This window comes from Enterobacter sp. RHBSTW-00901, from assembly GCF_014103115.1.
Classification (GTDB): Bacteria; Pseudomonadota; Gammaproteobacteria; order Enterobacterales; family Enterobacteriaceae; genus Enterobacter; species Enterobacter cloacae_P.
The window spans coordinates 3,274,906-3,332,576 of the sequence record NZ_JABXPB010000001.1 but is presented as its reverse complement, the minus strand read 5'-3'; the positions used below and the strand labels follow the sequence as shown (position 1 = coordinate 3,332,576).

54 protein-coding genes and 4 tRNA genes (2 of these 58 only partly in view) are annotated in these 57,671 nt (G+C 52.4%); 21 read left to right on the top strand and 37 right to left on the bottom strand.

The window, feature by feature from the left end; translation table 11 throughout:
• The 13 genes from rnr to nnr all read right to left on the bottom strand — a co-directional run.
• Positions 1–472, bottom strand: partial view of a ribonuclease R gene (gene rnr / locus HV318_RS16070; RefSeq protein ID WP_182273492.1) — the 5' end (the start) only. It extends 1,964 nt beyond the left edge of the window; 472 of the gene's 2,436 nt are visible here — the first part of the coding sequence; its start codon is at positions 470–472; its stop codon lies beyond the left edge, outside the window.
• 38 nt (positions 473–510) lie between these two features.
• Positions 511–936: a nitric oxide-sensing transcriptional repressor NsrR gene (nsrR, locus tag HV318_RS16065; protein ID WP_014068620.1), complete on the bottom strand. Its 426-nt coding sequence runs from the start codon at positions 934–936 to the stop codon at positions 511–513.
• Positions 937–1,129: 193 nt separating this feature from the next.
• Positions 1,130–2,428, bottom strand: a complete 1,299-nt coding sequence (locus tag HV318_RS16060; RefSeq protein WP_006178975.1) for an adenylosuccinate synthase — start codon at positions 2,426–2,428, stop codon at positions 1,130–1,132.
• 104 nt (positions 2,429–2,532) lie between these two features.
• Entirely contained in the window at positions 2,533–2,730 is a 198-nt protein-coding gene (locus HV318_RS16055) for a DUF2065 domain-containing protein (RefSeq protein WP_182273491.1), read from the bottom strand.
• 71 nt (positions 2,731–2,801) lie between these two features.
• Positions 2,802–3,806, bottom strand: a complete 1,005-nt coding sequence (hflC, locus tag HV318_RS16050) for a protease modulator HflC (protein ID WP_182273490.1) — start codon at positions 3,804–3,806, stop codon at positions 2,802–2,804.
• Between the two features lie 2 nt (positions 3,807–3,808).
• Entirely contained in the window at positions 3,809–5,071 is a 1,263-nt protein-coding gene (gene hflK / locus HV318_RS16045) for an FtsH protease activity modulator HflK (RefSeq protein ID WP_182273489.1), read from the bottom strand.
• A gap of 56 nt (positions 5,072–5,127) precedes the next feature.
• Positions 5,128–6,408, bottom strand: coding sequence for a ribosome rescue GTPase HflX (gene hflX / locus HV318_RS16040; protein WP_182273488.1), 1,281 nt, complete (start codon positions 6,406–6,408; stop codon positions 5,128–5,130).
• Positions 6,409–6,482: 74 nt separating this feature from the next.
• Positions 6,483–6,794 carry an RNA chaperone Hfq gene (gene hfq / locus HV318_RS16035; protein ID WP_182273487.1) on the bottom strand — a complete coding sequence of 104 codons (312 nt, stop codon included), beginning with the start codon at positions 6,792–6,794 and terminating at the stop codon, positions 6,483–6,485.
• An 85-nt stretch (positions 6,795–6,879) separates the two neighbouring features.
• Complete coding sequence (gene miaA, locus HV318_RS16030) at positions 6,880–7,830, bottom strand: tRNA (adenosine(37)-N6)-dimethylallyltransferase MiaA (protein WP_182273486.1); 951 nt, start codon at positions 7,828–7,830, stop codon at positions 6,880–6,882.
• Positions 7,823–9,667 carry a DNA mismatch repair endonuclease MutL gene (gene mutL / locus HV318_RS16025; protein ID WP_182273485.1) on the bottom strand — a complete coding sequence of 615 codons (1,845 nt, stop codon included), beginning with the start codon at positions 9,665–9,667 and terminating at the stop codon, positions 7,823–7,825. The genes miaA and mutL overlap by 8 nt, the downstream gene beginning before the upstream one ends.
• 9 nt (positions 9,668–9,676) lie before the next feature.
• The gene (gene amiB / locus HV318_RS16020; RefSeq protein ID WP_182273484.1) at positions 9,677–11,017 is read right to left on the bottom strand and encodes an N-acetylmuramoyl-L-alanine amidase AmiB; all 1,341 of its coding nucleotides are present in this window, start codon (positions 11,015–11,017) and stop codon (positions 9,677–9,679) included.
• 16 nt (positions 11,018–11,033) lie between these two features.
• Positions 11,034–11,495 (bottom strand): tRNA (adenosine(37)-N6)-threonylcarbamoyltransferase complex ATPase subunit type 1 TsaE, encoded by a 462-nt coding sequence (gene tsaE / locus HV318_RS16015; protein ID WP_182273483.1) that lies wholly within the window; start codon positions 11,493–11,495, stop codon positions 11,034–11,036.
• Positions 11,488–13,011: a bifunctional ADP-dependent NAD(P)H-hydrate dehydratase/NAD(P)H-hydrate epimerase gene (nnr, locus tag HV318_RS16010; protein ID WP_182273482.1), complete on the bottom strand. Its 1,524-nt coding sequence runs from the start codon at positions 13,009–13,011 to the stop codon at positions 11,488–11,490. The genes tsaE and nnr overlap by 8 nt, the downstream gene beginning before the upstream one ends.
• Here nnr and queG point away from each other — a divergent pair.
• The gene (queG, locus tag HV318_RS16005) at positions 13,010–14,149 is read left to right on the top strand and encodes a tRNA epoxyqueuosine(34) reductase QueG (protein WP_182273481.1); all 1,140 of its coding nucleotides are present in this window, start codon (positions 13,010–13,012) and stop codon (positions 14,147–14,149) included. The two genes, nnr and queG, sit on opposite strands and share 2 nt — an antisense overlap.
• A gap of 270 nt (positions 14,150–14,419) precedes the next feature.
• Here queG and HV318_RS16000 read toward each other — a convergent pair.
• The 4 genes from HV318_RS16000 to orn form a co-directional block, all read right to left on the bottom strand.
• Positions 14,420–14,495 (bottom strand) — tRNA-Gly (locus HV318_RS16000).
• A gap of 46 nt (positions 14,496–14,541) precedes the next feature.
• Positions 14,542–14,617, bottom strand: a tRNA-Gly gene (locus tag HV318_RS15995).
• 46 nt (positions 14,618–14,663) lie between these two features.
• Positions 14,664–14,739: transfer RNA gene (locus tag HV318_RS15990), tRNA-Gly, on the bottom strand.
• A gap of 198 nt (positions 14,740–14,937) precedes the next feature.
• Positions 14,938–15,483 (bottom strand): oligoribonuclease, encoded by a 546-nt coding sequence (gene orn, locus HV318_RS15985; RefSeq protein ID WP_182273480.1) that lies wholly within the window; start codon positions 15,481–15,483, stop codon positions 14,938–14,940.
• A gap of 107 nt (positions 15,484–15,590) precedes the next feature.
• Here orn and rsgA point away from each other — a divergent pair, with 107 nt between their 5' ends.
• The 3 genes from rsgA to mscM all read left to right on the top strand — a co-directional run bounded on the left by rsgA (position 15,591) and on the right by mscM (position 21,053).
• Entirely contained in the window at positions 15,591–16,643 is a 1,053-nt protein-coding gene (rsgA, locus tag HV318_RS15980; protein WP_182273479.1) for a small ribosomal subunit biogenesis GTPase RsgA, read from the top strand.
• A 98-nt stretch (positions 16,644–16,741) separates the two neighbouring features.
• A complete protein-coding gene (gene asd / locus HV318_RS15975) occupies positions 16,742–17,710 on the top strand; it encodes an archaetidylserine decarboxylase (RefSeq protein ID WP_182273478.1) in 969 nt (322 codons plus the stop codon).
• Between the two features lie 19 nt (positions 17,711–17,729).
• The gene (gene mscM, locus HV318_RS15970) at positions 17,730–21,053 is read left to right on the top strand and encodes a miniconductance mechanosensitive channel MscM (protein ID WP_182273477.1); all 3,324 of its coding nucleotides are present in this window, start codon (positions 17,730–17,732) and stop codon (positions 21,051–21,053) included.
• A 38-nt stretch (positions 21,054–21,091) separates the two neighbouring features.
• Here mscM and yjeM read toward each other — a convergent pair whose 3' ends face one another.
• The gene (gene yjeM, locus HV318_RS15965; RefSeq protein WP_182273476.1) at positions 21,092–22,591 is read right to left on the bottom strand and encodes a glutamate/gamma-aminobutyrate family transporter YjeM; all 1,500 of its coding nucleotides are present in this window, start codon (positions 22,589–22,591) and stop codon (positions 21,092–21,094) included.
• A gap of 199 nt (positions 22,592–22,790) precedes the next feature.
• Positions 22,791–23,768, bottom strand: a complete 978-nt coding sequence (gene epmA / locus HV318_RS15960) for an elongation factor P--(R)-beta-lysine ligase (RefSeq protein WP_182273475.1) — start codon at positions 23,766–23,768, stop codon at positions 22,791–22,793.
• A 310-nt stretch (positions 23,769–24,078) separates the two neighbouring features.
• On the opposite strand from epmA, the gene frdA reads away from it, so the two are divergent.
• The 4 genes from frdA to frdD are packed head-to-tail and all read left to right on the top strand — an operon-like array spanning position 24,079 to position 27,372.
• Entirely contained in the window at positions 24,079–25,869 is a 1,791-nt protein-coding gene (gene frdA, locus HV318_RS15955; protein WP_182273474.1) for a fumarate reductase (quinol) flavoprotein subunit, read from the top strand.
• On the top strand, positions 25,862–26,596 hold the full coding sequence (locus HV318_RS15950) for a succinate dehydrogenase/fumarate reductase iron-sulfur subunit (RefSeq protein ID WP_182273473.1): 735 nt from the start codon (positions 25,862–25,864) through the stop codon (positions 26,594–26,596). Before frdA ends, HV318_RS15950 begins: the two co-directional genes overlap by 8 nt.
• A gap of 10 nt (positions 26,597–26,606) precedes the next feature.
• Positions 26,607–27,002, top strand: coding sequence for a fumarate reductase subunit FrdC (gene frdC / locus HV318_RS15945; protein WP_182274611.1), 396 nt, complete (start codon positions 26,607–26,609; stop codon positions 27,000–27,002).
• Positions 27,003–27,012: 10 nt separating this feature from the next.
• Positions 27,013–27,372: a fumarate reductase subunit FrdD gene (gene frdD, locus HV318_RS15940; RefSeq protein WP_128312491.1), complete on the top strand. Its 360-nt coding sequence runs from the start codon at positions 27,013–27,015 to the stop codon at positions 27,370–27,372.
• Between the two features lie 29 nt (positions 27,373–27,401).
• On the opposite strand, the gene ampR is transcribed toward frdD, so the two are convergent.
• Positions 27,402–28,277 (bottom strand): LysR family transcriptional regulator AmpR, encoded by an 876-nt coding sequence (gene ampR, locus HV318_RS15935; RefSeq protein ID WP_182273472.1) that lies wholly within the window; start codon positions 28,275–28,277, stop codon positions 27,402–27,404.
• Positions 28,278–28,409: 132 nt separating this feature from the next.
• Here ampR and ampC point away from each other — a divergent pair, with 132 nt between their 5' ends.
• Together ampC and HV318_RS15925 are read left to right on the top strand one after the other, a co-directional pair.
• A complete protein-coding gene (ampC, locus tag HV318_RS15930; protein ID WP_182273471.1) occupies positions 28,410–29,555 on the top strand; it encodes a CMY2/MIR/ACT/EC family class C beta-lactamase in 1,146 nt (381 codons plus the stop codon).
• Positions 29,556–29,649: 94 nt separating this feature from the next.
• Entirely contained in the window at positions 29,650–30,180 is a 531-nt protein-coding gene (locus HV318_RS15925) for a lipocalin family protein (RefSeq protein ID WP_182273470.1), read from the top strand.
• Here the strand turns inward: HV318_RS15925 and sugE are convergent.
• A complete protein-coding gene (gene sugE / locus HV318_RS15920; protein WP_182273469.1) occupies positions 30,177–30,494 on the bottom strand; it encodes a quaternary ammonium compound efflux SMR transporter SugE in 318 nt (105 codons plus the stop codon). The two genes, HV318_RS15925 and sugE, sit on opposite strands and share 4 nt — an antisense overlap.
• Before the next feature lie 262 nt (positions 30,495–30,756).
• Here sugE and HV318_RS15915 point away from each other — a divergent pair, with 262 nt between their 5' ends.
• Positions 30,757–31,356 carry a helix-turn-helix transcriptional regulator gene (locus HV318_RS15915; protein WP_182273468.1) on the top strand — a complete coding sequence of 200 codons (600 nt, stop codon included), beginning with the start codon at positions 30,757–30,759 and terminating at the stop codon, positions 31,354–31,356.
• A 35-nt stretch (positions 31,357–31,391) separates the two neighbouring features.
• On the opposite strand, the gene ecnB is transcribed toward HV318_RS15915, so the two are convergent.
• The 3 genes from ecnB to efp all read right to left on the bottom strand — a co-directional run bounded on the left by ecnB (position 31,392) and on the right by efp (position 32,403).
• Entirely contained in the window at positions 31,392–31,538 is a 147-nt protein-coding gene (ecnB, locus tag HV318_RS15910) for a lipoprotein toxin entericidin B (RefSeq protein ID WP_182273467.1), read from the bottom strand.
• 108 nt (positions 31,539–31,646) lie between these two features.
• Entirely contained in the window at positions 31,647–31,778 is a 132-nt protein-coding gene (locus tag HV318_RS15905) for an entericidin A/B family lipoprotein (protein ID WP_182274610.1), read from the bottom strand.
• Between the two features lie 58 nt (positions 31,779–31,836).
• A complete protein-coding gene (gene efp / locus HV318_RS15900; RefSeq protein WP_010427766.1) occupies positions 31,837–32,403 on the bottom strand; it encodes an elongation factor P in 567 nt (188 codons plus the stop codon).
• Between the two features lie 40 nt (positions 32,404–32,443).
• On the opposite strand from efp, the gene epmB reads away from it, so the two are divergent.
• Positions 32,444–33,472 (top strand): EF-P beta-lysylation protein EpmB, encoded by a 1,029-nt coding sequence (gene epmB, locus HV318_RS15895; RefSeq protein ID WP_182273466.1) that lies wholly within the window; start codon positions 32,444–32,446, stop codon positions 33,470–33,472.
• Between the two features lie 42 nt (positions 33,473–33,514).
• On the opposite strand, the gene HV318_RS15890 is transcribed toward epmB, so the two are convergent.
• A complete protein-coding gene (locus HV318_RS15890) occupies positions 33,515–33,868 on the bottom strand; it encodes a DUF4156 domain-containing protein (protein ID WP_182273465.1) in 354 nt (117 codons plus the stop codon).
• A gap of 243 nt (positions 33,869–34,111) precedes the next feature.
• Between HV318_RS15890 and HV318_RS15885 the strand changes: the two genes are divergently transcribed.
• Both HV318_RS15885 and HV318_RS15880 read left to right on the top strand, forming a co-directional pair.
• Positions 34,112–34,789: a nucleoside recognition domain-containing protein gene (locus HV318_RS15885; RefSeq protein WP_182273464.1), complete on the top strand. Its 678-nt coding sequence runs from the start codon at positions 34,112–34,114 to the stop codon at positions 34,787–34,789.
• The gene (locus HV318_RS15880) at positions 34,770–35,231 is read left to right on the top strand and encodes a YjiG family protein (RefSeq protein WP_182273463.1); all 462 of its coding nucleotides are present in this window, start codon (positions 34,770–34,772) and stop codon (positions 35,229–35,231) included. Before HV318_RS15885 ends, HV318_RS15880 begins: the two co-directional genes overlap by 20 nt.
• Before the next feature lie 62 nt (positions 35,232–35,293).
• Here HV318_RS15880 and groL read toward each other — a convergent pair whose 3' ends face one another.
• The gene (groL, locus tag HV318_RS15875; protein ID WP_182273462.1) at positions 35,294–36,937 is read right to left on the bottom strand and encodes a chaperonin GroEL; all 1,644 of its coding nucleotides are present in this window, start codon (positions 36,935–36,937) and stop codon (positions 35,294–35,296) included.
• Between the two features lie 31 nt (positions 36,938–36,968).
• The gene (locus HV318_RS15870; RefSeq protein ID WP_003855929.1) at positions 36,969–37,262 is read right to left on the bottom strand and encodes a co-chaperone GroES; all 294 of its coding nucleotides are present in this window, start codon (positions 37,260–37,262) and stop codon (positions 36,969–36,971) included.
• A gap of 178 nt (positions 37,263–37,440) precedes the next feature.
• Between HV318_RS15870 and yjeH the strand changes: the two genes are divergently transcribed.
• Positions 37,441–38,679 (top strand): L-methionine/branched-chain amino acid transporter, encoded by a 1,239-nt coding sequence (gene yjeH / locus HV318_RS15865; RefSeq protein WP_182273461.1) that lies wholly within the window; start codon positions 37,441–37,443, stop codon positions 38,677–38,679.
• 45 nt (positions 38,680–38,724) lie between these two features.
• Here the strand turns inward: yjeH and HV318_RS15860 are convergent, their stop codons facing one another.
• Entirely contained in the window at positions 38,725–39,189 is a 465-nt protein-coding gene (locus HV318_RS15860) for an FxsA family protein (RefSeq protein ID WP_182274609.1), read from the bottom strand.
• A 335-nt stretch (positions 39,190–39,524) separates the two neighbouring features.
• On the opposite strand from HV318_RS15860, the gene aspA reads away from it, so the two are divergent.
• The 6 genes from aspA to HV318_RS15830 all read left to right on the top strand — a co-directional run bounded on the left by aspA (position 39,525) and on the right by HV318_RS15830 (position 45,374).
• Entirely contained in the window at positions 39,525–40,961 is a 1,437-nt protein-coding gene (gene aspA / locus HV318_RS15855; RefSeq protein WP_182273460.1) for an aspartate ammonia-lyase, read from the top strand.
• A gap of 116 nt (positions 40,962–41,077) precedes the next feature.
• The gene (locus HV318_RS15850) at positions 41,078–42,379 is read left to right on the top strand and encodes an anaerobic C4-dicarboxylate transporter (protein ID WP_182273459.1); all 1,302 of its coding nucleotides are present in this window, start codon (positions 41,078–41,080) and stop codon (positions 42,377–42,379) included.
• Positions 42,380–42,492: 113 nt separating this feature from the next.
• Positions 42,493–42,816, top strand: coding sequence for a divalent cation tolerance protein CutA (cutA, locus tag HV318_RS15845; RefSeq protein ID WP_182273458.1), 324 nt, complete (start codon positions 42,493–42,495; stop codon positions 42,814–42,816).
• Positions 42,792–44,501, top strand: a complete 1,710-nt coding sequence (locus tag HV318_RS15840) for a protein-disulfide reductase DsbD (RefSeq protein ID WP_182273457.1) — start codon at positions 42,792–42,794, stop codon at positions 44,499–44,501. Before cutA ends, HV318_RS15840 begins: the two co-directional genes overlap by 25 nt.
• Positions 44,502–44,549: 48 nt before the next feature.
• Positions 44,550–45,125, top strand: coding sequence for a transcriptional regulator (locus HV318_RS15835; protein WP_182273456.1), 576 nt, complete (start codon positions 44,550–44,552; stop codon positions 45,123–45,125).
• 173 nt (positions 45,126–45,298) lie between these two features.
• A tRNA-Phe gene (locus HV318_RS15830) sits at positions 45,299–45,374 on the top strand.
• A 195-nt stretch (positions 45,375–45,569) separates the two neighbouring features.
• Here HV318_RS15830 and HV318_RS15825 read toward each other — a convergent pair.
• From HV318_RS15825 to HV318_RS15785, 9 genes are all read right to left on the bottom strand, one after another.
• Positions 45,570–46,601, bottom strand: a complete 1,032-nt coding sequence (locus HV318_RS15825) for a tyrosine-type recombinase/integrase (protein WP_016807923.1) — start codon at positions 46,599–46,601, stop codon at positions 45,570–45,572.
• A 60-nt stretch (positions 46,602–46,661) separates the two neighbouring features.
• Complete coding sequence (locus HV318_RS15820) at positions 46,662–48,281, bottom strand: TraI domain-containing protein (RefSeq protein ID WP_182273455.1); 1,620 nt, start codon at positions 48,279–48,281, stop codon at positions 46,662–46,664.
• Between the two features lie 66 nt (positions 48,282–48,347).
• Positions 48,348–49,856: a UvrD-helicase domain-containing protein gene (locus tag HV318_RS15815; protein ID WP_029591438.1), complete on the bottom strand. Its 1,509-nt coding sequence runs from the start codon at positions 49,854–49,856 to the stop codon at positions 48,348–48,350.
• A gap of 310 nt (positions 49,857–50,166) precedes the next feature.
• Positions 50,167–52,023, bottom strand: a complete 1,857-nt coding sequence (locus HV318_RS15810) for a DUF2357 domain-containing protein (protein WP_029591439.1) — start codon at positions 52,021–52,023, stop codon at positions 50,167–50,169.
• 11 nt (positions 52,024–52,034) lie between these two features.
• Positions 52,035–54,593, bottom strand: a complete 2,559-nt coding sequence (locus HV318_RS15805) for a DUF8727 domain-containing protein (protein WP_016807927.1) — start codon at positions 54,591–54,593, stop codon at positions 52,035–52,037.
• Between the two features lie 338 nt (positions 54,594–54,931).
• Positions 54,932–55,864 (bottom strand): DUF1281 domain-containing protein, encoded by a 933-nt coding sequence (locus tag HV318_RS15800; RefSeq protein ID WP_016807928.1) that lies wholly within the window; start codon positions 55,862–55,864, stop codon positions 54,932–54,934.
• 105 nt (positions 55,865–55,969) lie between these two features.
• Complete coding sequence (locus HV318_RS15795; protein WP_016807929.1) at positions 55,970–56,956, bottom strand: ArdC family protein; 987 nt, start codon at positions 56,954–56,956, stop codon at positions 55,970–55,972.
• An 81-nt stretch (positions 56,957–57,037) separates the two neighbouring features.
• Positions 57,038–57,385, bottom strand: a complete 348-nt coding sequence (locus HV318_RS15790) for a hypothetical protein (protein WP_016807930.1) — start codon at positions 57,383–57,385, stop codon at positions 57,038–57,040.
• 67 nt (positions 57,386–57,452) lie between these two features.
• On the bottom strand, positions 57,453–57,671 hold the 3' portion of the coding sequence (locus HV318_RS15785) for a DUF3085 domain-containing protein (protein ID WP_016807931.1). 384 nt of this gene lie beyond the right edge of the window; the window shows 219 of its 603 coding nt (coding positions 385–603); its start codon lies off the right edge, out of view; the stop codon is at positions 57,453–57,455.

The following is a 57,671-nucleotide window of genomic DNA, read 5'->3' as shown; positions in this document are numbered from 1 at the left end:
TAAAGTAGCGGCCTACAATCTGGCTGGTTTTCGGCACCAGCACGCGTACCACGCGCGCTTCACGACGACCTTTACGATCGGCACCCAGCGGCTGCGCCAGGATTTGATCGCCATGCATACACATCTTCATCTGTTCGGATGAGAGGTACAGATCGTCTTTACGGCCTTCCACGCGCAGGAAGCCATAGCCATCACGGTGACCAATGACCATACCTTTCAGCAGGTCGAGACGTTCTGGCAGCGCGTAGCACTGACGGCGGGTAAAGACCAGTTGCCCGTCGCGCTCCATCGCACGCAGGCGACGGCGAAGGGCTTCAGTTTGCTCTTCACCTTCAATGTTTAATTCAACGGCAAGTTCTTCACGATTGGCGGGTTTTTCGCGTTTTGTTAAGTGTTCAATGATGAACTCACGGCTGGGAATAGGATTCGCGTATTTTTCGGCTTCGCGTTCCTGGAAAGGATCGTGTGACATGTCGGTTCCTCCGTTGTCAGCTCCGGTGGAAATTTTCTTCATTCCACCAGCAATAATTTATAAAGCGGTTGATTCTCTTCAACCAAATCGGCCAGCGTGTAGTTATCCAGTTCCTTGAGAAAACTTTGCACAGCCTTAGAAAGCGCCTGTTTCAGGCGGCAAGCGGGGGTAATGTGGCAGAACTCGCTGCTGCAATTCACCAGAGACAGCGGCTCCAGTTCTCGAACCACATCGCCAACGCGAATACTCTGCGCCGGTTTACCGAGACGGATCCCCCCATTCTTCCCGCGGACGGCAGCCACATATCCGGCGCGACTAAGTTGATTGATTATTTTGACCATATGATTACGGGACACACCGTAGACCTCTGTCACCTCAGAGATACTGGTCATTTTCCCATCGGGTAACGACGCCATGTAAATCAGCGCACGTAAGCCGTAATCGGTGAAACTTGTTAACTGCACATCAACCTCAGGAAAAAAGGGAAAACGCGGTCAAACCGCAGAGATATTCATTAATGATGATAAACCAGCCAGATAGTTAGCGGCTAATTTATTTGACAGACGGGGCGAAAAAGCGGGTATCAGAGAGCGTTCGCCGGATGGCGCGACGCTTAACCGGCCTGCAGGTTTCCCCGCAGGCCAGCAGTAACGAAGATTATGCGTCGAACGGGTCGCGCAGGATCATCGTTTCAGTACGATCCGGGCCGGTAGAAATAATATCGATCGGCACTTCAGTCAGTTCTTCAATACGCTTGATGTAATCCAGCGCCGCCTGCGGCAGGCCGCTACGCTCTTTCACACCAAAGGTCGTTTCAGACCAGCCTGGCATCGTTTCGTAAATTGGCTCAATGCCTTCCCAGTCGTCAGCAGCCAGCGGAGTGGTGGTCACTTCGCGGCCATCTGGCATACGGTAGCCTACGCAGATTTTTACTTCTTTCAGGCCGTCCAGCACGTCCAGCTTGGTCAGGCAGAAGCCAGACAGGGAGTTGATCTGCACTGCGCGACGCACTGCAACCGCATCCAGCCAGCCGGTACGACGACGACGACCGGTGGTCGCGCCAAACTCGTTACCCTGCTTACACAGGAACTCGCCGGTTTCATCAAACAGCTCGGTCGGGAATGGACCTGCACCCACGCGAGTGGAGTAAGCTTTGATGATACCCAGAACGTAGTCCACATAACGTGGGCCCAGGCCAGAGCCAGTCGCCACGCCACCAGCGGTGGTGTTAGAGGAGGTTACGTACGGATAGGTACCGTGGTCGATGTCCAGCAGCGTACCCTGCGCACCTTCAAACATGACGAAATCGCCACGCTTGCGCGCCTGGTCCAGCAGATCGGAAACATCAACAACCATACCGGTCAGGATGTCAGCAATCGCCATGACGTCATCCAGCACTTTCTGGTAGTCAACAGCGTCCGCTTTGTAGAAGTTCACCAACTGGAAGTTGTGATATTCCATCACTTCTTTCAGTTTTTCAGCGAAGGTCGCTTTATCAAACAGGTCGCCCACACGCAGACCGCGACGTGCAACTTTGTCTTCGTAAGCCGGGCCGATGCCACGACCGGTGGTACCGATCGCTTTCGCGCCACGTGCTTTTTCACGCGCGACGTCGAGTGCAACGTGATAATCAAGGATCAGTGGGCAGGCTTCGGAGAGCAGCAGACGCTCGCGAACCGGGATACCACGGTCTTCCAGGCCTTTCATCTCTTTCATCAGCGCAGCAGGAGACAGCACAACGCCGTTACCGATGATGCTGGTGACGTTTTCACGAAGAATGCCTGATGGAATAAGATGGAGGACGGTTTTTTCACCGTTGATTACGAGAGTATGGCCTGCGTTGTGACCGCCCTGATAGCGTACAACATATTTAGCCCGTTCAGTCAGAAGATCAACAATCTTCCCTTTACCTTCGTCACCCCATTGGGTGCCCAGTACGACGACGTTGTTACCCATTTTTTTCAAAATCACCGTTTGCTTAAAAATGGATTCTACCACCGCTTTTTCAGATATACAGCACTTTTTGACCTTAAAACATGCCAAACCCGACCACTTTTTGATCAGCTAATCGTTTTACTCAACATGTAGTAGACAACGATACCTGCAACCACAAGACCACCGCCAAATCGACGCAAAATATTATCCGGAAGTTGGCTCATGGTGGCGATCATACGACGCCAGGCGCGTGGATAAAGCATCGGCCCCAGCCCTTCAAGGACTAAAACGAGCGCCAGTGCCAGCCAGATCGTTGAATTCATTTTGGTTCCTTATAAAAGAAAACCACCGCTCCGTAGAGAGCGGTGGTTTGAATACTCAAACGAGCCTGAGTTTATCGCGTTGCGTTAGCTGGCGTCTTCATATAACGGAAGAAATCGCTGTCCGGGCTGAGCACCATCACATCCTGGTTGCTCTGGAAGCTATTCTCGTATGCACGCAGGCTACGGATAAAGGCATAGAAGTCCGGATCCTGGCTGAATGCATCGGCAAACAGCTTCGCCGCTTCGGCATCACCTTCACCGCGCAGAATACGGCCCTGACGCTCAGATTCAGCCAGCGTCTTGGTCACTTCGTAATCCGCCGCAGCACGCAGCTTCTCAGCCTCTTCCTGGCCCTGTGAACGGTGACGACGGGCAACCGCTTCACGCTCAGCGCGCATACGGTTGTAAATCGCCTCAGACACTTCCGTTGGCAGGTTGATCTGCTTGATACGCACATCGACCACTTCGATACCCAGTGCCGCCATACTGTTCGGGTTAATCACCGGCACTTTGCCGTTGGTTTCAGCCTGAACACGCTCAGCCGCTTTGGCAATCGCATCATCTGCTGCCGGGGTAGAGACTTCGTCTTCTGTACCCGCAGAACCGGAGTTCAGCGCATCGCGCACTTCCAGGGTCAGACGACCACGGGAGTCGGTCACGATGTCTTTCACATCCAGACGACCAATCTCAGAACGCAGACGGTCAGAGAACTTACGTTTCAGCAGCACTTCCGCCTGAGAAACGTCACCACCGCCCGTTGCCAGGTAGTAGCGGCTGAAATCACTGATACGCCATTTGATGTAGGAATCAACGATCAGGTCTTTCTTCTCTTTGGTCACGAAACGGTCAGCCTGGTTATCCATCGTCTGGATACGAGCGTCGAGCGTTTTCACTGATTCAATCAGTGGGATTTTAAAGTGCAGGCCTGGCGCATAGACCAGCGGTTTGTTCTCGCTGTCGCGCAGAACTTTACCAAAACGCAGGGTAATCCCACGCTCACCCTCTTTCACGACAAAGATAGAGGTATAAAGTACGACCAGTACGATGATGATGATCGCAATAACTGACTTACGCATCCTTATTCCCCCTGACGCTGGTAGTCGTTACGCTGCGCGTTAGCACGGCGTTGGTCCATAATGTCACCATCGTTCGAAGAAGGCGTGGTTGTTGCGCTTGAGCTGCTGGATGATGCAGGTGGCAGACGCAGCAGGTTGTTGGCACCGCTGGTGTCAGCCTTCGCTGCCGGAGCAGAACCGCCTTTCAGCATCTGATCCAACGGCAGAACCATCAGGTTTCCACCTTTGTTGTCGTTAACCAGCACTTTACGCGTATGGCTCAGCACTTTTTCCATCGTCTCGATATAGAGACGCTCGCGGGTAATTTCCGGCGCGGCTTTATATTCCGGCAGGATCTTCGCGAAACGAGCCACTTCACCCTGCGCTTCCAGGACAGTCTGGGTCTTGTACGCGCGCGCTTCTTCAAGAATACGCTGTGCCTGACCGTTAGCACGTGGCTGAACTTCGTTGGTGTACGCTTCCGCTTCACGGATGTACTGCTGTTCGTTTTCACGAGCGGCAATCGCATCATCAAACGCGGCTTTCACCTCTTCCGGCGGACGGGCTGCCTGGAAGTTGACGTCCAGCAGGGTAATACCCATGTTGTACGGACGAATGGTCTCTTCCAGCTCACGCTGGGTATCGCTACGAATAACGGTACGACCTTCGGTCAGGATACGGTCCATCGTGTATTTACCAATCACGCCACGCAGTGCGCTATCGGTCGCCTGCCGCAGGCTGTCATCAGCGCTGGTTACGCTAAACAGATAACGTTCAGGATCGGTCACGCGGTACTGTACGTTCATCTCAACGCGCACCACGTTTTCGTCAGAGGTCAGCATTACGCCGGTGGCCGCCAGTTCACGGACAGACTCCACGTTCACTGCGGTCACATCGTCGATAAAGGTCGGTTTCCAGTTCAGACCCGGTTCAACCAGATGGCTGAACTTACCGAAACGGGTGACCACACCGCGTTCTGCTTCTTTAATGGTGTAGAACCCGGTGGCAGCCCAGATGATCACCACGGCAGCGGCAACAATACCCACCACGCGGCCACCCATTTGCGGGCGCGGCCCCTGAGTGGAATTTCCACCCGAGCCAGAACCTTTACCTCCGCCAAGACCACCCAGCTTTTTGCTGAGCTTGCGGAAGATATCATCCAGATCCGGCGGCCCCTGCTCGCGACCACCTTTGTTGCCATTTCCCCCAGAGTTGCCGCCTTGATTATTGCTGCTTCCCCACGGGTCGCGGTCTTGTCCGTTATTACCGGGCTGATTCCACGCCATGTATATGCTCCATATTTGTTATGCAAGGGCGAATTATTCAGGCATCCCCTTTCCGATCAGACGATATAGTCGACCAGTGCAGGTTCTTGTTTACAGAGGCGACGCCAGTCAACGATCGGCATACGCACCTGCATCCCCACGCTGCCGTCATCCTCCATCCACTCTTTTTCTATCGCCTGAAGCTGATAAAACCGGCTGCGCAGCCTGCCTTCCTGTGGCGGCAATCGCAGCGTGTGCTGAGCTACCTCACCGGAAAGACGTTCTGTCAAAGCCTGGAAAAGCAGTGGCACGCCAATACCGGTCTGGGCAGAAAGCCAGACCCGAATCGGTTTGTTCTCTTCATCTCTATCGATACGCGGTTCAAAATCGTCCAGTATATCGATCTTATTCATCACCAACAGCGTTGGAATTTCGTGAGCGTCGATCTCTTCGAGCACCACGTTTACCGCGTCGATGTTCTCCTGCACGCGCACGTCTGCAGCATCAATCACGTGCAGCAGCAGGGTCGCCTGTCGCGTCTCCTGCAGGGTGGCTTTGAACGCCGCCACCAGGTCATGCGGCAAATGACGGATAAACCCTACGGTATCCGCCAGAACGGTTTCACCGACATCGGCAACGTCAATACGACGCAACGTAGGATCCAGGGTCGCAAACAATTGGTCTGCGGCATACACCTGGGCCTCAGTAATCTGGTTAAACAGGGTGGATTTACCGGCGTTGGTATACCCCACCAGCGACACCGTCGGGATGTCGGCTTTAGTTCGCGCCCGACGTCCTTGTTCACGCTGTTTTTCGACTCTTTCCAGACGCGAAAGGATCTGGGTAATACGGCCACGCAGCAAACGGCGGTCGGTTTCGAGCTGGGTTTCACCCGGACCGCGCAAACCAATCCCGCCCTTTTGTCTTTCAAGGTGGGTCCAGCCACGCACAAGCCGCGTTGCCAGATGGCGCAACTGCGCCAGCTCAACCTGTAGCTTCCCTTCGTGGGTACGCGCGCGCTGAGCAAAAATATCTAAAATCAATCCTGTGCGATCGATGACACGGCATTCGCAAAGCGCTTCAAGGTTACGCTCCTGAGCCGGAGACAGCGCATGATCAAACAACACGACTGACGCACCGGTTGCTTTTACGGCATCCGCAATTTCAACTGCTTTACCTTCACCAACAAAATACTTTGGGTGCGGCGCTTTACGGCTACCGGTAATCACCTGCATTGCTTCGACACCGGCGGAAGAGACCAGAGATTCAAACTCCTGGAGGTCTTCCATATCTTTGTCTTGCGAAAAATAGATGTGTACCAGCACCGCCTGCTCACCGGCATCATAACGGTCAAACAAGCGTAAACCCCTCAAAAATGATCAGCGGGGAACGCAGGATCCCTGGCTCCCCGTGTGGATAACAGCCAGAGACCTTATTCGTTCTCTTCGCTGTCCTGCGCTGGAGTTGAAGAACCCTGCGCGCTGCTGCCATGATGGTAGTTACTACCCGTGCCGCCGCCAGCGTTATTGCTGTGATGAGATACCGGACGAGACGGAACAACGGTAGAAATAGCGTGCTTGTAAACCATCTGGCTGACCGTGTTTTTCAACAGGATCACGAACTGATCGAAAGATTCAATCTGACCTTGCAGCTTAATACCATTCACCAAATAAATAGAAACTGGAACACGTTCCCGACGCAATGCGTTCAGGAATGGGTCTTGTAAAGATTGCCCCTTAGCCATTCTATCTTTTCCTTATATGCTTGTTTTGTACTTAGAACCTTGCGATTCTGAAAAATTGCGCACGATACGATTCAATTGTACACATTCAGTGAGCGATATCACCAACAACCTCAATCACTTCGTTTAGCGCCTGTTGCGGTTTTTCACTGTCTAACCAGTGAACACCGTCCCAACCGCGTAACCAGGTAATCTGGCGCTTCGCTAACTGTCTTGTGGCGCAAACACCTCGATAAACCATTTCATCGTATGAAATCTCACCTTCAAGATACGACCACATCTGGCGGTATCCCACACAACGAATGGAAGGCATATCCGTATGCAAATCTCCACGGGCAAAAAGCGCCCGCACTTCTGCTTCAAAATCTGAAGCTAACATCTGATGAAAACGCTGCTCAATTCGTTGATGGAGCAGTTCACGGCTCGCCGGGGCGATGGCGAACTGATGCACCTGATACGGCAGAGCGTCTCCTGACGTTTGCGTCAGTTCCGTTAAAGTTTTACCCGAAATGAAAAAAACTTCCAGTGCCCGGGAAAGCCTTTGCGGATCATTTGGATGAATACGTGCTGCGGCAACGGGATCAATCTTCGCCAGTTGCTGATGCAAAACGTCCCATCCCTGCTCTGCTGCCTGCTGCTCAATTTTTGCTCTGACTTCCGGATCCGCAGATGGCAGTGGTGATAACCCTTCCAGCAACGCCTTGAAATAGAGCATGGTTCCGCCAACCAACAGCGGTATACGTCCCGCCGCCGTTATCTCGGCCATTTCGGCTAAGGCATCGCGGCGGAAGTCCGCTGCGGAGTAAGCCTGAGCCGGGTCAAGAATATCCAGCAAACGATGCGGTGCCGCGCGCAGTTCTTCTGCGTCTGGCTTCGCCGTGCCGATGTCCATTCCCCGATAGATGAGGGCGGAATCAACACTAATCAACTCTACAGGCAAAACTTTACGTAACTCAATGGCTAACGCCGTTTTGCCGGAGGCCGTTGGCCCCATTAAAAAAATCGCCTTAGGCAGGCTCGCCTTGCTTACGTCAATCATGTTTCAGGGCGGTCATCGCCGTTTGTAAATCAACAGGTTGTAATAATCCACCCGGCGGCATTTTCACCAGATGCGGGCAAAGGCGTTCAACCTCCGCCAGCACGGTAATCGCCTGCGCCATGCTCCACGGTGCGTGTTCGCTTGCCAGATGGCGGGCGATCCACTGCGCGGTATTGGCCGCATCAAACGTAGTTTGCTGCGCCAGGTAGCCTATCAGTTCAGGAATCAAGTTTTGTAAATTTTGTTGGCGTAAGGGTAAAGGCACTGCACGAATTGTCACATGCTGTGCTTCCAGTACGATTTCAATACCCATCCGGGCAAGCTGCGCTTCTACACGCTGTAATACCTTTGTTTCTTCAGGGGATATTTTTAGCCGGACCGGGATCAACAACGGCTGTGCGCAGGCCGCATTTTCCCCCGGTGTGAGCTGCACCTGTTTTAGCCAACGCTCCGCTACCGGTAAGGCCAACAGCACCAGCCTGCCATCACGTTCAAGTAATGCCATGTCAGGAGCAACAATCGTCAGTACCCGCCCAAAACTCTGACTATGGCCTTCCAGGGAAGACGTCGGCACCTCAATGTGTGCCTTACGCTCCACAGCCGGAGTATCCAGCAATTTACGGTACAATGCCCCTTGCTGCTTTTGATAGCCGGGCTGGGCGTTCGGATAGTTCGCTCCGGTTGGGCGCGGTGCGCTCTCCGTCGATGAAAAACGCGGCGCTGCCGGTTCGCGTGCAACGGCAGGTTCAGCAAAATGGTTACGCCCCGCCGCTACCCGGTTTTCCGGCAACGGACGCGGTACCTGAACCTCATTTTCCAGCGGCAGCGTCGGTGCAACCTGCTGCTGCAAGACGCTCAGCACTCCCTGATAGATAAAATCATGCACCAGACGTGACTGATGAAAACGAACCTCGTGCTTGGCAGGGTGGACATTCACGTCAACCTGATGCGGGTCGATCTCCAGATAGAGCACAAACGCGGGCTGCTGATCCGCGCCCAGCTTGTCTTCACACGCCTGACGAATGGCGTGGTTAATCAGACGGTCACGCATCATACGACCATTTACGTAGCAATACTGGATCTCAGCAAATGCGGCGCTGCTTGCGTTTGGATCGGCAACCCAGCCGCGCAGGGCCAAATCGCCATGCTGCCACTCGATGGCCAGCGCATTTTCCAGGAACGGTGTTCCGCAGATAGCGCCTAAGCGGCGCTCCTTCTGCCCGCCTTCCGCCACCGCGCGGTACTGACGCATCACCTTGCCGTTATGGCTGAGATTGATGGTAACGTCGAAACGCGCCAGCGCGATACGGCGGATAATCTCATCAATATGGCCAAATTCGGTCTTCTCGGTACGCATAAACTTGCGCCGGGCGGGAGTGTTGTAGAACAGGTCTAATACTTCCAGCGTGGTACCGACAGGATGAGCCGCAGGCTTGACCGTCACGTCCATATCACGCCCTTCAGCATAAGCCTGCCAGGCTTCCTGCTGTTCAGCCGTGCGGGAGGTGAGCGTTAAACGGGAAACAGAACTGATACTGGCCAGCGCCTCGCCGCGAAAACCGAGGCTAATAATCGCTTCCAGATCGTCAAGCGAGGCAATTTTACTGGTGGCATGACGCGCCAACGCTAACGCCAGCTCGTCTTTTTTGATGCCACAGCCGTTGTCACGTATGCGGATAAGCTTTGCGCCACCACGTTCGATATCAATATCAATGCGGGTTGCGCCCGCATCAAGGCTGTTTTCTACCAGCTCTTTCACCACCGATGCAGGACGTTCCACCACCTCACCGGCGGCGATTTGGTTCGCAAGCTGCGGCGGTAGAACCTGAATCGGCATGAATTCTCCTTAGTTTGTCGCGGTCATCTCACCCGGTAGCGCGGCACTGGCCGTCTGGCCTGCTCCACCCTGCGGGGCGGACTGCAGCGGATGCGCGTCAAAATATTTACGCAGACCGTTATAAATCGCTTCGGCAATTTGCTGCTGGTAACTGTCGCTTCCCAACAAACGTTCTTCACCGTTATTGCTGATAAAGCCCGTCTCTACAAGGATGGACGGAATATCCGGCGAACGCAGAACCCCGAGGCTGGCATGTTCAGGACGACGCTTATGCAGCACGCCAATGCTTTGCAACTGGTTCAATACATTAGTGGCCACATCATACCCGACGCGCTGAGAATGACCGAACTGTAAATCCAGTACTGCCTGGCTGAGGTAAGGGTCAGACTGGCTGTTTGCCAGCACATCTCCCGCCCCCCCTAACAGTTCAGATTGCTTTTCATGCTGCTCCAGCCAGCCCGCCATTTCGCTGTTGGCCCGACGGTTTGAGAGCACCCAGACGGAAGCGCCGGTTGCATCGCGGTTTGGCGCAGCATCCGCATGGATTGAGACCAGGAAGTTGGCATTCTGCTTACGTGCAACGTCCGAGCGTCCCATAACCGAAATAAAATAATCCCCGTCGCGGGTCAGCACACCTTTAAACATCGGGTCGTCGTTTAAAAGCATCCGCAGCTTACGGGCAATAGCGATAGTGACGTTTTTCTCTCGCGTACCGCCAGGGCCAATCGCACCAGGATCCTGTCCACCGTGGCCTGCATCAATAGCGATAATGACTTTATCGCCACTGACCGCACGACGCGCACTGGCCGCCGGACGCGGTGTTGCCGTATTACTGCTGGTGAGACTGGTAATACGATCATTGTCCGATTTAAACGGGTTACGCGCAGGTTCAGAAGGACGCGGGGTATAAACTGGCTCTTCCACGCGTTTTGCCACAACCGGTGGCGGTGGTGGAGGCGGAGGTACGTCAGCATTGATGGTAAAGACCACCATATAATTCGCGCCGTTTTGCTGCTTCACGGCCTTCGTTTTGCCCTTTTCGGTCAAATCGACCACCAGTCGGAGCGACTGACTGTCTTTAGCCGTACCGGAACGAATACTTTTCACCAGGTTGTTACCGCTGAACTGCAGCGGCAATCCCTGGATCACACCAGTCTGTTTGATATCCAGCGCCACACTGTGGCTGTCTGGTTGTGAAAAATCATACTCAGGATCGCCCATAAAGCTGAGCGTGATCCGGGCCTGGCTATCCCCGTTCGACACCTGAATATCCGAGAGGCTTGCCGCCCCGGCCTGTGCGCACAGCAGTACCGTCGCAGCCAGCAACCAACCTTTAACGCGATTTATCATCCCGTTATCCCTACGTTCAACCGGCTAAACGCGCCAGTAAGGAACACCCTGATGAGGAAACAGCACTGATGCGTGCCTCACGCCCTTGTGCCTGGTAATCTAAGTGAATTTCGACATCCGGGTCAGGCAACACACCCGCACCTTGTTGCGGCCACTCCACCAGGCAAATGGCATCGTTGGCAAAATAATCGCGGATCCCCATAAACTCCAGCTCCTCAGGATCCGCAAGGCGATATAAATCGAAGTGATACACCATGAGGTTTTCAAGCGCGTACGGTTCTACCAGCGTGTAGGTTGGGCTTTTTACGTTTCCGTTATGGCCTAACGCCTGCAGAAAACCACGGCTGAAGGTTGTTTTACCCGCGCCTAAATCACCATACAGATAAATGACGGTTGCCCCCTGACAGGCCTGCGCCACGCGCTTGCCGAGATCTAAAGTGGCTTGTTCATCAGGTAAAGGAATCGCTCGATTAGTCATTTTCTACGTCAATCACATCCGGGTTAACAACACGCCTCAGCGTGCAAAAAAGATCGGTGGCCAGCATACCGCGTGTTCCATAACGTGCAGCAAGCCTGTCAGCCGCTGCGCCGTGGGCCACGCAGCCCGCACAGGCTGCATCATAAAGGGGAAGTTTCTGTCCAAGCAATGCGCCGATAATACCAGAAAGCACATCGCCCATGCCGCCGCTCGCCATACCTGCGTTTCCGGCATCAATAATGCCTTGTGCATCGTCGCTGGCGATAACGGTTCCCGCCCCTTTTAACACGGCAACACCTCCATAACGTTTTACCAGACGCTGAGCAGAAAGTAAGCGATCGCTTTCAATTTCTGCCACGCTACAGTTAAGCAGCCGCGCGGCTTCGCCGGGGTGTGGTGTCAGAATGCGATTGTGACGCTTATCCGGGTTGATTGCCAGAAGGTTCAGCGCGTCGGCATCCCACAGCATCGGTTTACGAAAATTCTCAACTTTTTGCAGGGCTTGTTTGCCCCAGGCCTGCTGCCCGAGCCCAGGACCAATCACCACGACATCCGCCCATTCGAGGCTTTCCTCAAGCATTTGTGGCGTCAGCTCATGCACCATCAGTTCCGGGCGGGCGGTGATTATTGGCGCAATATTTTCTTTGCGCGTCAGCACGCGAACCAACCCCGCACCACTGCGTACAGCCGCTTCACCCGCCATGCGGATAGCACCTGCCGTGCCGTGGTCGCCGCCAATAATCACCAGACGGCCATGTTCGCCTTTATGCGATGTCGGACGGCGCGGTGGTAGCCACTGCACAAGCTGCGAAGCATCAAAGCGCGAAAGGCGCGTCACCTGTCCGGCAAGCCAGTGCGCCAGCCCCAGCGCATCATGGTGTAGTGTACCCACCACATCCCGCGCTTTCCCGGTGAGTAATCCAGGTTTCAGGGCAATAAACGTTATGGTGTGCGAGGCATAGATCACCGCCCCCGGGGTCGCTCCGGTCTGCGCTATCAGACCCGAAGGAATATCCAGTGCCACGATCGGCGAGGTATGCGCATTAGCATGCTCAATCAGCGCCGCAAGATCCTGACGCGGAGCACTGCGCAGGCCAGTACCCAGCAGGCCATCAATAATCACGTCGATCTCATCCGGCCAGACAATATCCGCCGCGTGAATCACACCACCGGCATTCAGCCAGGCTTCCCGCGCCATACGTGCTTCATCAGGAAGCGGCTTATCACTCTCCAGCGCCAGCAACGTCACACGGAGCCCGGTCGCAACGGCCAGACGCGCCACGACATAGCCGTCTCCACCGTTATTGCCATGCCCGCATAAAATCAACCAGTGTGAGGAGCACGGGTAGGCCTCCCGGGCAACGTTGAACGCCGCTTCGCCCGCGCGCTGCATCAGTTCATAAAGGGTAATGCCGAGGCTGTCTGCGGCCTCTTTTTCGGCGCGTCGGAGGTCATCCGCATGCCAGATGGAATGTGGTATACTTGCAGGGTTTTTCTTCACTGTATGGTCCGTCATGTCACAGCCCCTCGATCTCAATCAGTTAGCGCAAAACATAAAACAGTGGGGTGCTGAGCTTGGCTTCCAGAAGGTAGGTATTACCGATACCGACCTTTCCGCCAGCGAGCCGAAACTTCAGGCATGGCTGGACAAACAATACCACGGCGAAATGGAATGGATGGCGCGTCATGGCATGATGCGTGCGCGTCCACACGAGCTGTTGCCGGGCACATTACGCGTCATCAGCGTGCGCATGAACTACCTGCCGGCTAACGCGGCATTTGCGCGCACGCTCAAAAACCCCTCCCTCGGTTACGTCAGCCGGTATGCCCTGGGGCGTGATTACCATAAGCTCCTGCGTAACCGCTTAAAAAAACTCGGGGAAACTATTCAGCAGCACTGTGTTTCGCTGAATTTTAGACCGTTTGTCGACTCTGCGCCTGTTCTTGAGCGCCCCATCGCCGAAAAAGCCGGGCTTGGCTGGACAGGTAAGCACTCACTTATCCTTAGCCGCGACGCCGGATCGTTCTTCTTTCTCGGTGAACTGCTCATTGATTTACCGCTGCCGGTGGATGGCCCGGTAGAGGAAGGCTGTGGCCGCTGTGTAGCCTGCATGACCATCTGCCCGACCGGCGCTATCGTCGAGCCCTATACCGTTGACGCCCGCCGCTGCATCTCCTATCTCACCATCGAACTGGAAGGGGCGATCCCCGAAGCATTTCGCCCGCTTATCGGCAACCGCATCTACGGCTGCGACGACTGCCAGTTGATCTGCCCGTGGAACCGCTATTCACAGCTCACGGACGAAGAGGACTTCAGCCCGCGTAAAGCGCTGCACGCCCCTCAACTTATCGAGCTGTTTGCCTGGACCGAAGCCTGGTTCCTGAAAGTAACAGAAGGTTCGGCCATTCGCCGTATCGGCCATCTGCGCTGGCTGCGTAATGTCGCCGTTGCACTGGGTAACGCCCCGTGGGATGAAGCCAACATTCAGGCACTCGAAAACCGTAGAGGTGAGCACCCACTTCTCGATGAGCACATAGAATGGGCGATTGCGCAGCAAATCGAGAAGCGAAATGCCTGCGTGGTCGAGGTGCAGTTACCGAAGAAACAACGTCTGGTGCGGGTAATTGAAAAAGGGCTTACACGGGATGCTTGATATATTCACAGCCTGTGAATAAAAATAAAAACTCAAGCGCCATCTGGCCTGGCAAACAGGTCAAGTGATCTCACTAACATTTTGAAATCAAATTTTCTTAATAAAATTCAATAAATTAAAGAGATACTATTCACCCTGCGAAGTTTTTACCATTATCAGATAAACAACAGGTTCTGTGGATAACTCTGTTTACAAGAGTATTTCAGATACAATAGAAAACGTCCCCAACGAAGCATTTCGCTGTGGATATTTTTGAGACGAAGAAGAATTTGGAGCGGGAAACGAGACTCGAACTCGCGACCCCGACCTTGGCAAGGTCGTGCTCTACCAACTGAGCTATTCCCGCTTGGGTGGTTCTGATGCTGTGTGTATCTTGCGATACTTTCAAATTTTGGAGCGGGAAACGAGACTCGAACTCGCGACCCCGACCTTGGCAAGGTCGTGCTCTACCAACTGAGCTATTCCCGCTTGGGTGGTTCTGATGCTGTGTGTATCTTGCGATACTTTCAAATTTTGGAGCGGGAAACGAGACTCGAACTCGCGACCCCGACCTTGGCAAGGTCGTGCTCTACCAACTGAGCTATTCCCGCAAATCTGCACTGCTTTTGTTGCTGTCGTAACGTGTAATTCTCTGTCGTTACGGGAGGCGCATTATACGAGAAATCCTTTTAGCTGCAACCCCCCTGAAAGCGATTTTTTCAAAATCTTGTTCAAGTGATTAATTAATCGGCAAGCTGCACAATTTAGCGACAAAAACCCGGCAGCGCAAGGGTACCGGGCCTCAAAAATCACAGCTTAATAAAATTCTCGCGGTAGTAAGCCAGTTCCGCGACGGACTCACGGATATCATCCATCGCCTGATGGGTACCCTGTTTTTTAAAGCCGTCCAGAATTTCGGGTTTCCAGCGACGAGCCAGCTCTTTCAGGGTGCTGACATCCAGATAACGATAATGGAAGTAGGCTTCCAGTTCTGGCATGTACTTAAACAGGAAGCGGCGATCTTGCCCAATGCTGTTACCGCAAATAGGTGATTTACCTGCCGGAACCCACTGTTTCAGAAACTCAATGGTCGCAAGCTCGGCATCACGATCGCCCTGCGTGCTGGCCTTCACACGATCCACCAGACCGCTGCCGGTATGGGTACGCACGTTCCAGTCGTCCATCAGCGCAAGTTGCTCATCAGACTGATGAACTGCAATGGTTGGCCCTTCCGCCAGAATATTGAGGTTTGCATCAGTGACCAGCGTGGCAATCTCAATGATGCGATCGCGCTCGGGATCCAGCCCGGTCATTTCAAGATCAATCCAAATCAGGTTGTTTTCATCTGCGCTCATGTTATTTTCCACCCTTCTCGTATAACCAGCGGTAGCAGGTTAACTAGTATTAATTAGAGTGTATCATAGAGGTTTTGCCCATCACGGGCGACCAGGAGCCAGCGCGATTGAGTAAAAATAAACTCTCCAAAGGGCAGCAGCGCCGCGTCAACGCCAACCACCAGCGCCGTCTTAAAACCACTTCGGAGAAGCCGGATTACGACGACAACCTGTTTGGCGAACCCACTGAAGGCGTCGTTATCAGCCGTTTCGGTATGCATGCCGACGTGGAATCCGCCGATGGTGGCGTTCACCGCTGCAACATCCGCCGCACAATTCGCTCGCTGGTCACCGGTGACCGTGTAGTCTGGCGTCCGGGTAAAGAGGCCGCGGTTGGGGTCACGGTAAAAGGTATCGTTGAAGCCGTGCATGAACGCACGTCGGTGCTGACTCGCCCTGATTTCTACGACGGGGTCAAACCTATTGCGGCCAACATTGACCAGATAGTCATCGTTTCGGCGATTTTACCCGAGCTTTCGCTCAATATTATCGACCGCTATCTCGTCGCCTGTGAAACGCTACAGGTTGAACCTATCATCGTGCTCAACAAAATCGATCTGCTGGATGACGAAGGCATGGACTTCGTGAATGAGCAGATGGATATCTACCGCAAGATTGGGTATCGCGTGCTGATGGTCTCCAGCTACACCAAAGATGGTCTGAAACCACTGGAAGAGGCGCTCACCGATCGTATCAGCATCTTTGCGGGTCAATCCGGTGTCGGTAAATCCAGCCTGCTGAACAACCTTCTCGGCCTCCAGCAAGAGATCCTCACCAACGATGTGTCCGATGTCTCTGGTCTTGGTCAGCACACCACCACCGCTTCACGTCTGTATCATTTCCCGCACGGCGGCGATGTAATTGACTCCCCAGGCGTGCGTGAATTCGGCTTGTGGCACCTGGAGCCGGAACAAATCTTCAACGGATTTGTCGAATTCCATGATTATTTAGGCGCTTGCAAATACCGCGACTGTAAACATGATAATGATCCTGGCTGTGCTATCCGTGCAGCGGTTGAGAACGGTGACATTGCGGAAACCCGTTTCGAAAACTATCACCGTATTCTTGAGAGCATGGCGCAGGTAAAAACACGTAAAAGCTTTTCTGAAACTGATGACTGACAACTAAGCTAAGCATCGCTAAAATCGTCCCCCTTTTTTCAGGTTCCGGCTGCTCACAGCCGGATCAGGAACGACAAAACAATGGCCTGGAGGCTACCTTGTTAAACTCATTTAAACTTTCGCTTCAATACATTCTGCCGAAACTGTGGCTCACTCGCCTGGCGGGCTGGGGCGCAAGCAAACGAGCAGGCTGGCTGACCAAACTGGTCATCGACCTGTTCGTAAAATACTACAAGGTCGACATGAAAGAGGCGCAAAAGCCGGATACAGCCAGCTATCGCACCTTTAACGAATTCTTTGTACGCCCGCTGCGCGAAGAAGTGCGCCCGGTGGATACCGATCCCAACGTGCTGGTCATGCCAGCTGACGGCGTCATCAGCCAGTTGGGGACAATCGAAGACGACAAAATTCTGCAGGCGAAAGGTCACAACTACAGCCTGGAAGCACTGCTGGCAGGTAACTACCTGATGGCAGACCTGTTCCGCAACGGTTCGTTCGCGACCACCTATCTGTCACCACGTGATTACCACCGCGTCCACATGCCGTGTAACGGTATTCTGCGCGAAATGATCTACGTGCCGGGCGACCTGTTCTCTGTGAACCACCTGACCGCGCAAAACGTACCGAACCTGTTCGCCCGTAACGAGCGCGTCATTTGCCTGTTTGATACGGAATTTGGTCCAATGGCGCAGATCCTGGTAGGTGCGACCATCGTAGGCAGCATTGAAACCGTCTGGGCGGGCACCATCACCCCACCTCGTGAAGGTGTGATCAAGCGCTGGACATGGCCTGCAGGTGAAGCAGAAGGCTCTGTGGCTCTGCTGAAAGGCCAGGAGATGGGTCGCTTCAAACTGGGCTCTACCGTAATCAACCTGTTTGCACCGGGTAAAGTGAACCTGGTTGAACAGCTGGAAAGCCTGTCAGTCACTAAACTGGGTCAGCCGCTGGCGATGTCTACCGAAACGTTCGTGACGCCAGATGCTGAGCCAGCACCGCTGGTACAGGAAGAGATGAACGCCGAACACGACGTCAGCCCGCAGGTTGACGACAAAAAAGACGAAGGCTAACAACAGAAGGATTGCTGACGTGCGCCCGATTATCGTACTACTGATGGCCTGGTGCCTCAGCATGGGGGCGTACGCAGCGACGGCCCCCGACGCCAAACAAATCACCCAGGAGCTGGAGCAGGCAAAAGCGGCAAAACCCGCTCAGCCAGACACCGTCGAGTCGCTCCAGGCCGCACTGAACGCACTTGAGGAGCGAAAAGGCTCCCTTGAGCGTGCGCGGCAATATCAGCAGGTTATCGATAACTTCCCCAAACTCTCCCAGACGTTACGCTCTCAGCTTAATAACCTGCGTGATGAACCGCGCGATGTGCCGGAAGGTATGACTTCCGACGCGCTGAACCAGGAGATCCTGCAGGTCAGCAGCCAGCTTCTGGACACGAGTCGTATAGCCCAGCAGGAACAAGAGCGCGCGCGTGAAATTGCCGACTCGCTCAGCCAGCTTCCGCAACAACAAACCGATGCCCGTCGTCAGCTAAACGATGTCGAACGCCGCGTCGGTACGCAATCCGGCAATACGCCGCAAATCCAGGCACAAAATCTTGGGCTGCAGGCCGAATCTGCCAGGCTCAAAGCGCTGGTTGATGAACTGGAACTTGCTCAGCTCTCCGCCAACAACCGCCAGGAACTGTCGCGGATGCGGTCTGAGCTGGCGCAAAAGCAGAGCCAGCAACTTGATGCTTACCTCCAGGCTCTTCGCAACCAGTTAAACAGCCAGCGCCAGCGTGAAGCCGAGCGCGCACTGGAAAGCACCGAACTGCTGGCGGAAAACAGCGCTAACCTGCCCACCGGGATAGTCGACCAGTTTGAGGTCAACCGTGAACTGTCTGCCGCGCTGAACCAGCAGGCACAGCGTATGGATTTGGTGGCGTCGCAACAGCGCCAGGCCACCAACCAAACGCTACAGGTTCGCCAGGCACTGAACACTCTGCGCGAACAGTCCCAGTGGCTGGGTTCATCAAACCTTCTGGGCGAAGCGTTACGTGCACAGGTTGCCCGCCTGCCGGAAATGCCGAAACCACAGCAGCTGGATACTGAGATGGCGCAGCTGCGCGTTCAGCGCCTGCACTTTGAAGACCTCCTCAACAAACAGCCACAAATCCGTCAGATCCGTCAGGCGGACGGGCAACCGCTCACCAGCGAGCAAAACCGCATTCTGGAAGCCCAGTTGCGAACCCAGCGTGAGCTGTTGAACTCCTTGCTACAGGGTGGCGATACGCTGATCCTTGAGCTAACCAAGCTGAAAGTCTCCAACAGCCAGCTGGAAGATGCGCTGAAAGAGGTCAGCGAAGCGACGCACCGCTATCTCTTCTGGACATCCGACGTGCGCCCGATGACCTTCGCGTGGCCGATTGAGATCGTACAAGACCTGCGCCGCCTGATTTCGCTGGATACCTTCAGCCAGTTAGGCCAGGCCAGCGTGATGATGATTACCAGCAAAGAGACTATCTTCCCGCTGCTGGGGGCGTTGATTCTGGTGGGCTTCAGCATTTACTCACGCCGGCATTTTACCCGTTTCCTTGAGCGCTCCAGCGCCCGGGTGGGGAAAGTCACCCAGGATCACTTCTGGCTGACGCTACGCACCGTCTTCTGGTCGATCCTCGTCGCCTCACCGCTGCCAGTGCTCTGGATGACGCTGGGATACGGCCTGCGGGAAGCCTGGCCCTACCCGCTCGCGGTGGCGATTGGCGATGGCGTCACTGCCACCGTTCCCCTGCTGTGGGTGGTGATGATTTGCGCCACGTTCGCGCGGCCAAATGGTCTGTTCATTGCCCACTTTGGCTGGCCGCGTAATCGCGTTGCGCGCGCCATGCGCTACTACCTGATGAGCATCGGGCTTATCGTGCCGCTGATTATGGCGTTGATCATGTTCGATAATCTCAACGACCGTGAATTTTCTGGTTCCCTGGGTCGCCTGTGCTTTATGTTGATCTGCGGCGCGCTGGCAATAGTGACGCTTAGCCTGAAGCGTGCCGGTATACCGCTTTACCTCGATAAAACGGGTAGCGGTGAAAACATGTTCAACCGTTTGCTGTGGAACCTGCTGCTTAGTGCCCCTCTGGCGGCGATTCTGGCGGCAGTGGTCGGTTACCTCGCCACTGCACAGGCGCTGCTGGCGCGTCTGGAAACCTCCGTCGCGATCTGGTTCCTGCTTCTGGTGGTCTACCACATCATCCGCCGCTGGATGCTGATCCAGCGACGCCGTCTGGCGTTTGACCGCGCCAGGCATCGCCGGGCTGAAATTCTGGCCCAGCGCGCACGGGGAGAAGAAGACTCCCACCACACCAACAGTACCGAAGGAACGTCAGAAACGGACGATGTCGAACTGGATCTGGACGCCATCAGTACCCAGTCCCTGCGGCTGGTACGCTCCATCCTGATGCTGATTGCCCTGCTCTCGGTGATCGTCCTGTGGTCAGAGATCCACTCTGCATTTGGCTTCCTGGAGAACATCTCTCTGTGGGACGTAACATCCACGGTGAGGGGGGTTGAAAGTCTGGAGCCCATTACGCTGGGTGCGGTTTTGGTTGCCATTCTGGTGCTGATCATTACGACCCAGTTGGTGCGTAACTTCCCTGCTCTGCTGGAGCTGGCACTGCTGCAACACCTGGATTTAACCCCCGGCACGGGTTATGCCATTACCACCATCACCAAATATTTAATCATGCTGTTTGGTGGGCTGGTTGGCTTCTCGATGATTGGTATTGAGTGGTCGAAGCTGCAGTGGCTGGTCGCCGCGCTCGGTGTGGGGTTAGGTTTTGGTTTACAGGAGATTTTCGCCAACTTTATTTCCGGCCTGATTATCCTGTTCGAAAAACCGATTCGCATTGGCGATACGGTGACGATCCGCGACCTGACCGGCAGCATCACGAAGATCAACACCCGAGCCACGACGATCAGCGACTGGGATCGTAAAGAGATCATCGTGCCGAACAAGGCGTTTATCACTGAGCAGTTTATTAACTGGTCGTTGTCCGACTCCGTTACCCGTGTGGTGTTGACCGTACCGGCCCCGTCGGATGCCAACAGCGAAGAGGTAACGCAGATCCTCTACACCGCAGCGGAACGCTGCTCGCTGGTGATCGACAACCCGGCCCCGGAAGTATTCCTGGTGGATTTACAGCAGGGGATCCAGATCTTCGAACTGCGTATCTACGCCGCCGAAATGGGACACCGCATGCCGCTACGTCATGAGATCCACCAGCTGATTCTGGCAGGCTTCCGTGAACACGGTATTGATATGCCATTCCCACCGTTCCAGATGCGTCTGGAAACACTGGACGGGCGTAAGACGGGAAGAACGTTAACATCAGCGGCACGTAGCCGCCCGGCGGGAAGTTTGTAACCATCTCCCCCTCCCGTTCGGGAGGGGGTTTTAAACCACTACACCGTTTCCGCGATATAGACCGTTGAGCGGCGACGGTAATTCTCATAAATCCCCATCGCCAGCAGAGAGAAGAAGATTGGGCCACCTACCATCCACAGCGCGCTGTTCCAGTCATTCGCCTCAATCACCGGCTGAATAATCGTAAAAATGTTAGCGAACGCCACCACCAGCACCACTACCGTGGTAGCCAGCAGCGTAGCCGCACGGGTTTTGAAAATCACAAACGGACGTTCCAGATCCTGCTTTGCTTTAAAGAACGGGAACGCCAGCGTCAGGAAAAGATAAGGCAGCGTCATTGACACATTCGCCATCAGAGTCAGCTTGTTATAAAACGCCGAGGCGGTATCCCCGCCAAATGACACCAGCAGAATAAACACACATACCAGCAGGCACTGCATCCACATCGCGTTGGCTGGCATCCCGGTGGTGTTGAGCTGTGTCATACGCGCGGGCCACAGCGCTTTTGGCGTGCCCTGAATAATGGCTTTCAGCGGAGAGTAAATCAGCGTGAAGAAGGCCCCCGTATAGGCCAGGAACATCGACAGCCCGGTAATGCGCGCAAACCAGACTCCCATCGTTGTCGCTGCGTCCGGCGTCAGGTGCATGGCCTGCCCCAGCGTCATGCCAAGACTCTTCATCAGCACATAGGTGATGTTACCCAGATTAGTGGTGTTGTTACTCAACACCTGCTGCCAGTTGGTGCTGACGCCCCACAGGAAAATCGCCAGCGAGTAGCCGATGGAGATAACAATCGCCGCGAAGATGATCCCTTTGGCAAAGTTCTTTTCCGGGTTTTCGGTTTTGTCGACCAGGCCGCCCACCGCCTCAATACCACCGTAGGCAAAGATGGCAAACACCACGAAAGAGAGCATGGCAAGGCCGGACTGATAGCCCGGATTCGGTGACGACACAAAATTCACCTCCTGTGCAAAGTGCCCACCGTTCAGACAAAGAATAGCGATACTGACCAGCAGCAGCACCAGGTTCAGACACATGACCGCAATACCGCCCACAGCAGTGATGCGGGCAATTTTGTTGATCCCTTTCGAGGCCACCAGCGTAACGACGACCATCCAGCAGACTGCCAGAATACCCACCACCTGTGTTGAGCTCAGACCTGCCAGAGACCAGACCTGCGTTTTATCTGCCCCGAACAAAAATGTGGAAAAGGGTACCCAGACTTTCGCTGCCGTGCTGACCATCCAGACAACGTAAGAGGAGAACCACATAAACGTGCCGATAAATGCATAGCGCGGGCCGACGCTGTTATTCATCCACGAATAGATCCCACCCTCTTCTTTCCGGTAGGCCGAGCCCATTTCCGCCATCATCAGCGCAAACGGAATAAAGAAGAACAGCGCCGAGACGATATAGAACGGCGTCGCGCTGTAACCCATCAGGTAGAAAGCCGACGGGCTGTTGGCAAAGCCAAAGACCGACGTAAAAATCATCAGGATGAGCCCGGTGAGGGTCATTTTTTTGAGTGAGTGAGACATAGAACCATCCGAAGAAGTATTAAGCTCCGCGGATGGTAGCAGATGACCAGACAAATATTGTGGCTATGCCGGGCAAATTAAGAAATTAACCTGTGTATAGAGAAAGTGGCAGTTTTTCATGTTGTCGTGCGGAAATGGAAAGGATTATTGCCAGAGGGGGATATAGGCCGGGTAAGCGACAGCGCCACCCGGCATTTCGTTAAGCGCGGTCAACCGTAAACGCAATCACATCGCCCAGCTGTTCCGCACCCAGCGCCAGCATCACCAGACGGTCAACGCCCAGCGCCACGCCGGAGCAATCCGGCAGACCAGCCTGTAAGGCGTCAAGCAGGTTAGTGTCGATCGGCTGCTGCGGTAACCCCCGCGCGCCACGCTTGCGGTTATCCTGCTCAAAGCGCTGCTGTTGTTCGCGCGCGTCGGTCAGCTCATGGAAACCGTTCGCCAGCTCAATGCCTTTGTAATAGACCTCAAAACGCTCCGCCACGCGGTGATCTTCCGTGCTAATCTGCGCCAGCGAGGCCTGGCTTGCCGGGAAGTGATAAACAAAAGCCGGCCTGTCTTTGCCAATCTGCGGTTCAACGCCAAAAGTGAACAGTAACTGCAGCAGCGTATCGCGGTCTTCTTCCGTATCCGCCACGTTGCTCAGATCCAGTTTTGCCGCCACTTCGCGCAGCTGGGTTTTGTCCGCAGATAGCGGATCGATTTCAAGATAACGCTGGAACGCCTGCTGATATGAAAGCGTTTCCGCTTCTGAGCAATCCAGTACCTGCTGCAGCAGGTCGTCCACCTCGTTCATCAGGCGGTACATATCGTAATGCGGACGGTACCACTCCAGCATGGTGAATTCCGGATTATGGTGACGCCCCATCTCTTCATTACGGAAGCTGCGGCACAGCTGATACACCGGGCCACAACCCGCTGCCAGCAGGCGCTTCATGTGGTATTCCGGGCTGGTCATCAGATACAGATTCATCCCCTGGGAGTGACCAGGACCAACAAAACGGGTTTCAAACGGGACCAGATGAATATCCGTTACCGTTGCCTGACTCATGCACGGCGTTTCCACCTCCAGGACTCCGCGATCGGCAAAGAAACGACGGATCTCCGCCATAATTGCAGCGCGTTTTAACAGGTTAGGGATGGATGCGCTCGGCTGCCAGGTGGCCGTTTCGCTCATGAGTTTTTCTCCGATTTCAGACAAGGGCACGAAGTCTACTCGTTAGCGGGGACAGAGACAAATTTTGCACAGCTAAAGGTGCGATTTCATTTAGGGGAAAAATTATGTGACCCATTCCATCAATCGCAATGATAAATCACCGCACAGAACAGCAAAAAAATCGAACACGTCAAATTTCCCTCACATCCACACGGTTATACTGTTTTACCCATAAAGGAGCAGTGGAAACGCTTTCGCAATCGTCTCTTCGGACAGTTGAACTACCTTTAGTTCATCGCATTGCGAAATAACAAAAATCTGGAGGAATGTCGTGCAAACTTTTCAAGCCGATCTTGCCGTAATAGGCGCTGGCGGTGCTGGATTACGTGCTGCGATTGCTGCAGCACAAGCTAATCCGAACGCTAAAATCGCACTGATTTCAAAAGTCTACCCGATGCGCAGCCACACGGTTGCCGCAGAGGGAGGATCCGCCGCCGTTGCGCAGGATCATGACAGCTTCGAATACCATTTCCACGACACGGTTGCAGGGGGCGACTGGCTTTGCGAACAGGATGTCGTTGACTACTTCGTGCATCATTGTCCAACGGAAATGACCCAGCTTGAACAGTGGGGATGCCCGTGGAGTCGCCGCCCGGACGGCAGCGTCAACGTTCGCCGTTTTGGCGGGATGAAAATTGAACGCACCTGGTTTGCCGCCGATAAGACCGGCTTCCACATGCTGCACACCCTGTTCCAGACATCCCTTCAGTTCCCCCAGATCCAACGCTTTGACGAACATTTCGTTCTCGACATTCTGGTTGATGACGGCCAGGCGCGTGGTCTGGTCGCGATGAACATGATGGAAGGCACCCTTGTCCAGATCCGCGCCAATGCGGTGGTGATGGCAACGGGTGGCGCGGGTCGTGTTTACCGCTATAACACCAACGGCGGTATCGTCACCGGTGACGGCATGGGCATGGCGCTGAGCCACGGCGTGCCGCTGCGCGATATGGAATTCGTGCAGTACCACCCAACCGGCCTGCCGGGCTCTGGCATTCTGATGACGGAAGGCTGCCGCGGTGAAGGCGGTATTCTGGTCAACAAAAATGGCTACCGCTACCTGCAGGATTACGGCATGGGCCCGGAAACCCCGCTCGGCGAGCCGAAAAACAAATACATGGAACTCGGCCCACGCGACAAAGTCTCTCAGGCCTTCTGGCACGAGTGGCGTAAAGGCAACACCATTTCTACGCCACGCGGCGATGTGGTCTATCTTGACCTGCGCCACCTGGGCGAGAAGAAACTGCTGGAGCGTCTGCCGTTCATCTGCGAACTGGCGAAAGCTTACGTGGGTGTCGATCCGGTGAAAGAGCCGATTCCGGTGCGTCCAACCGCGCACTACACGATGGGCGGTATCGAAACCGACCAGCAGTGTGAAACGCGCATCAAAGGATTGTTCGCCGTGGGCGAGTGTTCCTCTGTCGGCCTGCACGGCGCAAACCGTCTGGGGTCTAACTCACTGGCCGAGCTGGTCGTCTTTGGCCGCATGGCGGGTGAACGCGCAATGGAGCGTGCAGCAACCGTGGGCGAAGCCAACAGCGCCGCGCTGGATGCCCAGGTCGCAGACGTCGAAAAACGTCTGAAAGATCTGGTCAATCAGGAAGGTAACGAAAACTGGTCGAAAATCCGCGACGAGATGGGCATGTCGATGGAAGAAGGCTGTGGTATCTACCGTACACCAGAGTTGATGCAAAAAACCGTCGACAAACTGGCGGAACTGCAGGAACGCTTCAAACGCGTGCGCATCACCGATACTTCCAGCGTGTTCAATACCGACCTGCTTTATACCATCGAACTGGGTCACGGCCTGAACGTAGCGGAATGTATGGCGCACTCTGCCCTGGCACGTAAAGAGTCGCGCGGGGCGCACCAGCGTCTGGATGAAGGTTGCACCGAACGTGATGACGTCAATTTCCTGAAACACACCCTCGCCTGGCGCGACGCGGATGGCACGACTCGCCTGGACTACAGCGACGTGAAGATCACCACGCTGCCACCGGCTAAACGCGTGTACGGTGCAGAAGCAGAAGCAGCCGAGAAGAAGGAGACGGCGAATGGCTGAGATGCAAAAACTGAAAGTTGAAGTGGTGCGCTACAACCCGGAAGTGGACTCCGCACCGCACAGCGCTTTCTATGAAGTCCCTTATGACGAGCAAACCTCTCTGCTGGATGCGCTCGGTTACATTAAAGACAACCTGGCACCAGACCTGAGCTACCGCTGGTCCTGCCGTATGGCAATCTGCGGCTCCTGCGGCATGATGGTCAACAAAGTGCCTAAGCTTGCCTGCAAAACCTTCCTGCGCGAATACACCAAGGGCATCAAGGTTGAAGCACTGGGCAACTTCCCGATCGAGCGCGATCTGGTGGTCGATATGACCCACTTTATCGAAAGCCTGGAAGCCATTAAGCCGTACATCATTGGCAACCCGCGCACGCCGGATCAGGGGCCAAATACCCAGACGCCTGCACAGATGGCGAAATACCATCAGTTCTCCGGCTGCATCAACTGCGGCCTGTGTTACGCCGCCTGTCCACAGTTTGGTCTGAACCCTGAGTTCATCGGCCCGGCCGCTATTACTCTGGCGCACCGTTACAACGAGGACAGCCGCGACCACGGTAAAAAAGAACGTATGGCGCAGCTTAACAGCCAGAACGGCGTCTGGAGCTGCACCTTTGTGGGTTTCTGCTCCGAAGTATGTCCGAAGCACGTCGACCCGGCCGCCGCTATTCAGCAGGGTAAAGTGGAAAGCTCGAAAGACTTTCTTATCGCAACCCTGAAACCACGCTAAGGAGTGCATGATGACGACTAAACGCAAAGCCTATGTGCGGCCAATGCCGTCCACCTGGTGGAAGAAACTGCCGTTTTATCGCTTCTATATGCTGCGTGAGGGCACTGCAGTGCCCGCGGTCTGGTTCAGCCTTGAGCTGATGTACGGTGTGTTTGCCCTCAAACATGGCCCTGAAACCTGGGCCAGTTTTGTCGGGTTCCTGCAAAACCCTGTCATTGTGATCCTGAACCTGATCGTCCTCGCGGCGGCGCTGCTTCATACCAAAACCTGGTTTGAACTGGCACCCAAAGCGGCGAACATCATCGTTAAAGGCGAGAAAATGGGACCAGAGCCGGTCATTAAAGGGCTTTGGGCAGTGACGGCCATTGCCACCGTGGTCATTCTGTTTGTCGCACTGTTCTGGTAAGGAGACTACTGTGATCAATCCAAATCCAAAACGTTCTGATGAGCCAGTCTTCTGGGGTCTGTTTGGCGCAGGCGGCATGTGGAGTGCCATCATTGCACCGGTAATCATCCTGCTGGTCGGCATTATGCTGCCGCTGGGGCTGTTCCCGGGAGATGCGCTGAGCTATGAGCGCGTGCTGGCGTTTGCGGGCAGCTTTATTGGCCGTGTGTTCATCTTCCTGATGATCGTCCTGCCGCTGTGGTGTGGCCTGCACCGCATTCACCACGCGATGCATGATCTGAAAATCCATGTGCCAAGCGGTAAATGGGTGTTCTACGGTCTGGCAACTATCCTGACCGTGGTAACGCTGATTGCTGTGATCACCATCTGATTCACCAGGCCCGCCCTCCGGCGGGCCTGTCATTTCTGCATTTTCCCCACCAGCCACTGTGTAAACTCGCGCATTGCAGGCGTTTCTGCCCGTGACTGCAGCCTTGTCAGCCAGTAACTGCCCAGATCAATCTGCGTCGCAAACGGCTGTACAATGCGCTCGCTATTCAACAGATGGGTAAACATACTGACAGGTGCGATGGCTACCCCCACACCTGTCTGTGCCGCTTCCAGCATGGTGACAGACGAATCAAATACCATCACCCGATGCGTTGGTGACGGTGGATGTTCTCCCGCAGCCTGCATCCACGCTGACCACTCGTCACGCCGATAGGAGCGCAACAGAGTAAATTTCAGGATGTCGGCCGGGGTGTGTAGCCCCACGGCAATGTCAGGTGAACAAAGCGGAGCCAGCGGCGCATGGCAAAGAAACGTAGCCTCCGTGCCGTGCCACGCCCCTCCGCCGTAACGGATTGTGTAATCAAGCCCTTCGGCTGCCGGGTCGACACGGTTGTTATGAGTGGAAAGCTGCAGGTCGATATGCGGATAACAGCGGCGAAAATCATCAAGCTGCGAGAATAAAACCCCCGTGGCAAAAGTCCCCACAACGCCAATTTTCAGCTTCTCCTGAGCCCGGTGGCTGGCAAAACGATCCAGCATACCGGCAATACGATCGAACGAATCGTTCAGTACCGGCAGCAAATTCTCCCCTTCCGTGGTCAGCATCAGCCCACGCGAAACGCGAACAAACAGCTGGCAGTTAAGGTGGTGCTCCAGCGTCTTAACGTGCTGGCTGATAGCAGAATGGGTCACATTCAGCTCGATTGCAGCATTAGTAAAACTGAGATGTCTTGCGGCGGCCTCGAAGGCCCGAAGCGAATTGAGAGGGAGATAGCTACGTGTCATCGGTCTTTCCGTTAGAAAAATTAACAGCTAATGCTAAATTTAACCGTTTGTCAGACGCAGTCAAATCCAACAGACTACGCTTGTCTGACGGCCAGGACATCCCCATTGATTCGCTATTACGGAAGATATCTGATGATGAAAAAAACCCTTTGCTGTGCGCTTCTGCTCGGCCTCTCGTGTTCCGCCCTGGCGGCAACCCTGTCAGAAAAACAGCTTGCTGACACCGTTGAACAAACCGTTACCCCCCTGATGAAAGCGCAGGCCATTCCAGGGATGGCCGTCGCGGTGATTTATCAGGGTAAACCTTACTATTTCACCTTTGGTAAAGCCGATGTCGCGGCAAACAAGCCCGTCACAGCACAGACCTTATTCGAATTAGGTTCAGTCAGCAAAACCTTCACTGGCGTGCTGGGTGGTGATGCGATTGCCCGCGGTGAGATTTCGCTGACCGATCCGGTAACAAAATACTGGCCTGAACTGACGGGCAAGCAGTGGCAGGACATTCGCCTGCTGGATCTGGCGACCTATACCGCCGGTGGCCTGCCGTTGCAGGTACCGGATGAGGTTACTGACAATGCGTCGCTGCTGCGCTTTTACCAGACCTGGCAGCCACAGTGGAAACCGGGCACAACCCGCCTTTATGCGAACGCCAGCATCGGTCTGTTTGGCGCACTGGCGGTTAAACCTTCCGGCATGAACTTTGAACAGGCGATGACAGAGCGGGTCTTTAAACCCCTGAAGCTCACGCATACCTGGATTCATGTTCCAGAAGCAGAAGAACAGCACTACGCGTGGGGATATCGTGACGGTAAAGCGGTTCACGTTTCGCCGGGAATGCTGGACGCCGAAGCTTATGGCGTTAAAACCAGCATTAAAGATATGGCGCGCTGGGTGATGGCCAATATGTCATCTGATGCCGTATCAGATACTTCCCTGAAACAAGGGATCGCTCTTGCACAGTCGCGCTACTGGCGAGTCGGTGCAATGTATCAGGGACTCGGCTGGGAGATGCTCAACTGGCCGGTAGATGCCAAAACCGTTGTTGATGGCAGCGACAATAACGTGGCACTGGCTCCACTGCCTGCCGTGGAAATTCACCCGGCAGCACCTGCAGTGAAAGCCTCCTGGGTACATAAAACGGGGTCGACGGGCGGGTTCGGCAGCTATGTGGCCTTTATTCCGGAAAAGCAGCTCGGCATCGTGATGCTGGCGAACAAGAGCTACCCAAATCCGGCGCGCGTTGAAGCGGCTTACCGTATCTTAAGTTCTCTGCAGTAAAACATTGCCGGGTGGCGCTATGCATACCCGGCAAAACCCCCTACATTTTCCTTGCTGTAATCTACACTTAACAAAAAACAGTAAGGAAACAACTATGCGCATTCTGCCTGTTATCGCCGCAGTGACAGCCGCGTTTTTAGTGGTTGCCTGCAGTTCCCCTACTCCGCCTCCCGGTGTCACCGTCGTCAGTAATTTCGACGCGCAACGGTTCCTCGGCACATGGTATGAAATCGCCCGTTTTGATCATCGGTTCGAACGGGGCTTAGAGAAAGTCACAGCCAATTACAGCCCAATGGATGATGGCGGTATTCAGGTCATCAACCGTGGTTACAACCCGGAACGGGGGATATGGCAGCAGTCAATTGGTCAGGCGTACTTTACCGGCGACCCGCACCGGGCCGCGCTGAAAGTCTCATTCTTTGGCCCGTTCTACGGCGGATATAACGTGATAGCGCTCGACAGAGAATACCGCCATGCGCTGGTTTGCGGGCCGGATCGCGATTATCTGTGGATACTCTCCCGCACCCCGACCCTTTCACCAGAAATGAAACAGCAGATGCTGGACGTCGCGACCCGGCAAGGTTTTGATGTCTCAAAACTTATCTGGGTTGAACAGCCGCATTAATGTGCGCTGAGCTTCAGCCCAATAATACCCGCCACAATCAGGGCGAGGCTGGCGATGCGCGCCAGACTCGCTGACTCCCCCAGCAGCAGAATGCCGGTGATGGCTGCGCCTACGGCACCAATTCCCGTCCAGACGGCATAAGCCGTCCCCACTGGCAGGGAGCGCATAGCCCACGACAGCAGGACAATGCTCACAATCATCGCAGTAAGAGTAATCACGCTGGGTGTCAGGCGGGTAAAACCGTGGGTGTACTTCAGGCCTATCGCCCATACCACTTCGAGCAGACCGGCAATAACAAGAATAATCCAGGACATATCAGGCTCCTTAACTTAAAGGTAAGTTGGGGCCGTCCCCGGTGAGTAAAGCGCTTACGGGTCGTCCCGTAAGGCAGAGATTACGCCGCATATTTTGGTTAGCGTGCGATTTTTTTTCAATACTTTTGTGCTGAACGGGTTAAGGCAAGAAATAGCCTCAGTATGCCGCGTAGTTCCGGCATTTACCACTCATCCGACTTCCCTATGATGGTGTGCTTTCTGATGGCAGGAAGCCAAACCACTAGCCGACTGCGAATACAATATGTTCAAAATTCTTTTGATTGACCGGTGTCACTTCACCCGCGCAGGGTTTGAAGCGTGGCTCAATCATTCCGGTTTATTCCCTGGCCATTTCGTCGTGACCGGGCTGAATAACCTCATCCTCGCCAGAGAGCACATTCTGCAATGGAAACCGACGCTGGTTATCGCCGATCTGCACGGTTTCCGGCAGGATCTTCATCATTTTCAGCAACTCTCTTCTCTGCTGCATGCCAGTAAAACGTTACCCTTTATTTTACTGCAGTCGGGTGAAGAACAGGAAATGGCGGGATACCTGGCACAGTTCCCGGTATGGTCTTCGTTGTTGAAAAACGCCGACCTTGAGGAGCTGGCTGTGGTGATCAACGACGCCTTAACATCCTGTGCAAGCTTTGAAATACCGCAAGTTGCCGCCCCTCTGCTGACCCGCCAGGAGGAGAAGGTGCTGACATTGTGGATGGACGGCGCAAGCAATCAGAAAATTGCCAGCCACCTGAGTATCAATGGAAAAACGGTGTATACCTATAAACGGAATATCCGCATGAAGCTGCATATGGATACGCGTTTCTCACCGTTTTTAGCTCTGCAGGAAGCAGAAAGCTGACGGTACGGCACCCGTTAGTCCCGTACCGTTTATGATTACTGCTGAGCTTTGGTTGCCGCACCAGAGATTGCGCTACCACCTTCAGAAATATCCTGACCGACGCCACGCGCGGTATTACAGGCGGTTAAAACTGATGAAAGCACCAGAACAGAAAAGATCGCTGCAATTGTCTTTTTAACCATAATGTCGTCCTTTTATCGCCAACGTGATGTTGTGTATAGCCATTTAAGGATAGACAAAATCCCGTTAGTTGACGGAAAGGAATACGGTTTTCAGAAAATTGGACGTAATCAGCTGGCGGCGTGAGAGATGATATGCCCCAGATCCTGGACATCTTCACCGACGCCACGGGCAGTATTACAGCCAGAAAGGAGTGTGCCAGAAAGCGCTAACAGAAGCAGAATTTTAACGGTACGTTTCATCATCCCTGCCTGAAAAATCAGGCGCAGCGGACACTGCGCCTTACGTCATTTACATGAATTACTTCACGCGGGACACGTATTCGCCGGAGCGGGTATCCACTTTGATCACTTCGCCAGTCTGTACGAACAGTGGAACTTTAACCACTGCACCGGTAGACAGTTTGGCTGGCTTACCGCCGGTACCTGCGGTGTCACCTTTCAGGCCTGGATCGGTTTCAACGATTTCCAGCTCTACGAAGTTTGGTGGGGTCACAGCGATAGGCTGGCCGTTCCACAGGGTCACGATGCACTCAGCCTGATCCAGCAGCCATTTAGCGCTGTCGCCTACTGCTTTCTCATCAGCAGACAGCTGTTCGAAAGTCGAGTTGTTCATGAAATGATAGAACTCACCGTCGTTGTACAGATAGGTCAGGTTCATATCAACAACATCAGCGCCTTCAGCAGAGTCAGTAGACTTGAAGGTTTTCTCAACACGGGTGCCAGTCAGCAGGCGGCGCAGCTTAACGCGTGCGAATGCCTGGCCTTTACCTGGTTTAACGAATTCGCTGGCTTCAACCGCATACGGTTCGCCGTCCATCATGATTTTAAGACCAGCACGAAAATCGTTGCTATAGTACGTTGCCATAAGGCCCTCTAAATTTGTTAACTGGTAGCTAAGCCACAAAATGGCGCATATTGTAACCCTAAACACCCCGTCCAGAGAAGATTGGTTATCGCAACTTGCCGATGTAATCACCAGTCCTGATGAATTGCTGCGTCTTTTAGACCTCGATCAGCATCAAGAGTTGCTTGCAGGCCGTGAGGCGAAGCGGCTCTTTGCCCTGCGCGTTCCCCGCGCATTTGTTGCCCGCATGGAGAAAGGCAATCCTGATGACCCGCTATTAAAACAAACACTTACCTCACAGGATGAGTTTGTGACTGCACCGGGTTACAGCACCGATCCGCTGGAAGAGCAGAACAGCGTGGTGCCCGGTTTACTGCACAAATACCTCAACCGCGCGCTGCTGCTGGTGAAAGGCGGTTGTGCGGTAAATTGTCGTTATTGCTTCCGTCGACACTTCCCGTACGCCGAAAATCAGGGCAATAAACGCAACTGGCAGGTTGCGCTGGATTACATTGCGGCCCATTCAGAGCTGGATGAGATTATTTTTTCCGGTGGCGATCCGCTGATGGCAAAAGATCATGAGCTGGACTGGTTGCTGACCCAGCTTGAAGCTATCCCGCACATTAAACGCCTGCGTATTCACAGCCGCCTGCCGGTCGTGATCCCGGCACGTATTACTGACGGGCTGGTGTCGCGCGTTGAACAGTCTCGTTTGCAGGTACTGCTGGTAAACCATATCAACCACGCGAACGAAATCGACGAAGCGTTCCGTTCCGCAATGGCGCGTCTGCGTAAAGCGGGTGTGACGCTGTTGAACCAGAGCGTGTTGCTGCGCGGTGTGAATGATAGTGCCCACGTGCTGGCCAACCTGAGCAATGCCTTGTTTGATGCAGGTGTGATGCCTTATTACCTGCACGTGCTGGATCGCGTGCAGGGTGCGGCGCATTTCATGGTCACGGATGAAGAAGCCCGGCAGATTATGCGCGAACTGTTAACGCTGGTTTCTGGCTATATGGTGCCAAAGCTGGCACGTGAAATTGGCGGTGAGCCGAGTAAGACACCACTGGATTTGCAACTGCGGCAGAGCTAGTTTCCCTCACCCTCTCCCCACAGGGGAGAGGGGAAAAGACAATCAGTTCGGGCACTTATACACCTGGCCGTTCATCTGGCTGGCCGTTGGCACGAAGCTGGACAGCATACCCTGCGTTGGGCTGCTCACACCGTAAATCACGTTACCACCCATTGCCGCAGCCTGGTTACGCAGGGCGTTTGCCGCACCACGCATAGAGCCACCTTCTTCGCCGTGTTGGCCCGACATCCAGTTGCTTTGCTCACCGCTTGCCGTGCCTAAAAACTGGCATTCGCTGCCCGGCTTATCTTCCACAAAGCGAACACCCTGACCCGCGGCCGACAGCTCATTGCTGGAGCTACAACCCGCCAGCAGCAATGCTGCCCCTACGATCCCTGCACAGACTTTTACGCGCATGTTATTCCTCGTTTTCAATAAGCTGGACAGTAGTTGTCCGTGTGTAAATCTTATACTAAAAAGATGACCAAAAGAAAAACCACCGGTCATTATCTGCGACATCCCCGCGAGAAAGCGTTACGTCCCTAAATAGATTCTGATAATAGCCGTATCGGTATCGTCTTTTACGGCTTTTTTTGCTCTAAGTAGCACTCCATTGGCGTATTTTCCTGCGCCCCAGGGATAAATTCATAAGGAGGCAACATGAGCAATCCCCCCCACAGCCAGAGAAAAGTAACATGGTCGGGGTATCTCGTTTTCATTATCACCATTATTTTCTTTTCCGGTTTGTTCTCGAAAACCACCGAATGGTGGCGAGTGTTTGATTTTACCGTACTGAACGGCACGTTTGGTCAGGTCAATGGGGTCGCGGCAACCCCCGCCTCTTTTCGCGGTATTGGTGGCACAGGTGCAAAGGATGGCTTTCTTTTTGCCTTAGAGCTCGCCCCATCGGTCATTTTATCTCTGGGTATTATTGCCGTAACCGAAGGGTTGGGCGGTCTTCGCGCAGCACAACAGCTGATGACGCCGATCCTCAAACCCCTGCTGGGTATCCCTGGTATTTGCTCTCTGGCGCTGATCGCCAACCTGCAAAACACCGATGCCGCTGCCGGGATGACGAAAGAAATGGCGGATGACGGCACGATCACCGACAGGGAGAGGGCTATTTTCGCCACCTTCCAGACCAGCGGCAGCGCCATTATTACCAATTACTTCTCATCAGGTGCTGCCCTGTTTACCAGTATCACGGTTCCGGTGATTACTCCCCTGGTCGTTATCCTTATTTTTAAGTTTATCGGTGCCAATTTTTTACGCCTGTGGATTGCCCGGATTGAAAACCGACAGCTAAAGGAGCCACAAAGTGACAGCACTCGTGCGTAAAAACATCATGGATATGTTTATCGATGGAGCCCGCCGTGGGTTTACCATTGCCACCACCAGCCTGCTACCTAATGTCGTGATGGCCTTTGTCATTATTCAGGCACTGAAAGTTACGGGGCTTTTGGATATTGTCGGCAAGGTGTGCGCCCCCATTATGGCGATTTGGGGATTGCCCGGCGAAGCCGCTACCGTTCTGCTGGCAGCAGTCATGAGCATGGGAGGTGGCGTCGGCGTCTGTGCGAGCCTGGTTGCCACCAGTACGCTTAACGGCCATGATGCGACCATTCTCCTGCCTGCGATTTATTTGATGGGTAATCCAGTGCAAAACACTGGCCGTTGCCTCGGCACTGCAGGCGTGAACCCTAAATACTATCCACACATCATTACTATCTGCGTGATTAACGCCCTGCTTTCACTTTGGGTGATGCAATTACTCTTCTAAAAGAAAGCCCCGGCATTTCTGCCGGGGGCTTCTTTATTTCCGCAAGACGCAGAACAACATGATTACATCATGCCGCCCATACCGCCCATGCCACCCATGCCTGCAGCACCTAAGTCAGGTGCGTCGCCTTTAGGCAGGTCGGTCACCATGCACTCGGTGGTGATCATCAGGCCAGCGACAGATGCCGCGTACTGCAGAGCAGAACGGGTCACTTTGGTTGGATCCAGGATACCGAAGTCGATCATGTTGCCGTATTCTTCAGTTGCTGCGTTGTAACCGTAGTTACCTTCGCCTGCTTTCACGTTGTTGGTCACAACAGATGGCTCTTCACCGGCGTTGGACACGATCTGACGCAGTGGAGCTTCCATTGCGCGCAGCGCAACTTTGATACCCACGTTCTGATCTTCGTTCTGAGCAGTCAGGCCGGACAGTTTCGCGGCAACACGCACCAGCGCCACACCACCACCAGCAACCACGCCTTCTTCTACCGCAGCACGGGTCGCGTGCAGGGCATCGTCAACACGTGCTTTTTTCTCTTTCATTTCAACTTCAGTCGCAGCACCGACTTTGATTACCGCAACACCGCCTGCCAGTTTCGCTACGCGCTCCTGCAGTTTTTCACGGTCGTAATCGGAAGTGGCTTCTTCGATCTGCTTACGGATCTGACCAACACGGCCCTGAATCGCCGCTTCGTCGCCCACGCCATCGATGATGGTGGTGGTGTCTTTGTTGATCACAACACGTTTAGCCTGGCCCAGGTCTTCCAGGGTCGCTTTTTCCAGCTCCATACCGATCTCTTCAGAGATGACGGTACCGCCGGTCAGGGTAGCGATATCCTGCAGCATCGCTTTACGGCGGTCGCCGAAGCCAGGTGCTTTAACCGCAGCCACTTTCACGATGCCACGCATGGTGTTAACCACCAGGGTCGCCAGCGCTTCGCCTTCAACGTCTTCAGCAATGATAACCAGCGGTTTGCCTGCTTTCGCAACGGCTTCCAGCACTGGCAGCATTTCGCGGATGTTGGAGATTTTCTTGTCAGCCAGCAGGATGAACGGGCTTTCCAGCTCAACAGCGCCAGTTTCTGGCTTGTTGATGAAGTATGGGGACAGGTAACCGCGGTCGAACTGCATACCTTCAACCACGTCCAGTTCGTCTTCCAGACCGGTACCGTCTTCAACGGTGATCACGCCTTCTTTACCGACTTTATCCATCGCTTCCGCGATCAGTTTACCTACGGTTTCGTCGGAGTTAGCGGAGATGGTACCTACCTGAGCAATGGCTTTAGAGTCAGAGCACGGTACGGACAGCGCTTTCAGTTCTTCAACAGCGGACGCGACAGCTTTGTCGATACCACGTTTCAGATCCATTGGGTTCATGCCCGCAGCAACGGCTTTCAGACCTTCGGTGATGATAGCCTGAGCCAGCACGGTCGCGGTGGTGGTACCGTCGCCTGCAGCGTCGTTCGCTTTAGAGGCCACTTCTTTCACCATCTGCGCGCCCATGTTTTCGAACTTGTCTTCCAGCTCGATTTCACGTGCTACAGAAACACCATCTTTCGTGATGGTTGGCGCGCCGAAGGATTTGTCCAGCACTACGTTACGGCCTTTCGGGCCCAGGGTTACTTTAACTGCATCTGCCAGTACGTTTACGCCGCGGAGCATTTTTACACGAGCGTCGTTACCGAATTTTACGTCTTTAGCTGCCATGTTCTTATTTCCTCAAATTCTCGTGCGTAAATTACGCTTCAACAATTGCCAGAATGTCGCTCTCGGACATGATCAACACTTCTTCATTGTCGATCTTCTCGGATTTCACGCCGTAGCCATCGTTGAAAATGACGATGTCACCAACTTTAACGTCCAGTGGCTGCACAGTTCCGTTTTCCAGAATGCGGCCCTTACCGACAGCGATGATTTCGCCACGCGTTGATTTGGCTGCTGCAGAACCGGTCAGAACGATGCCGCCAGCAGACTTGGTTTCAACTTCTTTACGTTTGACGATCACACGATCATGTAACGGACGAATACTCATTGATAGCTCTCCTTTGAGAAAGTCTTTATCAGTTATGGATGACGCCGATCCGCATGCGGTTTTCCGGCTAGTGCTCTGAGAGATGGGGATAGCTTTTTCCCCCTTCAAGGGGGAGTCGAAAAAAAATTTGCGAAAGTGTTACCATCGCTTCTCTTTTGATGGTGGCAGGACGATGTAAATGAGTGGACTCAAGCAGGAGTTGGGGCTGGCACAGGGCATTGGCCTGCTCTCAACCTCCTTGTTAGGCACGGGCGTGTTTGCAGTACCCGCGCTGGCGGCACTGGTGGCCGGAAATAACAGCCTGTGGGCATGGCCGGTACTGATTGTGCTGGTGTTTCCGGTAGCGATTGTCTTTGCCGTGCTCGGGCGACATTTTCCCAGCGCAGGCGGTGTTGCACACTTTGTCGGCATGGCATTTGGCCCGCGTCTGGAACGCGTTACCGGCTGGCTATTTCTTTCTGTGATCCCGGTCGGCCTGCCTGCGGCATTGCATATCGCGACGGGCTTTGGGCAGGCGCTCTTCGGCTGGCATAACGAACAACTGCTGCTGGCCGAACTGGGCACGCTGGCAATTGTCTGGTGGGTCGGCTCACGCGGAGCCAGTTCCAGCGCCAACCTGCAAACGCTGGTCGCGGTGCTGATCGTCGCACTCATTGCCGCCATCTGGTGGGCGGGCGATATCTCCCTGGCAGAGATCCCTTTCCCGGCTATCACGGATGTCGATCATTCCCAGCTGTTCGCCGCACTTTCGGTAATGTTCTGGTGTTTTGTCGGTCTGGAAGCGTTCGCTCACCTGGCATCCGAGTTTAAGCAGCCGGAACGTGATTTTCCCCGAGCCTTGATGATTGGCCTGCTGCTGGCAGGCACGGTTTACTGGGCCTGTACCGTGCTGGTGTTGCACTTCAACGCGTTCGGGGCGGATAAAGCCGCCGCCGCATCGCTGCCGGGCATCGTGGTTGCGCTGTTTGGCGTGAAAGCACTATGGGTCGCCTGCGTCATCGGCTATCTGGCCTGTTTTGCCAGCCTCAATATCTATATTCAGAGCTTTGCCCGTCTGGTGTGGTCTCAGGCGCAATATAAACCGCAAAGCCGCCTTGCTCGCCTGTCAAAACGTCAGCTCCCGTTAAATGCATTGAATACCGTACTCGGCTGCTGCGTGCTGAGCACGCTGTGTATTTACGGGCTGAACATCAATCTGGATGCGCTGATTGTCTACGCCAACGGCATCTTCATCATGATCTATCTGCTGTGCATGCTGGCGGGCTGTCGTCTGCTAAAGGGGCGTTTTAAAGCGCTGGCAGTCATAGGGGGTGTGCTGTGTCTGCTACTGCTGGCGATGGTGGGATGGAAGAGTTTGTACGCCATTATTATGCTGACGGGACTGTGGCTGTTCTTACCGAAACGCAGTGTGGTTTAAGGTGTTGTAGGCCCGGCAGGTGCAACGCCACCGGGCAAAATCAGCTTAACGATCGTCTTTGTGATCTAAACGGTCGTTCTGCTCGTCCTTACGCTGATACTCCCCTTCAAACGTATCCCCTGGCCCTGTACTGAACCCACCACCTGGCATGCGGCTGAAACGCAGGTGTGGCAGCAACTTCATGGTCAGGTGCTTTTGCACCGGCGGCAACAGCAGCAACAGACCGAGGAAGTCAGTGAAGAACCCCGGCAGGATCAGCAGCAGGCCCGCAATAATCAGCGACACGCTTTTGATCATCTCGGCAGCCGGGCTTTCGCCTGCAGCCATCTTTTGCTGCATTAACAGGAAATTTTTGAAACCCTGGTTGCGCACCAGCGACACGCCGATGACAGAGGTGAAGATCACCAGAATCAGTGTCAGCAGGACACCCAACACATGGGCAACCTGGATGAAAATTGAAATCTCAATGTAAACATAGAGAAAGAAAGCAATAAACGGTACCCAGCGCACTGGCATCTCCTGTATGGCAGGTGCCATCTGGCCCCTGTCTGAATGTGTTCGCGAAACGCGTCTGTAAGAGATGGAGACGGTTAGCCAAAATTCAATCGGTTTGCACGGATATTTTTTCTGGAAATATTAAAGCGGTGACTCATTTCACAGATTAATAATTATCATGCATTCGAGACGATAATAAGTGATCCAGCTTACGGCAATTCGCTATCATCAGCATATGATCTCGAGCATCTGGCTGATTGAGGGAATAATCGTCGGTCAGAAAATATTCAAAACCACATATATACTGTGTGTTTAGTACAATCCATCGGCAGCTTGAAAAGAAGGTTCACATGTTAAACAACATTCGTATCGAAGAAGATTTGTTGGGTACCAGGGAAGTTCCAGCGGATGCCTACTATGGTGTTCACACTCTGAGAGCGATTGAAAACTTCTACATCAGCAATAGCAAAATCAGTGACATCCCTGAATTTGTACGTGGCATGGTTATGGTGAAGAAAGCGGCAGCACTGGCAAACAAAGAGCTGCAAACCATTCCAAAAAGCGCTGCAAATGCGATTATCGCCGCGTGCGATGAAGTGCTGAACAATGGAAAATGCATGGATCAGTTCCCGGTTGACGTCTATCAGGGCGGCGCGGGTACCTCCGTCAACATGAATACTAACGAAGTGCTGGCAAACATTGGCCTGGAGCTGATGGGTCACCAGAAAGGTGAATACCAGTACCTGAACCCGAACGACCACGTTAACAAATGTCAGTCTACCAACGATGCCTACCCAACCGGCTTCCGCATCGCAGTGTATGCCTCTGTGGTGAAACTGGTCGACGCGATTAATCAACTGGGCGATGGCTTCCAGCGTAAAGCGGTTGAGTTCCAGGATATCCTGAAAATGGGTCGTACCCAGCTGCAGGATGCGGTGCCAATGACCCTCGGCCAGGAGTTCCACGCGTTTAACGTTCTGCTGAACGAAGAGACCAAAAACCTGCTGCGCACCTCCGAGCTGCTGCTGGAAGTGAACCTGGGGGCAACCGCCATCGGTACACGTCTGAATACGCCGGATGGCTATCAGCAACTGGCCGTACAGAAACTGGCTGAAGTCTCTAACCTGCCGGTTACGCCTGCTGAAGACCTGATTGAAGCCACCTCTGACTGCGGCGCATACGTCATGGTACACAGCGCCCTGAAACGTCTGGCGGTGAAATTGTCCAAAATCTGTAACGACCTGCGCCTGCTCTCCTCCGGCCCACGCGCTGGCCTGAACGAAATCAACCTGCCAGAACTGCAGGCGGGTTCGTCCATCATGCCAGCGAAAGTTAACCCGGTGGTGCCAGAAGTCGTGAACCAGGTCTGCTTTAAAGTCATCGGTAACGACACCACCGTGACAATGGCCTCTGAAGCGGGTCAGCTGCAGCTGAACGTGATGGAGCCCGTCATTGGCCAGGCGATGTTTGAATCTATCCACATCCTGACTAATGCCTGCTACAACCTGCTGGAAAAATGCATTAACGGCATTACCGCGAACAAATCCGTGTGTGAAGGCTATGTGTATAACTCCATCGGGATCGTCACCTATCTCAACCCGTTCATCGGCCACCATAACGGCGACATCGTCGGTAAGATTTGTGCCGAAACCGGTAAGAGCGTGCGTGAAGTGGTACTGGAGCGTGGGCTGTTGACCGAAGCCGAGCTGGACGATATTTTCTCGGCGCAAAACCTGATGCACCCGGCCTATAAAGCGAAACGTTATACCGATGAAAGCGAACAGTAACAGTTCAGGCTAAGCTTGCGAAAGGCACGTCACTTGTGACGTGCCTTTTTTCTTTTTAGGCGTTACCAAAATACAACAATTCAATATCAACTTGTTAATAAACAAGGCAGGTCCTTATGTTTGGAGCAGAACTCGTCATCGTCTTGTTGGCGATTTATTTGGGAGCAAGACTCGGGGGTATCGGCATCGGTTTTGCTGGTGGTCTCGGGGTGCTCGTTCTTACCCTTATCTTTCAAATCAAACCCGGCGCAATTCCTTTTGACGTCATCGAAATCATCATGGCGGTCATTGCCGCTATCGCAGCCATGCAGGTGGCAGGCGGTATGGACTACCTGGTGAGCCTGGCGGAGCGTATGTTGCGCCGCCATCCAAAATACATCACTTTCCTTGCCCCGCTGGTGACCTGGTTTATGACCATTCTAGCCGGTACTGGCCACACCGCGTTCTCTACGCTGCCGGTGATCACTGAAGTGGCGAAAGAGCAGGGTATTCGCCCATCTCGTCCGCTCTCTATCGCCGTGGTCGCGTCCCAGATTGCGATCACCGCATCACCCATTTCTGCCGCCGTGGTCTTCTTCGCCGGTATCCTTGAACCGATGGGTGTGAGCTACCTGACGCTGCTGGCAATCTGTATTCCGGTGACGCTGATTGCCGTCATGATCACTGCCGTGCTGTGCAACTTCCTCGGCGCTGAGTTGAAAGACGATCCGGTTTACCAGGAACGTCTGGCAAAAGGTGAAGTGAAACTGCGTGGCAGCCAGGTCTTCAAGCTGAAGCCACACGCAAAACGTTCCGTGCTGCTGTTCCTGATCGGTATTGTCGCGGTGATGTTCTACGCGACCGCCATCAGTGACACCGTGGGTCTGATCCAGAACCCGGTACTGCCACGTAACGAAGCAATCGTGGTGTTCATGCTGACGATCGCAACACTTATCAGCATCACCTGTAAAATCGACACCAGTGAAGTGCTGAATGCCAGCACCTTCAAATCCGGTATGAGCGCCTGCGTGTGCGTACTGGGCGTGGCCTGGCTCGGTGATACCTTCGTGAAAGCACACATCAGCGATATCCAGACCGTTGCGGGTGACCTGCTGCACAATTACCCGTGGCTGCTGGCTGTGGTGCTGTTCTTTGCCGCCACCCTGCTTTACTCCCAGGCGGCCACCACCAAAGCGCTGATGCCTGCGGCACTGATGCTGGGTGTGACTCCTCTGACGGCGATTGCCTCATTTGCAGCGGTTTCTGCACTGTTCGTGCTGCCAACCTACCCAACCCTGCTGGCAGCGGTTGAGATGGATGATACCGGCTCTACCCGTATCGGTAAGTACGTGTTTAACCACGCATTCCTGATCCCGGGCGTCGTCGCGATCACCCTTTGCGTCATTCTCGGCTTTATCATCGGCGGCGTTGTGCTGTAAACGCCGGGGAGTTGTAAAAATAGTTAAAATCGGGCCGCTCTGCGGCCCGATTCATTAATGAGCAATCGCCTTGCGTGATATAGTGAAGACTTTCGTGATGAGGAGGTCGACCTGTGAACACGCCTGATGCTGTTGTTGTACTTTGTACCGCCCCTGATGAAGCCTCTGCCCAGGATCTCGCCGCCAAAGTGCTGGCCGAAAAACTGGCAGCCTGCGTTACACTCCTCCCAGGAGCCACCTCCCTGTACTACTGGGAAGGGAAACTGGAGCAGGAATACGAAGTCCAGATGCTGCTAAAAACCAATCTGACAAACCAGCAGGCGCTCCTGGACTGCCTCAAATCTCATCATCCCTATCAAACCCCGGAACTGCTGGTACTGCCAGTGGCCCACGGCGATAACGATTATCTCTCATGGCTCAACGCTTCTTTACGCTGATCCTGCTGCTCTGCAGCACGTCAGTTTTTGCCGGGTTGTTTGACACACCCGGCCGCTCGAATTTTATCCCTGCCGACCAGGCATTCGTTTTCGACTTTCAACAGAACCAGCATGACCTCAACCTCACCTGGCAGGTGAAAGAGGGCTATTACCTCTATCGCAAGCAAGTTAGCATCACGCCGGCTCAGGCAAACGTGGGTGCATTGCAGATGCCCGCAGGCGAGTGGCATGAAGACGAGTTTTATGGCAAAAGTGAAATTTATCGCCAGAACTTAAGCGTACCCGTCACGGTTAATCAGGCCGGAAAAGGGGCCACGCTGACCGTCACATATCAGGGCTGCGCCGACGCTGGTTTCTGCTATCCACCGGAAACGAAGATTGTTCCGCTGAGCGAAGTGAAAACTGTCACTGACGTTTCCCCGCGCCCCTCCGGGGAGAGGGTCAGTGTGAGGGGAGAAGGCGAAACCACTTCAGACCTCCCCTTCTCCGCACTCTGGGCCTTACTGATTGGCATTGGCATCGCCTTTACGCCGTGTGTGCTGCCAATGTACCCTCTGATTTCCGGTATTGTGCTTGGCGGTAAGCAACGTCTTTCCACCGCCCGTGCGCTGCTGCTGGCCTTTATTTACGTGCAGGGTATGGCATTGACCTACACGGCACTTGGTCTCGTGGTCGCTGCTGCCGGGCTACAGTTCCAGGCAGCGCTGCAACACCCTTATGTGCTCATCGGCCTGTCAGTTGTGTTTATTCTGCTGGCCCTGTCGATGTTTGGTCTGTTCACCCTGCAGTTGCCCTCCTCCCTGCAAACCCGCTTAACGTTGATGAGCAACCGTCAGCAAGGCGGATCGGCAGGTGGCGTATTTGCGATGGGTACCATTGCCGGGTTGATTTGCTCCCCCTGCACAACCGCACCACTCAGCGCTATCTTGTTGTACATCGCTCAGAGCGGCAATATGTGGCTTGGCGGTGGTACGTTGTATCTGTATGCACTGGGCATGGGTCTGCCGCTGATCATGATGACGGTATTTGGTAACCGTCTGCTGCCGAAGAGTGGCCCGTGGATGGAGACGGTGAAAACCGCGTTTGGTTTTGTCATTCTGGCGCTTCCGGTGTTCCTGCTGGAGCGCATCATTGGTGACGTCTGGGGCATTCGTCTGTGGGCGATGCTTGGCGTCGCATTCTTTGCCTGGGCGTTTATCGTTAGCCTGGGGGCAAAAAAACCGTGGATGCGCCTGGTGCAAATCCTGCTGCTCGCGGCTGCACTGGTGAGCGTGCGCCCACTTCAGGACTGGGCATTTGGCGCTCCGGCTACGCAAACGCAGGCACACCTGAACTTCACGCAGATTAAGAACGTAGACGAACTTAACAGTGCCCTGGCGCAGGCTAAAGGTAAACCGGTTATGCTCGATCTCTATGCTGACTGGTGTGTGGCCTGTAAAGAGTTTGAAAAATACACCTTTAGCGACCCACAGGTGCAAAACGCGCTGAAAGAAACGGTTCTGCTGCAGGTGGACGTTACAGCAAACAGCGCGCAGGATAAGACCCTGCTGAAGCAACTTAATGTGCTTGGGCTGCCCACTATCTTATTCTTCAATGAACAAGGTGAAGAGCAGTCGATGCAGCGTGTAACCGGGTTTATGGATGCGGCGGCATTCAGCGCACATTTGCGCGATCACCAACCATAAACAACACTTTAAACGGGACAACCGTTGGGAATAGCGGAGGAGAAAACCGTGCAACGTGAAGACGTACTGGGACAAGCCCTGCAATTACTTGAGATTCAAGGGATCGCCAGCACCACGCTTGAGATGGTAGCCGACCGTATCGATTACCCTCTGAATGAGCTAAAGCGCTTCTGGCCCGATAAAGAAGCGCTGCTTTATGATGCCCTGCGCCATCTCAGCCAACAGGTTGATGTCTGGCGCAGACAGTTGATGCTGAATGAAGAACTGACTGCGGAACAAAAGCTGCTGGCACGCTATACCGCGCTGACCGAATGTGTGAGCAACAACCGCTATCCAGGCTGCCTTTTTATCGCTGCCTGTACGTTCTTCCCCGACCCCAGCCATCCGATCCACCAGTTAGCAGATCAGCAAAAACGTGCGGCGCATGATTTTACCCACGAGCTGCTGACCATGCTTGCAGTGGATGACCCGGCGATGGTGGCGAAACAGATGGAACTGGTGCTGGAAGGTTGCCTGAGCCGCATGCTGGTGAACCGTAGCCAGGCCGATGTGGATACCGCGCACCGTCTGGCTGAAGACATACTGCGTTTTGCCCAGTGTCGTATGGGTGGCGCACTGACCTGATTCAGGGACGTGCAACGGATATCATCAGGAACCACTTAACACGGGCTCGGTCTGAACGATTTATGCAATTTCGACGCACAAACCGACAAATTGCCGCAAACTTAAGCAGTTGAACCGTTTTTCCCGAAATAATGTTGACGGCCATGCTCGATTGCGGTTTAATGCGCTCCGTTGCCCGGATAGCTCAGTCGGTAGAGCAGGGGATTGAAAATCCCCGTGTCCTTGGTTCGATTCCGAGTCCGGGCACCACTAATTTTGCATCAAAGCACGCTGGTTAAGAGATGAGAACCTTAACGGGCGGTTAATACAGGGGCCGGTCATTACGGAATGTCCTCCGGTGTAGGCGTATCTGCACTGGTTAACGTTTCTGAATCAGTCCCTCAAGTCAGGGAGCCTGTGTCCGCAGGCTCCCTGTTCTCGATCACTGGCAATAATCCCAGTCAATCAGTTTTGTGTCAATAGTTGTAATTCCCTTTCTACACAGAGATCTGTGTGCAGCGACAATTCTTCTTCCAGTGTTTTTCCCACAATGTCCATATTGAGTTCCACATATTCCATTGTTGTGCTTACGCTACGATGACCCAGTAAATCTTTAACCAACTGAAGATTCCTTTCCGGTGCTTTCATCAGTTCTGTAGCCAGGGTATGTCTGAAACGGTGCGGCGAAACGGCAAAACCACATTCCTTTGACAGACGGCGAAAAAAGGAGCGGATCTTTTGATGCATCACTGTCACATCATTCCTATCAAATTTTGCCTTTTTCCCGGCAATGTAAAAACTGACATCGAAGAGGTTATCTTTTGGCCCGGCTCCAGCCTCCGTTGCCCGTGTAAGAAGAAGCTGTAGCCGCAAACGCAGCTGCTTAACAACGGGAACGCGCCATTCCCTGTGCGTTTTACTCCCCTCAAGGCGCAGATCTATATAACCTTCTGTCAGATTGACGTCCCTGAGCTGAATATGCAGCAGTTGATTTTGCCTCATTCCCGTATATCTGAGCGTATCCAGGACGGTTATCCAGAACCAGGCCGGGTAAAGCGCACTCCGACCGCCACGTGCGAAAATTTTCCGGTTGGATTCAATTTCAGCCTGCTGCATTATCAGATAAAGGCGGGTTAGCTGAGAGCGGTTTAAAGTCCGCTTTTTCTTTCTGTCCCGCTGTACAGTGCAATTGTTAAAAGGGTTTTTGCCCGCAGGCAATAAACCACTTTCCATAGCATAGTTATAGAGGGCCCTGAGATGTGCAATTTTATTGTTCCAGGTCTGCGCCGATTGTTGCTTTTCTCTGAGTACATGTCGCCGCCATCTGAGTACTTCATGATGTGTAACCATTGATGGGGTTATGTCTGCCCCCGTAAATTTCAGGAATCCCTTTACAACCTTTGCGTAGCTCCATTCTGTTGCAGCTCGCAGGTTTCGGGCGAAGAAGTACTCCTCAAGCAATTCTTCCCATGTCGTATAATGGTTTTTGTCAGACATACAGCATTTCCTTTTTCTAAATCAAGCTGCCCTTAAGGGCCCTCATGGACTGCCCCTCCTTCACAGGAAAGACAGAAGTCCGCTGTCTTCAGGGGAAGACGCCCCTCTGAAAAGGTGTGTAGTCTTGACAAGATATCCACTTACAGGTTTAAACGTGCCTTCTTTGCCAGGCGAGTGGTACAGTTTTGCTTTAATAAAACGCTCTCCCCTGCGCACCCTGTGAATATGCAGCTTCTCAAATTCAATTTGTATGGAATCCCTGCTTAGCTCTGCTACGCTTTCTCTGATGTAAAGATAAAATATGTCCGGAACCCTGAGAAAGATGAACCCTGCAACTGCATGCGCCCTCGAATCAGGCTGATTAATATCAATTCGCTTGCTCTTAAGTCCTTCAGAAAGCCACCTGACAAATTCAGTGCCAGTCTGTTTTTTTATCACTGTTTTTTGTGCGTCAATGTTAATGCTGTGTAAAGGGATGTTATCCTCTACAGCGCGTTCAGGGAAAGAGTCTTCTGCTACTGTCTGATTTATCTCAGGCTTATCAGCTTCGGGACTTAGTTCATTAAGGGGGGAAAATTCTGGCACACTTTCTGCTCTCGTACTGATTGAAGGCTCTTCATCACATGCTTCAGTCCCGGTCATATCAGGCTCTGCAATTGCACTGAACAGACTTAGCAGCATCTCTGTATCAGCCTTCTCTGTTTCGTTTGGATCACATTCCGTAATCTCGCCTGCCTTTTCATTGCTGACGAGATTGCTGTCATCAGCCATCGGCACCGGTGCAATAGAAGATGCGAGTTGAATACCCTGCAAATCTGGAACTTCTGGCGATGCAGTTTTAAGTTTTGCTTCTACTGACGGTTCTGATTCAATCTCTTGATCAGACGGCGTTTGCGTAACTGAAAGGGCCGGCTCTATGAGGGTGTTAACTTTCTCATTTGCCCCGGATACCTCCAGCGAAGGCGATTCCACCTTTTCAGCAGCTTGCTTCATTAAGCTTCTAATAAGTGGCATCGCCGGATGCTGGTTCCATAAGGCCCCGGTAAGATTGCCCAGAGCTTCGGGATTTTCTGCCAGCCATCCTGTCGCCTCTGCTGGCACAAGTTGTCCTGCTGCCAGCGCTGCAAAAGCTGAGGAGTTGTCAGCTTCCCGGAAGCGAAATCGATAAGGTGAGTCCGGAACGGTTATTCCCGGAAGCCAGCTTTTACCATCAAGCAGCTCACCCTCCAGAGACGCCAGGAGCGGCAAATGCCAGAACAGTGCAGACCAGAAAATGACTGCATTCCACATCACGTTTTGCTCTGCCTGCTCTTCTGGCGCAGCTCCGGGTGGAAACATGTATCCTTTGGCCAGTCTGACCGCACAGGTTGTGAACTGCAGCGTAAGGTCCCCGAAGCCGTCTGACTGCGACCACCTTCCCTGCTGTGTTGCCGGCACATTCTGTACCCTGGCCAGTAAGCCATGCAGTGGCGTTATATAAAACCGGTGATAAACATCCGCCGGAAGTGAGCTGTTTTCCCATATTTGTTGCAGGCAGGTTTTTCTCAACGGACTACAGCACAGCGTATCGACCGTACGCGGAGTGTGGTAGCCGGCAGGTGTGACAGCGGATACATGATGTGCTGGTTCCGGTTCACCTTTTGAAAACAGAAACCTAAGGGTCCTGATTCTGTCGCGCATGATTTTCTCCTGGTATAGGGCTGCCCAGTGTTGTGACACTCCCCGCGCTTCACCATAAAAAACCAGTTACTCACTCTCAGAAGTTTTTCCCGTTTCTTCGTGCCTGTCGGCGCTCTCTCCATTTCCGGACGGTACGGTTTCGTGCGTCGTCTCGCGGTTTTTCCCGCCTTCATCACTCAGCCAGCGCATCAGTTCGTTAAGCACAAGCGTTCTTCTGGCCCGGGTGACAGCCACGTACAGCAGGTTAGTCTCATCCTGCCGCTCATCCTGCGAAAGAAGCGGGTCGGTAATGTCAGTAAAATCCTCACTCAGCATTACCACCGGCCATTCCAGCCCTTTGCTGCGGTGTGCGGTTGAAACCGTGACCTGAGCGTCTTTCTCATGGGTTACCACCTGACGGCGCATGATGGCCAGCTTTTGCGGTAGTGGGAAAAAGTCATCGAGAAGACGAATGGCCTGGTTCATCTCCACGTCCTGTGTGGCTTTTGCTATTGAGCAGTATTCATCAAAATCCCGGTAGTCCCGGCTGAGGCGCGGGGACTGCATCTTTTCAGGCATATCGGCGGAGAACCAGTACAGGTTTTCCAGCTCCTCTGTTTTGTAGCCTTCAATCCCCCCGACCCAGAAGACATTTTTCTCCATAAGGCTCGCCGTCAGGGCACTGCCGATCACGCCGGATACCGTCCGGCTCAGTACAGCAATATGCTCAGCCCCTGCCGGAAGGCTGCTGACGACAGCATCCTGCCCCCCGTTACCTGTCACGCGCTTTTCCTCTCCGGCACGTTCAAGCAGGATGTTGGCCATCCGCGCGACCTCAGGGCCAAACCGAAAACTCGCTGTCAGCCACAACCGGTCTGCCTGCACCAGCTGCGGGGCTCTCAGTGCATTATCTGCCCCCCGAAACCGGTATATCTGCTGGTAACGGTCGCCGACCAGAATGACCCGGCAGGGCTGATTCAGTACAAATGCACTGGTCACCGGATTGGCGTCCTGTGCCTCGTCGAAGAGGATGGTGTCCCAGCGTTTTGACAGGTCAGGATGAGAGAGCTGGAACAGTTTAAGGTAGGTGTCGTGCGTGACGGGAAAGACTGAATCAGTACGGCTCATTTCATACCAGAGGATTTGTATTGCCCCCAGAATTTTACCGGCATCGAGACCGTGGCGATCATCCTCAGACGGCAGATGTATCAGCCCCGGCTCGGGGTCAGCACTGCAGAGGAACATGTTCAGCCCGCTGAGCGCCAGCCGCGCCAGCGCCCAGTGGCGGGTATTGAGCTTTCTGGCCACATCCGTAATGCGCAGACTGGCTGTCAGCCGGTCACGGAAATGTTTGCCGAAACGGGCCCATGCAAGCTGATGCGACGTTTTACACTCTACGTTATAGGGGAATTTGCGTTCAGCCTCATCCCGCACAGCGCGATTATAGGCGAGGTAAAGCATTTTACTTTCCGGGTTGGCTTCAGCGTAACTCACTAAAGTGGAGGTTTTACCTGTACCGGCAAAGGCATTCACCACGAGATGATTGCCCTTCCACTCGATGATGGCGTTTTGTTCGGCTGTTGTTTTCCAGGTCACTGTGTTCTCCCGCAGCAGCAGATGTAAAAAAACAGCCTGACAGCGGGAAGCGTGCACTTCGAGAAAAAACCAGATCCCTTTTTTCAAAGATAAAAAACGCCCCCGAGCGGGAGCGTAAAAATGATGATCTTATTTTTTTATACTACGTATACATGACAAGTTAGCAACATCCACAAACTTGCGCTGACGTTAACAATAATCGCTATCAATTATCTTAATTGGTCTTTCATTCACTCTCTCCGCTATTCACGCACTATTTTTATCTATAGAATTCTTCAGGAGATATTTAATGTAAAACTTTACAATCCCCCTAAGCACTTAAAACGTTCATTAAGTAGCGACCTTGACCTTCTGTGTTAACACGTTGCTCCATAAGAGTTACCATCTTTAAAAGAGAATGTTGGAAACAATTATTACTTATATACTCTTCCCCAGGAGAAATGGTAGCGCATAATAAAAATGGCATAGCTGGCCTATCCGAATAAATATCAAATGATGAATTATGGAAATCTCTAATGAGTAGTTTCTCATCAGGATTTAAAATAATCAAACCAATGATGGAACTATTTGCATCTGAAATAGAATGAAGTCCATGAAGATATTTAAGCGTTAACTCAGGTAAATAATGTAAAAAGGCTTTATCAGTAGAAGTATACTTCGCATCAAGAATGAGATACTTGTCAATACCATTCCCATTGCTAATATGTATTACAAAGTCGGGAGATCGATTAGAAAATCTCCCTGAGGAAGAACGATGAGTCACCATACCATTGTAAGTTGTCCATCCTTCACTGTTAACCAAACCTCTTAGGTCTGCCATGGGATGGGTGGCCATCCAATATTTTGGCTCATATAGTAATTTTAGAGTAGCCCCTTTTCTAAGATTAAAAACAAATGATATTGATTCATTAACTGGTTCGGGCGCGGATTTAGAGCCTATATGCTGTCCTAATATCTCTCTTATATAGAAAAGAGAATAGTATTCAAACAATTTTGGAATGCTTTGTATGGATAATAACTCTTCTTGAACACTCCAATCAGGTTTCCCAAATCGGTACCAGTCAACGATCTTTTTGAAAACAGAAAGGTATAAAGGATCCTTTTTGGCTTTCATTGTAAACGTGGGCACTCCGATTATATGTTTTTTTGCAGGCATCACCTCTGCCATTATCCTTTTAAGAGAATGTAAATCTGATAATATTGATTTGCATTTTAAAATTTTTCGCCCATTAATACTCTTCTGAAATTTTTGTATTTGAGAGAAAAAACTAACATACCCTAAAGGGCTTCCATTTATTCTATTTGGATACTTATCAGGGTTTTTGAAGCCTGAAAGAAGAGAAGAAGTGGTTTGAATTAAAGTCATAACAAAACCATGCAAAACTTGATTTTCATAAACGTCAGAATCTTCTACTGCCTGGTGCTCAATAAGCTTTCTCGCCCCATAAAGCTCATCGTTAAACTCCAAAATTGCACTTTCATATGAATCTGTTTCAAATAGCTCATCAGTGTTGCTACATAGCCATGACAGCGTCAAATCATCAATATTTGTGTTGTCACTCGGATAAACATATTTCTCCCGACTTGTTAATTTAGAAATAGGTCTTTGTATTATTTTTCTTATCAGGGTTGTCGTTATTTCGACAATGCTTTCAATTTGTTCTAGTAAAATTTCAGCAGGAGTATCCCCATTTTTGAAACCTGCTTTCCGCCGAGTTACTCTGAAAAAAGCACAAAGAGCATTACTATCGATTTTTGCTATATAGTTCAGCATCTTATCAACTCGCTCTGCATTTAACTTTTTTGCCAGAACTTCTATCGATTGAAAACTAAAAAGTTCAGTCCTTTCACCGTATTGAGCTTCAAGTACTAATTCGGCTATTCCATAGTAATTATGGAAAAAACATTCATATGAAAAACGCCCTAGCCTTTTGGGAAGCCATCTGTAAGTCCAAAGCTCGCCTACACGTTCGATTAAAGTAGGTTCCACTTCATTTTCGTATAATAACAAAGAAATCTTTTCGTAATAGTTTTCACTCGTAAAGGCTATTTCTATAGCTTCATCTTCAAGAATGAATAATGATGAGTTGATTTTTTCATCGATTAACTTCAGTTCAAAAGCATCTCCCTGACGCTTCCCCCCTAAAATTGAAACCTTAATTTTCATAATCAACAATCCTAAAAATAAGAGTAAGATTCGCTATAAATATCACCATTATTTATTATATTTCTAAGTGTTGCTTTAGAAATATGAAGATCAAACTCCACAAGCTTTTGCTCAAGATTGTGCAATCTTTCTTTGAAACCTGCACCGTACCCCTCAATCAATGGCAAAACGTGCTGATTTATTGCAAAATCTAGAGGCTGAACTTGTAACCCTTCGATTTCATTAGCAATATAGCAATACCTCTTCATTGCATTATATTTTCTTTGACTGACTCTAACAGAAGTAGTTCTGGTAAGAGGAGCTTTTAATATTTCTATTATTTCATCAAGTAAGTTCTCCTCTTCCGTCGTAAAAGAAGACTCATATAAGCTCACATCAAAACAACTTTCCAACCATTCGTTTTTCACAGCGCCTTCAAATGCTAAAGATCTTATAACGTTCGATTTAAATTCTGCGTTGTGATTTAAACCTATTACGGGTACCCGGTCGATTAACCTTGGCGATAAACGTTCAGTTGACGCATCATTGTTAATAGTTGCTATAAAACGCACACCATCAGCCACGGTAATATATCTTTCGTCTTCAGATGGAATGCCAGAATCAATTTTTCTATTTCTTCCTTCGGGATCACACATACCTAGAAAGTCTGACCAATAGTGTTCGACGCTAGACAGGTTGGCCTCATCAAGTAGAATTATTTTCAAATAATCTGGATTATGATCACTCTTCAAAAACTCATAAAGACCTGTACGGGCTGGCTGGTAAACGTCTTTTAAGGAATTATAAAATCCTAAGATGTCTCGGCTTGATACCCAAGCTCTTCCGACTGGAATATTAATAAAGTTACTAGTATTGTATGTATTCTCACCATTAGTCAAGCCCATATTTTGAGCTAATCTAATAGCCGTGGAGGTTTTTCCTGTTCCCGGAGGGCCTGATAAAATTGTCATGAATGATTGATTCAAGCATATAATTAAATTCGCCATTTCATCAAATGAAAAATTCCTTCCATTATCGTTGCTAAATGAATCAACTAAGTAATTAATGTATTCTTTTCTGTTTTCTTTATTCAGTTCGATAGTTGATGGATTTATCTTTGTTTTATATATTTTCGGCGTGCTTTCTCTTGCCCTGCCACCATTCAAGAGAGTTTTGAGGTTTTGTATTGTTTGTATCTCTACAGTTTTTTCCAGAAGCTGTGGAGAGTTCAAAGTTGCTTTTTTAAGTTTAAGTGCTTTCTCAGCTGATTCTTTGTCTTTTTCAATATCCTCTTTAAGCCTTTTCAGATAATTTATTTCTTCATTCAGAGAATTATAATCATTTACCCTAGACTCCATTGAGTAGAATTGTTCAAGCTTAATGCTTGCATTTTTAATGTTTTCTTCTAACTCAGCATTTTTTTCCGTCAAAGCCTGCTGTTTTTGAAGGAGAAGGTCATGAGCATCTTCAGCAGACTGTTTTTTTATTCTCTCAAGTTCTTCTCTAGCCCTGACCTTTTCATATTCAACATTTTTTAATTCAGAATCTAATTCTGCTTTTTTATTTGTTATTAGCCTTTCTAAATCACTTATCTCTTTATTTAATTTACTCTTCTGTACTCGAGTAACTTCCTCTAGTTCTTTAGACTTTTGCTTAACCAGCAGGTCTTTATTTTTGCTGAAATAATCATCTAAATAAAGCCTGCCATCCCTACTTTCTGCTAAAAACTCTTGAACAATCTCTTGGCCGAATGGACTTGAATCTAAAAATTCTCCAAGTAGCTCCTTAAGTCTTTTAAGACGCTCGCTATTCTCTAATACTTTATTCTTCTTAACATACTCATCAATCCCTTGCGACAACTTTTGCGCTTCACTTTTTCCTAAAGGAGATTTATTTTTCGAAAATCCATTTCCAAATCCATTTTTGGTGAAGTAAGAAACAAGCCTTGTATCTGAAATGTAATCTTTTTGCTCAAACAATAAACTGGAGAGGTCTTTCAAATTTTTAATATATTTTCTAACTTCACCTTTAATAATTAACTCATAAGAAAAATCATTAGCTATAATTTCCTTTAAATCAAACCTTGCTATATGGTCTTGTTTAAGCTGTAAGGGTGACGGTGTAGATAAAGGAGATAATTGCCAATTGTTATCTTGTTTGGAGGCTTTAAACGGTCCATATACATAGCCCTCATTCTCAATAAAGAATTGAGCGCTAGGGGCGTCAATATCATGACCAAGGAAACCTGTTTTTATATCGGGGAGAGCAGATTTTATAATTGGAATAAAGTAGCTTTTATCGAGCCTTTCTACTTTACTTCCAAGTCCAAAATGCTTTTGATGTCTTGTATTAATTTTCCAGTCATCATCATTGCTTTCGTAATATTCATTAAGAATAAATAATTCATCATATCCAAACTGCTGGCTTATATTCAAAAATCCTTTGGAAATAAATATTCCTCCATTAGGAAAATCGCTAGGATCAATTTTTTCATAATTTCCATTTTCATCAAGATAAGCAACAGGAATCACAAGCCCCATATCAGGGTTAACTGTATGATTTTCTTCCTTTATAACCAATAACCTGTTCATAGAACCTCATTCGAAACCATAAGAAACGTTAATATTAATATGCTACTATTAACATGTTGAAATCATTATTAAGAATTAGCTTAATTATGAGCATTCCTTATAGAACGACTTGAAACATTTAGCAATGGATGGTAGTTGAAAACTTCTTGTTTTTGGTAAGTGGCAGGTATTGATTTGAACTCCTTAGCTCGCCAAAAAGAATTATCATTAAATTCAAATGGTTAATTATTCCGTTTGAAGCCACAATAAAAAGGAATACATATCCTGGTCAACTGGCCGTCGGCTGAGAAAAAAATGCCACGGCAGAGCCGTGGCTGAGTCAACGGAGGAACAGGCTTTTACCCCCGGACCTCACGATATGATGCAGGTTCCTGAGCCGGTGAAGCGGGCTCATCGCTGACGAGATAAAGCACCTGTCCGGGTTGAGGCGCGCCGGACGCGCCTTTGTGTCCGTCAACATGCTCACCGCCGTCATAGCAGTCGTAACCGCTGAGCCCGCTCACGGGCTCGCTGTAGCTGTGACGCACCTCGCAGTCAAACACCGCTGAGATTTCCCCGACAACCTCACCTGACGGCGGGAGCCAGGGCATATCCATCTGCAGCGTAAGACTGTTAGGCGTATGGCGCTGCCAGTTGACGTTGTGCCCGGCCGGCCACTCCATGCCGTACTGCCGGCAGTAGAGGCTGGTTGTGGTCGACACACCGGACATCAGCCCCCCGGAGCCGTTCAGCTCTGCTGCCAGCCGCGTAGGTATGACGGCCAGCATATCGCAGGGCTGGGAGCGTTCAGGATACTGGCTGAGCCGCTCCCAGGCAGTTGCAGCATGAGACTCATCGCCGGCGCTGACCAGACCAAACCAGTCGGTATACTGTCTGGCAATCAGCTCCGCCATAACCTCACGTGCCGGGTCGGGAATATTCTCCCATTTCAGCGCGCCCAGACCTGACTGGTGATAAAGCCGGTCCACGGCTCTGATGGTTTCCGCATCGAGGATGGCATCCTTCAGCAGGAGCGCCAGCCAGCTTTCAAACGCCTGATTGGCCGCAGTGGAAAGCCCGGTGCCTGCACGGACCAGCCCCTGACAGGGCGGATACGACGTGGTCCGCACCGGCTTGAGTATCCCCGCCGCGCCAGCCAGAAACAGCTGTATGCTCTGCTGCACTGCGTGGCGGTGACGCGGTACGTCAGTGCCGTTTATCCACTGCAGCATGACATCGATGCAGACTGATTTACCGGTGATTTCCAGGCGGTTATGACACCATTCGGACATAGTGAATACTCCTCTTTCATAAAAAAAAGAGGACACAGCCCCGTGAGGAGCGGTGTCCTCACGGGACGGCGACAGTTACGGAATAACCGTCACCGGATAAGTTAATTACGCCGCCACAGCCTGACTTTCAGGCAGTGCCAGCAGATATTCCGACGCTTCCCGGGCATGCCGGCAGGCGCGGAACAGGGCCTTTTTGTCAGATTTCAGCACCTTCAGCCAGTGGTCCACATAGCTGTCGTGCTGAACCTCACCGAACACGCCGAGCTGAGCACACAAAAACGCGCTGCCCATTTCGGCGATGAGCTCCTCAAAGGCATACACCGGGTCCCCGAACTGCCGGGATGAGGAGGTTATCCCCTCCCGGTTAAGTCGCTTCGCATGACCGGTACTGTGTACAAGCTCATGCAACAGCGTGGACCAGCAGTCCGCTTCCGTAAAAAACTGCTCAGCCATCGGCATCACAATTTCATCCGTCAGCGGGCGGTAATATGCCCGGTTCTGAGGCAGCATCCGGTTTTTAACCCCAGTGGCGTTAAACATCCGGATCACCCTGTTCATCACGTCCGGACAGAGTATGCCGTCCTCATCCACCGTCGGTGGTTGCTCAGGTGAAGCCGCAACCTCTGCCGGCAACCCCTCACACTGCTCAGCGTTGAACAGCTGCAGGGGTTTGAGCATCGGCACGGTTTCCATCAGCGGTTTACCGTCACTGTCATAAAGGCGGTTGCCTTCGCGATCCTCTGCCTGCTTCGTCCAGTCCTTATAAACCACCGCCAGGGTGGCTTTCTCACCCTTACGCACCTGCCCGCCAGCCTGCTGCGCCTGCCGGTAAGTCATCCAGCGGTTATTGCGAAAACCCTGCTCTTCCGCTGACATCCAGAGAAGCAGGACATTCACGCCGCTGTAGTGACGTCCGGTTGTGGCATTCAGGGGCAGACCGGCCAGACCGCTGCCGGCAGCCGCGCGCCACGGCTTACGCCAGGGCGCTACGCCGTTTTCCAGCGCGACAACAATGCGGTCGGTGATCTGGCGATAAAGGTCAGTCGGTTTTGCCGGACGGCGAGCCGCCTTGCGTGAAGTCGTTTTTTTCATGAGATATACCTTTAATCAGAGGCATACCCCTGCGCCGGCGAGCGCAGAGATACGCCCGTCGACGGGAAATTCAGAGGTCAGTTACCATGCGGCATAAAACCACAGGTATTCATGTTCAAAGTCAAAATCACTGAGCAGGCTTTCCAGCCTGTCACGCAGGGTGAAAACGTACTGCAGCCGGCGCTGAAGAAGCGGATTATCCTCATTCCCCTCTGTAAATGTCGCAATCGCACAGTCCAGCCTCTCTTTCAGTTGCTGAATATGCTCGCGTGACAGTTCCAGACAGGTCGCGTTTTCCACCTCACCGACGTGCTTATCCAGCCAGGTAATCAGTGAAAAATCGCGGCTCAGTTCACACACCGGATGATACGGTGCCGGTACTGCGACGATCTGCCGGTGCTGGCTGTAGAGAAAAATATCCAGTCCCATACGGGCCTCCTTCGGTTCAGAAAGAGGCAGGAATCTTTCCGGCAGGAAAAGTCCCTGCCGGGGTGAATTAACGTCCGGTTATTCGCAGCGCCCCCTGCGGGGTCACCTGCGATAACCTGGCCTGCAGCCTGCCACAGGCGTTCAGAAAAGTTTGATGATCTTCAGGCTTCGCCCGCTTACAGCTGATGAAGGCCGCCTGCGTCAGCAGACGCACGGCGTTTTCACGCCAGCGGCAGAGTTCATCAGGCCCGACACAGGCACTGAAGTGACAGACTGCACTCGCCAA

Bases quoted from the DNA above. Each gene is read 5' to 3' on its own strand.
- HV318_RS16060 (WP_006178975.1), bottom strand. From the start codon at position 2,428: ATGGGTAACAACGTCGTCGTACTGGGCACCCAATGGGGTGACGAAGGT.
- HV318_RS16055 (WP_182273491.1), bottom strand. From the start codon at position 2,730: ATGAATTCAACGATCTGGCTGGCACTGGCGCTCGTTTTAGTCCTTGAA.
- hflC (WP_182273490.1), bottom strand. From the start codon at position 3,806: ATGCGTAAGTCAGTTATTGCGATCATCATCATCGTACTGGTCGTACTT.
- hflK (WP_182273489.1), bottom strand. From the start codon at position 5,071: ATGGCGTGGAATCAGCCCGGTAATAACGGACAAGACCGCGACCCGTGG.
- hfq (WP_182273487.1), bottom strand. From the start codon at position 6,794: ATGGCTAAGGGGCAATCTTTACAAGACCCATTCCTGAACGCATTGCGT.
- miaA (WP_182273486.1), bottom strand. From the start codon at position 7,830: ATGATTGACGTAAGCAAGGCGAGCCTGCCTAAGGCGATTTTTTTAATG.
- mutL (WP_182273485.1), bottom strand. From the start codon at position 9,667: ATGCCGATTCAGGTTCTACCGCCGCAGCTTGCGAACCAAATCGCCGCC.
- amiB (WP_182273484.1), bottom strand. From the start codon at position 11,017: ATGATAAATCGCGTTAAAGGTTGGTTGCTGGCTGCGACGGTACTGCTG.
- tsaE (WP_182273483.1), bottom strand. From the start codon at position 11,495: ATGACTAATCGAGCGATTCCTTTACCTGATGAACAAGCCACTTTAGAT.
- queG (WP_182273481.1), top strand. From the start codon at position 13,010: ATGTCACAGCCCCTCGATCTCAATCAGTTAGCGCAAAACATAAAACAG.
- nnr (WP_182273482.1), bottom strand. From the start codon at position 13,011: ATGACGGACCATACAGTGAAGAAAAACCCTGCAAGTATACCACATTCC.
- orn (WP_182273480.1), bottom strand. From the start codon at position 15,483: ATGAGCGCAGATGAAAACAACCTGATTTGGATTGATCTTGAAATGACC.
- yjeM (WP_182273476.1), bottom strand. From the start codon at position 22,591: ATGTCTCACTCACTCAAAAAAATGACCCTCACCGGGCTCATCCTGATG.
- epmA (WP_182273475.1), bottom strand. From the start codon at position 23,768: ATGAGCGAAACGGCCACCTGGCAGCCGAGCGCATCCATCCCTAACCTG.
- HV318_RS15950 (WP_182273473.1), top strand. From the start codon at position 25,862: ATGGCTGAGATGCAAAAACTGAAAGTTGAAGTGGTGCGCTACAACCCG.
- frdC (WP_182274611.1), top strand. From the start codon at position 26,607: ATGACGACTAAACGCAAAGCCTATGTGCGGCCAATGCCGTCCACCTGG.
- ampR (WP_182273472.1), bottom strand. From the start codon at position 28,277: ATGACACGTAGCTATCTCCCTCTCAATTCGCTTCGGGCCTTCGAGGCC.
- ampC (WP_182273471.1), top strand. From the start codon at position 28,410: ATGATGAAAAAAACCCTTTGCTGTGCGCTTCTGCTCGGCCTCTCGTGT.
- HV318_RS15925 (WP_182273470.1), top strand. From the start codon at position 29,650: ATGCGCATTCTGCCTGTTATCGCCGCAGTGACAGCCGCGTTTTTAGTG.
- sugE (WP_182273469.1), bottom strand. From the start codon at position 30,494: ATGTCCTGGATTATTCTTGTTATTGCCGGTCTGCTCGAAGTGGTATGG.
- HV318_RS15915 (WP_182273468.1), top strand. From the start codon at position 30,757: ATGTTCAAAATTCTTTTGATTGACCGGTGTCACTTCACCCGCGCAGGG.
- ecnB (WP_182273467.1), bottom strand. From the start codon at position 31,538: ATGGTTAAAAAGACAATTGCAGCGATCTTTTCTGTTCTGGTGCTTTCA.
- HV318_RS15905 (WP_182274610.1), bottom strand. From the start codon at position 31,778: ATGAAACGTACCGTTAAAATTCTGCTTCTGTTAGCGCTTTCTGGCACA.
- efp (WP_010427766.1), bottom strand. From the start codon at position 32,403: ATGGCAACGTACTATAGCAACGATTTTCGTGCTGGTCTTAAAATCATG.
- epmB (WP_182273466.1), top strand. From the start codon at position 32,444: ATGGCGCATATTGTAACCCTAAACACCCCGTCCAGAGAAGATTGGTTA.
- HV318_RS15890 (WP_182273465.1), bottom strand. From the start codon at position 33,868: ATGCGCGTAAAAGTCTGTGCAGGGATCGTAGGGGCAGCATTGCTGCTG.
- HV318_RS15885 (WP_182273464.1), top strand. From the start codon at position 34,112: ATGAGCAATCCCCCCCACAGCCAGAGAAAAGTAACATGGTCGGGGTAT.
- groL (WP_182273462.1), bottom strand. From the start codon at position 36,937: ATGGCAGCTAAAGACGTAAAATTCGGTAACGACGCTCGTGTAAAAATG.
- HV318_RS15870 (WP_003855929.1), bottom strand. From the start codon at position 37,262: ATGAGTATTCGTCCGTTACATGATCGTGTGATCGTCAAACGTAAAGAA.
- yjeH (WP_182273461.1), top strand. From the start codon at position 37,441: ATGAGTGGACTCAAGCAGGAGTTGGGGCTGGCACAGGGCATTGGCCTG.
- aspA (WP_182273460.1), top strand. From the start codon at position 39,525: ATGTTAAACAACATTCGTATCGAAGAAGATTTGTTGGGTACCAGGGAA.
- HV318_RS15850 (WP_182273459.1), top strand. From the start codon at position 41,078: ATGTTTGGAGCAGAACTCGTCATCGTCTTGTTGGCGATTTATTTGGGA.
- HV318_RS15840 (WP_182273457.1), top strand. From the start codon at position 42,792: ATGGCTCAACGCTTCTTTACGCTGATCCTGCTGCTCTGCAGCACGTCA.
- HV318_RS15825 (WP_016807923.1), bottom strand. From the start codon at position 46,601: ATGTCTGACAAAAACCATTATACGACATGGGAAGAATTGCTTGAGGAG.
- HV318_RS15820 (WP_182273455.1), bottom strand. From the start codon at position 48,281: ATGCGCGACAGAATCAGGACCCTTAGGTTTCTGTTTTCAAAAGGTGAA.
- HV318_RS15810 (WP_029591439.1), bottom strand. From the start codon at position 52,023: ATGAAAATTAAGGTTTCAATTTTAGGGGGGAAGCGTCAGGGAGATGCT.
- HV318_RS15805 (WP_016807927.1), bottom strand. From the start codon at position 54,593: ATGAACAGGTTATTGGTTATAAAGGAAGAAAATCATACAGTTAACCCT.
- HV318_RS15800 (WP_016807928.1), bottom strand. From the start codon at position 55,864: ATGTCCGAATGGTGTCATAACCGCCTGGAAATCACCGGTAAATCAGTC.
- HV318_RS15795 (WP_016807929.1), bottom strand. From the start codon at position 56,956: ATGAAAAAAACGACTTCACGCAAGGCGGCTCGCCGTCCGGCAAAACCG.
- HV318_RS15790 (WP_016807930.1), bottom strand. From the start codon at position 57,385: ATGGGACTGGATATTTTTCTCTACAGCCAGCACCGGCAGATCGTCGCA.